Below are 57,671 nucleotides of genomic sequence, written 5' to 3' on the forward strand. Positions count from 1 at the left end.
GCATTGTTTCCTCCCGCTGGCGGGAGGTGGCGCGTAGCGCCGGAGGGTGGTCCGCGGGACCGGGCGGGCCGTCCGCGGACCGGCCGAGGTGGTCCACAGACCGTCCGAAGGTTCGGCCCGTTTCGTTACGTGAGACGGTCCGTTGTGTTACGGAATGTCGCATAAACGACACCGCGGCCGTCCGTAATCGTTTACGCCCCTCGTATTTGTCGGTTTTCCGGGGTAGTGTGGGCTTCAGTGTCGCCGGAGGCATGCGTGGAGGATGTTCGTGCCCGCCGCCGAAGGCGTGAAGGTATATGGAGACCGAGCAACTTAGAGATGAGAAGTTGAGAAGGGGCCGCGCGTATGGTGGCTGAAAACACGCTTGTCGGCAAGCGCTACCGCATCCTGACGCAGATCGGCAAGGGCGGCATGTCGACCGTCTATCTGGCGTTGGATTCGTCGCTGAACAAGCAGTGGGCAATCAAGGAGATCAGGAACGTCTCCGACCCCGTCCAGCGTGATCTGGTGATCAAGAGCCTCACGGTCGAGGCGAACATGATCAAGCGTTTCGATCATCCGGCGATTCCCCGCATCGTCGACCTGATCGAGGAGAAGGGCTCGCTGTTCGTCGTCATGGACTTCGTCGAAGGCCAGACGCTGTCGAGCCTGCTCAAGAAGGAGGGCCCGCAGAAGGAGGAGGACGTCGTCGACTGGGGCATCCAGCTGTGCGACGTGCTCGACTACCTGCACCGCCGCAAGCCGCCGGTCGTGTTCCGCGACATGAAGCCGTCGAACGTGATGCTCACGCCGGACGGTTCCGTCAAGCTCATCGACTTCGGCATCGCGTTGGAGATCGGCAAGGGCGAGCGTCCGCTCATCGGCGACAACCGTCAGCTCGGCACGCCGGGCTTCGGCGCTCCCGAACAGTTCGATGAGAACGGCGTCGTCGACCAGCGCACCGACATTTACGCGCTCGGCGCGACCCTGTTCTACCTGCTCACCGGCTCGCACCCGCGCAAGAACGGCATCGTGCCGATCCGCCAGATCCGTCCGGAACTGAGCGAGGGTCTGGAGCGCGTGATCGCGAAGGCGACGCGCAAGGATCCGAACGAACGCTACAACTCGTGCGCCGAGTTCGCGTACGCGCTGCGCCACTACGCGGAGGAGGACACCGCCCACCGCAACGCGCTGCTCACCAAGTGGCGCGGATTCCTCGGCACGGCGATCGCCTCGGTCGTGTGCCTGGCGCTTTCCGGCGGCATGATGCTGCTGGCGAACCACGCGCAGAACACCGACTACGACTACTGGATGGCGCAGGGCGCGCAGAACTCCGACGACACTGCCGCGCAGGACGCCTACCTGAAGGCCATCGACATCAAGCCGGACAGCATCGAGCCGTACAAGAAGCTCATCGCCCGCTATACGGCCGACGGCAGCTTCTCCGACAAGGAGGAGCGCACGTACAACACGGCGATCACCACGCACGCCTCCGACCTGACGAAGGACGAGAACGCGTGGGCCGACCTGAGCTACGCGACCGGCCGCATGTACTGGTACTACTACTCCGGCTCGCGCATCAAGTCCGCCGGCGCCTCGTCCGACACCGACCCGCTGCGCTACGCGCGCATCCGTGCCGCCTCGCAGTGGATGCACAACGCGGCCGGCGACAAGGGCTACAAGAACGCGGCCGTCGCGAAGATGTACGCCGACATCGCCGACTTCAACACGCAGATCGTGCCGCTCATCAACGAGGGCAACGACGGCGGCAAGTACAAGCCGTACTTCACCAAGCTCAAGGATCTCGTCGGCTCCGCCGATCAGGAGAACAACGACGTGATCCGCCTCGAGGCCTCGAACCTCGCGCTCGACGCGCTGCGCGTCTACCCGCGCAAGTTCCGCGCCGACGGCATCGGACAGCGTGACATGGCCGATCTGGCCCGCAAGGCCAACGATCTCGCCGTCAAGGTCGAGCCCACCACCGACGCGCAGGACAAGTCCAAGCAGGAGGCCGTCGAGGCCTATCAACCCACGATCGAAGCGATCAACAACGCCTTCGTCGATATCAAGGGAGATGCCAAGTGAACGCCGATACCTTCAGGACCCTAGCGGTCGTCTTCCTCGCGCTGGCCATCGTGCTGGCGGTCGTCGCGGTCGTGCTGTACCGCGTGTTCGACATCCGCGCCGTGCGTGACGCGCTGAGCGGCCGCACCGCCGCCCGCGAGATCGCGGACCTCCGGCACGTGCGCCGCGGCCAGTGGCAGCACGCCGACGAGTTCGCGCGCATCGGCAAGCGCGGCGCGAAGCGCGGCTCCGCGTCCGACGGCAGCACCGGCACCGGTTCGACCGGCACCGGCACCGGTTCGAGCGACATCGAGTTCCGTCCGGTCACCGGCACGGGCTCCGGCTCGTTCCCGACGAACCCGGGCGAGACGCGCGAATCGCAGGAGCCGCATGACGAGACGCGTGCCGGCGCGGGCGCGAAGGTCGCCCCGCAGGCCGCCTCCGCCGCGGCCGGCAAGCACGCGCACGGCGGTGCGGCCAAGCCCGCCGGCAAGTCCGGCAAGACGCGCGGCACGTCCGCGCCCAAGTCCAGGTCCCAGGCCGACGAGCCGTCCCCGATCGCGGACGACGGCGAATCCACCGTGCTCGGCTCCCGCGCCAAGCTCGATGCGCCGAACTTGGACGATCATTTCGTGGAGATCCCGGTCGCCATGGCGTCGGCCGCCGAACTCGCCGACGAGGGGGAGACCTCGCTCATGCAGTTCCGCAAGACCGACCAGCACGCGACCGACGACGATGATGAATCCCGCACCATTCTGGTACGTGGAGGGAAGAACAAGTGATGAATCCGAATACCGAACATTCCACCGGCCCGAAGAAGGCCAGTAGCACGCTGTGGAAGGCGTTGCTCGGCGGCGTCGTGTCCATCGCGATGATCGCCAGCACGAACGCCGTGGTCGCCTACGCGAACCCGGCGAGCACGAACGGCGACGCCACCACGTCCCAGACGCCCGCCGACGGCACGAACACCGGCGACACCGGCAAGACCGACGGTACCGGCAACACCGGTACGAACGGCACGAGCGGTACCGGCGACAATACGCAGAGCGGTACGAACGGCACCGGCGACGGCACGCAGAACGGTTCCGACGGCACGAACGCCGGTGGCAGCACCGGTTCCGGCGACGGCAACACCGGCACCGGCTCCGGCGATGCCGCGAGCGTGGCCGCGCCGAGCGCCGCCACGCTCGACGGTTCCGCCTACACCGCCACGTTCAAGGAGAAGGACGCCAACAACAAGGATCAGGACGTCACCTATGATCTGGTGAACGGCGACGGCTGGTCCGTGAAGATCACGGCCGCCGGCGCCGCTCAGGTGCAGGTGTCCGGCTGGTACAGCCTCGACGGCACGGCCGCCTGCGCCACCGCGCAGGAGCAGGGCGATACCACGAAGTGCGCGCAGATTCCCGCCGACAAGGGCATCGTCGCCAACCCGGACGCCAACGGCGTGTTTACGTTCACGCCCGGCGATGGCGTCTACAGCCTTGCCTCCCTGAACGTTCAGGCGTTCGACGCGAGCGGCAAGACGTCCGCCACCGTCAACCTCGGCGAGCTCGCCGGCAAGACGACCGGCTCCACGCTGAAGAACGTCGCCAAGCTCGTCGTCGACACCGATGCCAGCAAGGCCACCACGCTCACCGCCGATACGACGCCGGTGAAGAACGGCAACACCCTGTCCAAGAAGGTGAACTCGTTCACCATCGCCAACGCCAACCCGCTGTTCGCCCAGCGCATGCGCATCCTCGCCGCGCAGAACCCGAAGCCGCAGCTGCTGACCGTCGGGTCCACGAACTTCGGCGACGCCGCGGAAGCGCAGACCAAGGACGGCAAGTACTCCCTGACCATCGACGCCGCGGCCGCCGGTAAAGACGCGTTCGCCAAGGACGCCTCCTACACGGTGGCGCTGAACGGCACCGCGCTCGGCGCCGGTGCGGCGCAGTCCTCCGCGACGTTCACCATCGACAATGACAAGCCCGTCAAGCCTGCCAAGCTCGGCATCGCCCTCGCCGCCAACGAGACGGTGCTCAAGGACGACGCGAACGAATGGCTGGTGACCGGTGACCACGCGCTCACCATCACCCCCGCCGACGACACCGCCGGCGTCTCCGCCGTGACCATCCTCGACAAGGACGGCAAGAAGGTAACCGACCTCGCGGCCGACACCGACGGCACCTACCATTGGACGCTCGCCGCCGATGCGACCTACGACCTGAGCAAGTACCAGGTCACCGTCACCGACAACGCCGGACTGGTCTCCGACCCGGTCGCGCTCGACACGATCACCCGCGCCGACGGCTTCAACGCCGCCAAGGTGATCGTCGCCACCGCCGATGCCGAGAAGAGCAAGATCGCGTTCGGCGTGACCGGCGACCTCAAGAAGGGCGGCACCTACAACTCCATCAGCGGCATCACCCTGTCCAACAAGAACGATCAGTACTTCGCCAAGCGCGTCGAACTGATGAAGACGCAGATGGGCAACAACGCCCTCGTCGAGGTCGTCGACGCGAACGGCGACGTCAAGGGCAGCTACACCGCGGCAAACCTTCAGAAGAAGAACAACAACGAGTTCGAACTCACGTTCGATCAGGAACTCAAGCTCGGCAAGTACTCGCTCCGTCTCACCAATGAGGCCATCACGTACCTGAACAACGTCAATCCGAACGCCATCAACGATCTCACCGTTGACGACGTCGCGCCGACCATCAGCAAGGTGACGCTGTCGACGGATGCGGACAGCACCCAGCAGCTGGACGGCAAGGTGCTCTACGCGAACGCGACGCAGTCCGCCCCGCAGATCGTCGTCGATACCACCGATGACGTCAGCGGCGTGGCCAAGGTCGTTGTGAACGCGCAGTTCAGCAAGCTCAACGCGGACGGCACGCTCGGCAACGCGGAGAACAAGGCCATCGAAGCCACGCAGCAGACGGACGGCAGCTGGGTCGCCACACTCAACGAGCAGGGCGCCTACGATTTCACCAATGCGACCGTCGAATCCACCGACAACGCCGAGAACACGGCTCCCTTCGAGTTCAAGACCGCGGCCGCCGGCACGCTGGACTTCGGCGACACCACGCTGTACGTCTCCACCTCCGCCAACAAGGACTCGGACTTCACCGCTTCCGTCGCCATCGATCCGGACGCCGCCGAGACCAACAAGGTCACCGCCGTGAAGCTCGAATCCACCTCCCCGTGGTTCAAGCAGATCGTCGCGAACCTGCCGAAGGACCAGAATGGCAACGTCATCGTCGCCAACGGCGTCTCCGATACCGGTGCCTCGTACACGTTGACCGCGGGCGCCGCCACCGGCAAGGACGGCAAGTTCTCGCTGGCCCTCGGCACCACCGCGTTCGACGGTCTCGCCGCAGCGCAGAAGAACGGCAACCACACGATCACGATCGCCACGCCGTTCACCGGCAACGTCAAGACGTTCCTGTTCGATGACACCGCGGCCACCGTCACCGGCTTCGAATACCGCAACAACGGTGCCGAGGATTCCGTTGATGATGGAGACCTCAGCACCGGTGACGGCGACGTCAAGCGTGAACTCGTGTTCACCGCGAAGGATTTGCTGCCCGACGGCAGCGACGGTACCGGCAAGACCGCCGGCGTGAAGCAGGTCACCGCCACGATCGGCTCCGGCGATGCCCAGGCGCTCGTCGACAACGGTGACGGCACCTACACGCTGACGCTCGACAAGCCCGGCACCTACGTGCTGTCCGACATCAAGATCGCCGTCGAAGACCAGACCGGCAACGTGACCCCGTCCAAGTCCGTCGCCGACCTCGTCAAGCAGCTGGATGCGAACGGCCCACTCAAGGACGTCACCTCCATCACCATCGCTGATGCCGAAGCCGACGCGAAGGTCGCCACCACGCTGCTGGTGAACGGCAAGGAGTATGACGTCGCCGCCGACAAGGCCATCTACCTCAAGGGCGACAAGACCCCGACCATCCAGATCAAGGTGAGCGGCAACAAGAACTTCACCAAGCGCTGGAATGCCGCGAACAAGACCAACATTCCGGTCCTCACCAGCACGCTGGCCGCGAACGCCGACGCCAAGAACTATGGCTCGGTCGTGCTTGACTCCTATGTCAAGAGCGGTGACGACTACATCATCACGCTGAAGCCCGCCGCCAACGCCAAGGACCTCATGTCCGCCACGGACAACGGCCTGTACACGGTGAGCCTCAACACCACCAAGCTCAACACGAACAAGGCCATGCGCCAGCTGCTCGGCAAGCGTGTCAACGGCAGGTACTCCGTCGCCGACAAGTCCTTCTCCCTCGGCGTCGACAACGTCGAACCGTCGATCACCGCGCTCAAGTACACGGCCGGCAAGAACGATCTGACCGGCACCGTGAACGGCGAGGAGCACGTGCTCGCCAACAGCTCGCGTGAGATCTCCTTCTCCGCCCATGACCTGTTCGCCGCGCTCAAGCAGGGCGACAAGGGCGGTCAGACCAAGGACGACGCCAACGTCGCCGGCCTGCTCAACGTCACCGCCAAGGTGACCGTCGAAGGCTTCGACGGCAAGTCCAAGACCGAAGACCTGAAGCTCCAGGGCGGCAACGGCACCTACACCGCCAAGCTCGGCGACAACGGCGACGGCATCTACAAGCTGTCCGACGTGAAGATCACCGTGTCCGACAACGCGAAGAAGTTCACCAACGACAACGACATCACCACCAGCGCGAACGCCAACTCGCAGACGCTGACCCTCGCCCAGATCAAGAAGCAGCTCGGCGTCACCGACATCCCCGACCAGCTGGCCGTCAGCCAGTCCAACGGCACCGCCGAGACGCTCGTCAACGGCAAGTCGGTCAAGGAGAATGGCCAGTACTACACGAAGGACATCGAATCCGTCACCATCAAGGTGAAGGACGATCCGGCCTTCGCGTTCCGCACCGCCATCCTCAAGGCCAAGTACGGCAAGACGAACGTGTTCGACGGCAGCTCGGTGCAGTACTCCACCAAGAACGAGAACGGCCTGAGCGCCACCATCGGCGACGCCGACATCGACACGACGGCCGCCACGCTCACGTGGAAGGGCGCCAAGCTGAACAAGCTGTTCGTCCCGCTCGCCAAGCAGATCGCCGCGGGCAAGACCCAGACCAACGGCAACTACACGATCAAGGCCCCGCTTACGGACGGCGCCGTCGTGCTCCTCGCCTCCCCGAAGGACGTGAAGTTCACGCTCGACGAGGTCGCCCCCGAGATCTCGAAGATCTCCGGTGCCGAAGGCGTGGAAGGCACGTCCCTCGTCAAGGGGTACACCGTCAAGGGCAAGTCCTACGACGTGTACGCGGCCGCCGGCAATCAGCAGATCAAGCTGTACGTCAAGGATCTCCTGCCGGAAGGCCAGTCCGCCAAGAACGTGCGTGACGACGACAACGTCAAGAACGAGGTCGGCACCTCCGGCATCGACGACCGGTCGGTGACGTTCTCCGTGCCCGCCCCGGTCGACCTTGAAGGCAAGGAAATCGGCAAGGCCGTCACCGACAAGAAGGCCGACGACTACGACCCCGCTAAGGGCGTCTTCACCATCACGCTCGATCAGGAAGGCTTCTACGACCTGAACGACATCACGGTGAACGTCAAGGACGTCGCCGGCAACGAGCGCAAGACCGCCTCCATCCTCAGCGCCCCGGTGAAGGACAAGATCAACTACACCGCCATCGTCGCCGACGTGAACGACGACAACAGCGCGAAGCTGATCGTCGACGACGTCAAAGGCAACCCGGAGTCGCGTGAACCCGGCTACTACTACCGCGGCAAGACGCGCGCCACCTACGAGATCACCGACAAGTGGTTCCCGCTGTACCAGAAGCTGACCAAGCTGCACACCAACGTGCTCGCCGGCAGCACCGGCGACACCGCGCCCCAGGACCCGAACACCGGCGTGACCGATGTCAAGGAACTCAAGGTCACTGACGGCACGTGGAAGCAGAACGGCTACACGTGGACGCTCGCCGACCAGCCGGTGGAGCTCAAGGGCAACAACGACGAAGTCGAAGGCAAGTATCATTTGAACCTCACCTACAACGGTCTGCGTCCGGAACAGAAGAACGCCAACAAGGACTTCGTCATGGACTGGACCGCTCCGAAGCTCGGCAACCTCACCTCCTCGGTGACCAGCCCCGCCAAGTGGAACTGGATCTTCGCGACCACCGGCGTGACCGTCACGCTCGACGGCGTCAACGACCCGATCTCCGGCATCTGCTCCGCCACCGCGACCAACAGCCCGGATACCCACGACTGCGCCAGCAAGGGCGAGGAGAGCGTCGCGTTCTCGCAGCTCGGCTTCGACAAGTGGATTTCCGACGTCAGCGAGCATCCGGCCCCGGCCGCCGTCTACGCGGGCACCACCGCCGCCGGTTCGATCAGCTTCAGCTTCGACGGCGACAGCCAGCGTCTCACGCTCGGCAACACCTCGATCGCCCTCACCGATGCGGCCGGCAACCCGGTCGACACCGGCGCGCTCAACAAGTACGAGGGCGTGAACGGCGACAAGGCCGCCAACAACGTGAAGGGCGTCGAAGGCATCGCCATCGACACGGTCGCGCCGACGATCTCCATCGCGTACGACAACAACGACGTGCGCAACGGCAAGTACTACAAGGCGCACCGTACCGGCACCGTCACGCTCGTCGAATCGAACTTCGACTTCTCGTTGAAGAACGAGCCGGCGCGCGTAATCGTCACCACCACGGTCGACGGGGAGAAGCGCACCTACGGCGTCGCCTCCTTCAGCAACCCGAGCGGCGACAGGAAGACCTACGTCGCCACGTTCAAGGCCGACAAGGACGGCGACTGGACGGTCGACGCCTCCTACACGGATCCGGGCGACCACGCCTCCAACGTGATCCACGAGGAGTTCACGGTCGATACGGTCGCCCCGAAGCTGACCCTCACGTTCGACAACAACAACGTTAAGAACGGCATGTACTACTCGGCCGACCGCAACGCCACCGTGCGCGAGGTGGAGCGCAACTTCTCCGAATCCGAGTCGGTGATCACCACCACCGCGAAGGACGACAACAAGGCCGACCAGCCCGCTCCGGGCGCGTCCGGCTGGGTCCGCACGGGCGGTGAGCGCGAGTCCACCGAGTGGACGAACCACGTCGCCTTCACCGGTGAGCTCCACTACACGATCAAGGCGACCGCGACCGATCTCGCCGGCAACGTGGCGCAGGAGGTCAGCGAGCCCGAGTTCGTGATCGACAAGACCAAGCCGTCCATCAAGATCGACCGCGTGGAGGACAAGACCGCGTACGCGGGCACCGTCGCGCCGCTCATCACCACGGACGACACGAACATCGACATGAGCAAGGTCAAGTGGACCCTCAAGGGTGCCCACCGCGGCGAACTGAAGGACAAGAAGCTCCCGCAGTCCACCACGAAGGACACGGACAACTCGCAGGTCGTCGACTTCGCCGACTTCGAACGCAAGGTCGACATCGACGACGTGTACACGCTGACCGCCGAAGCCACCGACATGGCCGGCAACACGTACAAGACGCAGAAGACGTTCTCCGCGAACCGCTTCGGCTCCACGTACGTGTTCACCGCGGGCACGCAGAACCTGCGTGGCGCCTTCATCAAGAAGTCGCAGCCCGTCACCGTCAGCGAGATCAACGTGTCCGGCCTCGACCAGGGCAAGTCGCACGTGGTCGTCGCCAAGGACGCCTCCGCCAAGCAGCTCGCCGACAAGGACTTCACGATGAAGACCACCGACGACAAGGGCTGGAGCCGCACCGAGTACACGATCCCCGCGAAGCAGTTCAACGAGGACGGCTACTACCGCGTGCAGCTCACCTCCGAGGACAAGGCCGGCAACCTGTCGCAGAACACGATGGAGAAGAAGGACGAGGACCGCAAGTCCAACGCGGAGGTCAACTTCGCGCTCGACACGACCGCCCCGACCTCCGCCGCGCTCGGCGTGACCTCTGGCAACGTCTACCTCGACCAGAACGGCCGCAACGTGGGCATCGACGCGAAGGACAACCTGCAGGTCGCCTCCGCCGAGATCGCCGTGGACGGCGAGACGCAGGCCACGTGGAACGGCAACACGCTCCTCAAGAGCACGCCGACGTTCCGTCTGCCCGCCGACGGCGCCCGTCACGAGATCACCGTGACCACCGTCGACAAGGCCGGCAACCAGTCGACCGCCGTCTACGACAACATCACGATCGCCTCCAACTGGTGGCAGTACGCGATGAGCACCGCCTGGATCCGCAATACGATCATCTTCGGCGTGATCATCGTGATCGCCGCGATCGCCGGTGCGATCGTCGCGATCAGTCGCAGAAGGAAGTCACTCGCCTACCGCAACAACCCGTTCGATAGGGAGTAACCGCAACACGGCCGGGCACGTCCGCAAGGACGGCCCGGCCGTGTGCGTACAACAGGATTTCCGGCCGTACGCCCGTGCGGCCGGAGGAATCGTCGCAGCAATGTGGCGCGAACGAAAGGAGCCAACGATGGCAGGAACAATCAGGATCACCCCGGATCAGATGCGCACGAAGGCGCACGACTATGATGTGGAAGGCGACAAGGTCAACGACGTCATCACGACGATGAACCGCTACCTCAGCGATCTTCAGCAGGAATGGGAAGGCGAGTCCAGCACCGCCTACGCGGAGCGCTTCGACCAGCTGCGCCCCGGCTTCGAACAGGCCCGTGACCTCATCCACGAAATCGCCGACGCCCTGCGCAACACCGCGCAGCGGCTGGAGGACACCGATAAGGGCATCGCCCAGCAGTTCCGCGGCTGAACGGTTCGATTCACCATCACCGCGGATGACCGCCGGAAGGCGGAATCCGGCACGTATGCGCGCGCCTACGACGGCGCGTGCATACGTGTCCATCAGACTTGAGTGACACCGAAGTCAACGAAACGAGAACACACCATGAGCAGGGAAAGCGACATCCAACGCAGGATAGATTCGCTGGCGGAACGCCGTGCGGGACTGCGCGACTCCATCAGCCAATACACGAATCAGGTCAGCACGCTGACGTCGCAGCTCGATGCGAAGGACCAGGCGATACGCGCCGCAGAGGAATTCAAGACGAACAGCCTGCAACCGCTAGCCAAGGCCAACGAGGACTTCGACAAATCGTTGAACAGCACGGGCGGTATGCTCTCCCAAGCGCTTGGAGGCGAATCCTCGGTGGTCGAGGCGCTGCGCAAACTCAACAGCCAAGGCTCGGAGCGTATCGGCAACGCGATCTCCGCCTGTGAGCGTCTCATCGAACGCCTGCGACGCGAACGCGGCAACCTGTCGTCGCAGTTGACATCCGCCAACAACAATCTCAGCACCGCCAGATCGAACGTGCAATCCGTGCAGAACACCATCAACGACCTTTACCGGGAAATGAGGAACTGACCCATGCCCGACGAAATCAAAATCGACATCGAAGTCGCACAAGAGGCGAAAAGCAATTTCGAAACCGTAGCCGAAGAGGTCAGGAAGGCCACGCGGCAACTGGAACGCGCCGACGAACATATCGGAACATGGGAGGGGGAAGCCGGAACCGCGTTGAAGAAGGCGCTGACCAGTGGCATCGACAAGCTCAAGGACCATGCCACCAGCATCGCCAACTACGGCATCCTGATCAAAGACGCCTTGGACCATCTCAAGTCCGCCGACGAAGGCGAGGCGAAGAAGATCAGGAGCGGCAAGGGCACCTACGAACACAGCACCACGTATGAATACGAATACAAGAACGGTCAAGGCCACAAGTCCGATCCGAAACGGAACCGGACCAAGAAAATGACCATCGACGAGGACGAGTGATCGGAGCAGCCATGTTCAAAGTCCACCTATCCGACGTCGATGCGGCAGCCACCGCGGTGAAGACCTGCGTCACCGATACCAAGAAATCATTCGACGCGGCGCACAAACACAACAAGACGATCATCGAAAGCGGCGACGGCGCATGGACGGCCGCCGCCGATTCGGCGTTCATCTCGTTGGAAACCTCGTTGAACGCGCTCCACAGCGGACTCGACCAGTTATCCATCAATCTCAATAAGGCGCAAAGCCAACTGAAGGACGATGTCGCCTCCAAACGCGACACGATGATGAACGCCATCGACGCATCCATCTCCGATGCGGACACGGTGATGTGCGACTCGAACTCCAATGTGGGCGCCAACGTGTCGAATGCGTCGCAAGCCGCCGCCGCGTTGCGGCAATCCGCGACAAGCGCGAGAAACACGGCCGCCGGTCTCGACGGTTTCGGCGGCGAACGACAGACGATCATCGACGCGTTGGACGCGTTGGGCACCGCCTACGACTCGGCACGGCAGAAGCTCGACTCGCTCGACACGGGATGGAAGGCGTTCTCCGCCGCCGTATCCACGTTCGAAAGCACCTACGGTGGATTGTTCTCCCAGGAGCTCATCGACGAAGGCATGATGAACAAGGCCCGCATCGCCACCAACCAGATGCTCCTTGACGCGTACAAGCCCAGTGCGAGCGGCAGCCTTGACGGCGACATCGAATTCAACGTCAAGAAGGCGATGGCCGAAGGCAAGATCTACATCGACGAGAACGGCAATCTCGTCGCGGACGGTTCCGCCGACGCCGAGTACCTGCTGGTGCAGATGAACGGCACCGCGGAAGGCGAAGTCAACCTGTTCGGTCTCAAGATGCATGGCAAGGCGACCGGTGAGGCCAAGGTAGGGGCGGAAGCCCATGCCTCCGCTACGCTGGACCGCAACGGTCTGAGCGCCGAGGCGTCGGTGCAGGCGGGCGCCGAGGCCAGCGGCAAAGCCGAGGGGAACATAGGCCATCTCGGCACCGCGGAGCTGGAGGGCAAGGCGTTCGCAGGAGGCAGGGCGAACGCGACCGCCACCGTCAACAAGGACGGCGTCGATGCCAACGTCGACGCGTTCGCCGGCGCGGAAGCGAAAGCCGACGGCTCGGTCTCGTTCTTCGGCCTCACATTGAGCGGCGAGGCATCAGCTTCGGCCGGAGCCGGTGCCAAGGCCGGCGTCAACATCGGCAAAGGCGAGGACGGCAAATGGCATTTCGGCGCCAAGGCGTCCGCCACCCTGGGCGTCGGCGGAGGCTTGGGCTTCGACATATCCGTCGATCCGGACTGGTGGACGAAGTCGGCCAAGAACTTCGTCAGTACACTCGTTAACTAGAACGATTCGACGCGCAGGACGTGACGAGCCGACACCGGCGATCACGGCACTTGGACAATACGGACAACAATACAGGAGCGAACATCATGGCAACCTTTCCGAACGAACTCATTCCCGACGTTCCCCACTTCGACTTCGACATTCCGGACGGCTGGAGCGTCTTCCACCCCGAATACCACCTGTTCGGACTGATCGACCGCCGTCAGGAGGGATTCTCGCCGAACATCGTGGTCCGCTGGGATCGGCGCGATGCGGGTTTCACCGTCAAACAGGCGCACGCCGAGCTCATGCGATACGTGGATTCGCTCGGCGACGGCAAGGTGATCGCCGACGACCAGGGCCGCAACCATGACGGCGAGGACTGGGCGGTGGCCGAATACGTGTACACCCATCAACGTATCGGGCGTCTCGCCGGCGTCGCCGCCTCCCGCCTCGTGGATCGCGGCAGCGTCGTCGACGTGGTCACGTTCATCGCGACGGCGACCGGACCGACCACGATGGATGATCTCAAGCGGATTCATGCGATTATCGAGAGCGTCACGGTGCGCTGAATGGGAGAGCGACGATGATTACAACGATTGGCGCCGCGACGACCGCGGCGCTTGCCAAGGCGTTTGATCCGGCGATCGACGGCGAGGTGTGCGTGAACGGCAAGTGCAGGCCGATGACGGAGCAGGATCTGTGGATTCCGTTCGCGATCGTGGGCGGCGTGTTCGCCGTCATTATCCTGTTCGTCGTCCTTCTCATCATCCTGGTGCGGCGCATGGGACGTGCGAAGGCGCAGGGACGTGCCGCCGGCAAGGTGAGCGTCGGCGTCACCTACGAATGGCCGGCGAAGACGGTGAAACGCATCGCCCGCGCGGTGGGCGCACGCTACGAGCCGACCATCGGCGACCCGGGCGCGTTCAAAATGTCCAGCGGCGTGGACGCCACCGCCATCACGAACTCCGTGACTGTGAACGCGCGCACCGACGACCATCTCGCCGAATACGCGGCCAACGCGGGACTCCTGCTGCCGCCCGTGCCGCCTGTCACGACCGGCGTGAACCGGTACGTGCTGAACTGGATGGCCGTGCCACGCCCGTACGGAGGGATTCAGGCGTACACGCTGCGGTATGACAATCCGGTGCGGATCGGCATGGACTTTCATCCGACCGCGTTCATCATCGATCTCGCGTTCAACGGGTCGGATCCGGCCGCGTTCAGCCGCGACGAGACCTTGATTCGCGAAGGGTTCGCCGCCCGGGTCACGTCGGGACGGCTCGCATGTGAGGATGTGAACGGTCATCGGGTGATCGTCGTGGACGAACCCGACAGCGGCGACGTCAAGACCATGTACGAGATCGTCGGCCGCGCGCTCGGCTGGAATCCGGATGCCAAGTGACGATAGGCGAGGCGACTCCCGCGTAGACGCTGGACGTTGGCGTGACTTCGTTCCCATCGGAGTGATTCATTACGGAGGAACCTCATCGCCCGCCCTGTACTACGACGTGAAGAACGCGTTGTTCTACTCATGCAGGAGCCGACGGAACACCATGGTCGGTGGAACGGTGATGTCTCTGGGCACGCTGAACATCTTCGGATGCATGGTGATTCGCGGCCTGAACAACGTCATCGGCGGATTCGATCTGCTCGATCAGCGGTTGGTGCTTATTCGTTCCGCCTCATCGCACAGGCGAAGGCCAACATCGTCGATGATGAGACACGCCCGTAATCGTCGTTACCGTCTACGACAACTGGGGACGATGAGCGAGGCGCGAGCGCCGAAATACGAGGAACTCCTGCGTGTCGCCTTGCTCATCGTCAGAGAATCGCGTCGAGCTGTCCGGCGGCGTTCCGGATAGCCTCGGCCTGCCGGCGGACCTCCGCCGCATATTGCTTCTCTCGTTCCCGCGCCTTGGAGAAGATGCTCTTGATGTCCTCGGCCTTGGTGCCTTTGATGTCCATCTGTTTACGCCAATACTGCTGCATGTCGTTGCGATAGTTGCCGATGGTCAGGTGCCCCGTCCAGTTCTCGAATCGGTAGCCGACGTCCCATTTGGTTACGTCCCACCATTTCTCGCCGTCGATATCGTCGATGATGCCGAGCAACTTCCGCTCCGTCTCTTCGGAGAAGTCACGCACGTCCTGCGAGCCGGCATAGAAGTCCACGCTGACGTTCTTCTTTCCCGAAGCGATATACGTGTTGGCCGCAATCTGCAATGCCTTCATCGCGGATCCCGCCGTCCGGCTGCCGGTCGGACCGAACACCCGGCCGATGGCCGCCATGAATTCATCCAGACGGTCGTAGGTGGAGAGGGCCGCGACTAACAGCACGGTACCTCCCGGATACCGCCGTTCGGCTTCGGCTATCGCATCCGTGAAACTCATGCCTTTGGACAGCATCAACGATGCGAGCACGCCGATGTACCCGGACAGCCGCACCATGTTCTCATCGGAGACGGTGTTCAGCACATGGTCGGTGAACCGTCCGATCTCCTTGCCGATGACGCCCTGCTCCGTCTCGCTGATCTTCATATCCTTATCGAAGAACGCCGCGAGGGAATGGAGCTTCCCGAAATCCATGCCGATGCGATTCCCTTTGACATAGTGGATGTCTCCGGCTATCGATTGCATCAGCGGACTGACGAAATCATTATCGAGATTGTAGGCGTGGATACGGTTCCTGTACCGTTCGATCTCCTTCTTGTAGAAGTCGAGGAAATTCCGGCCGAATCCCTGACCATCGAAGGAGTAACATTCGTCGACCACGCCGGTGGCCACCGTGGAGTACATGGCCTTGTTGCCGCCTTTGGAGTGGCCCGCCACCACGAGCTTGCCCGGATACTTCTCATGTATCCTGCGCACGTAGTCGGCGGCTTCACGCTGCCCGTCCGTATCCATCTCGTGAGTGCCCGCGAGATTGTCCTCCCACTCGCCTTCGCCGGTGCCTTTGAAAATCACATACGTGGCACCCGTCGTCGGGTCACGGAACGTCAACGCCATGGAACCGGTCGTGCCGTTGCCCATCGCGTCCACCAGTATCAGCCGTTTCAGATCCGGATCGGTGCGGGCGTTGCTGACCGAACGCGCCCATTCGGATCCTGTGGTCCTGCCGGCATCGGAGTCGTCGCCTTTGCGTTTGAGACTCGAATCGTATCCGATGAGGATCTTCGACAACGGTTTGCCGATGCTGTTGTTGATGTTCTTCGACGACCATGGTGAGTCAAGACCGAGATCCTTGTCGTTGATGAACGAGTTGCCGGGATCGAGATAGGTCAGATGCGTCAGTACGGCGAGGTCACGCGCGTCCACGGCCATGATCATTCACCGTCCTTGATGATCTCGGGGGCGGAGGCGTCCGCGCTGGCGGTGAATCCTCCCGTATACCAGGAGTCCCATGCGGGCGTCTCCGTCGAATGGCGCATGGCGTCCCGTGCGGTCTCAACGGTGAATGCGTCGCCGTCGATGCGTGTGATCTGCGCGATCTCGTAGTGGACGTCCAGCCCGTCTTTCCGCATGGCGGTGATGAACGCCGATGCGAATGTGGCGAACCGCTCACGGTCCGTGACGGTTTCCGGGGAGATGTAGATCTCCGTGCCGCCAACGAAATACGAGGCGAGATCGTCGACTGCGGCGGACGGCGACAATCGCCATTGGGTCTCGTTCTTCGGACCGGTGGGGTCGCTGATCCGGTAGACGCAGTCGAGATCGGGATGCGCCGCGAGGAACCGGTCGATCCGTTCCGTAAGATGACCGTTGTAGTCGTCCCGGCGCAGCGCCGTGAAATACGTGTCCGCGACATACGGACCGGAATCGTTCCCGCCGGTACCATTGCCTTCCACATAATCCACTTCGAACACGTCGCCTTGCAACGGCCCCGATGCGGGCGTCACGTTGATCCACCATGTCGGGTCAAGCAGTTCCGGACGGTGAAATCCTTCTGATGCATGGAATTCCACGCCATACCGTTCCGACATCCGGTCAAGCAGCGTCTCCGCCAGCGTGACCAGACGGAACAGTTGCGAGTCGGGCCAACCGTCCTTCATGCCGGCGACGTTCGCGTCCCGCTCCTGTCGATCGTTCAGCAGCGCCTTCGCTATCGAGATCTGCCTCGCTGTGGGTGTGACATCCATGTCGTATCCTTTCTTCGCGTATGGCGGCCAGTTCGAGAACGTCCCGCTACCGCCGGCGCCCGCCCCGTTCGCATCCGCATCGGCGTGATGCGTGAGCCATGCGGGAGGAGCGCATCCGGTGAGTCCCGCGGCGATGGCGACGAGCGTCGCCAATGCCGCGGCGCATGCCGCCAGCCGTCGTCTACCCGCCCAACTCATTGATCTTCCCCGCCTCCTCGGCATCCGACTGTTGGAACCGTTGCGACGATTCCGCAGCGAGACGCATCGAACGGTCCAGCAGGTCGGCGAGCGCGGCGGCATAGGATTCCAATGCCGCCGCCGCTTCCTCCAGCGCTGTTCTTCCCGTGCCCTCGCTGTGCGAGAATCCCAGGTCGATATGCCGGTAGCCTTCGGCCAGGGCTTTCAGCACCGCGACCTCGGACAGCCAATCGTCGAGGTTCTGTGGTTTGACGATGATCTCCTCCGCCATGGAGTCTCCCTTCCCGCTTGTATCGTGACCGTCGTGGCAGGCATGCCGCCGGCCGTCGTCACTCCCCGTATACGAATTGGTCGATGCCGTCGATGTCTTCGAGGAACGCGTGCGTGCCGCGATCCAACGGCTGGATCGCATCGATCATGGCGTTCATCGCCTTGCCGACCTGCGCTTTATGCGATTGGAACGAGTCCCGTATCTTCGGGGTGTCGAAGATCTCGGTCCCGGAGACGTCCATGAGTTTCTGGTATCTGTCGGCGATTCCGTTGAGCGTGCTCGCCGCGTTCAACAGTTTCTCGGCGGCCTGTGCGAATTCGGCGTCCGCGATGATCGTCTTCGTCATGGTTCATCCTCTCCTGGCCGCCGCCGCTTCGCGTTCGCGTTCCTCGCGTTCGCGTTCCACGCGGCGTCGTTCCAGTTCACGTTCTTCGGCGATTTGTTCCTCCAGTCGTGCGATGCGCTTGCGCAATTCCATGATTTCGTCCTCGCGCTGGAAGATGTCGCGAATCAGCTGCTGGTTGATCTTCGTGTAGTTCTCATCGAGATGCGGTCTCAGGTTTGCGTCCATGCCGGAACGGAAGCCATCGAACAGCGCCTTCGCGGATTTGACGTGGGGAATCGATTCGAAGCGCGCCGCGGATGCCGACATCCGTTCGATGATCTGATGGCGTTCCTGCTGTTCGCGTTGCATCTGGTAGCGGATGTCGTCCAGTTTGTCGATGTCGCGACGGAGCCTGTGGATGCGTTCGGTGAGCTTATCGATTTGCCGATAGTACGGTGATAGATCCATGATGCCCCTTCGCTCTCCCGGTACGCGGCATCGGCACTGACCACCGCGATTCCGTTCTCAGTGTAGACCACGGCGTGGGCAACATCGCCGTGCTTCGCTTGTTGCACCGAGGATGCGTCGTCATGTTGTAGATTGGTGGAAGGCGAGGTGGAACGGTCCAAGGCGGGGCCGGCCGAGCCGGCAGGGGGTATTCGCGCATGGGCGAGTCCAGCACATACGTTTTGACGATCATGGGGCGGCGTCGCTCCCATACGATGGCCATCGACGCGAACGCCCATGGGATGATCGAACTGGTCGACCCGGATGCCGCCGCCGACGCGCGCCCCGTGGCGCAGGTGCTGTCCGAGGAGAGCGGGCTGAGCGTACACGCCTCCCGCGGCCATTCGCTGATCGGGCCGGATTCGCGGCGCGTGCAGTCGGTGGTCGTCCCGGCGGACGGCCGCGCCTGCATGATGACGGTCGCCGGCCTGCCCGGGCGATCCTCCGATGGCGTCGGAACCCGGGGAACGCCATCCTCGTACCGTGTGTACGTGCGTCCCTCCACGCCGGGATTTCGCCGATACCGCAAGATCGGGTTCGTCCGTCCCGCCTCCGTGATCATCGGACGGAGCGGACGGTCCGGCATCTTCTATGATTCGATGCTCGTCTCCGGCGAGGTCGCGCGGCTCACGCTCCACGAGGATTCGTTCATCCTGGAGAATCTCGGTGCGACCGGCACCGTGTTCGTCAATGACGCGGTGGTCGCCTCGCATACGCCGCTGCGTCTCTGTGTGGGCGACATCGTGCAGATTCTCGACCTGCGCATCATGGTCGGATTCAGGTTCGTCTCCATGAACCGTCCGTTCGGCGTCTCCGTCCGCCAGTCGGATGCGTTGCGGGAGCTCGGGCATCGCGCGTTCCGCGACTCCTCTCCGAAACCGCCCGCCATGACCGGGACGGAACGCTACTTCTACCCGTCTCCGCGACTCATGCATTCGATTCGTCGGCGCAAGTTCACGGTGGACGCGCCGCCCGCACGCAAGAAGCCCGACGAGACGCCGGTGATCATGCAGCTCGGCCCCTCGTTCCTCATGGGATTCGCGTCGCTGTTCATGGTGTTGACCGCCGTCTCCCGGCTGCAGCAGGGGGCCGATCCGATGTCGGTGATGCCCACGATCGCCATGTCCGTCTCCATGCTCGGCGGCATGATGATCTGGCCGTTCGTCAACAAATGGTATGCGAAGCGCCGCGACGTCAAGGAGGAGCGGATGCGGCAGGCCGCCTACGGCGACTATCTCAACCGCATGGAGGCGTCGTTCATCCGCGAATGTGAGGCGCAGGGCGAGATCCTCAGGGAGAACCGCATCGCCGTGAGCACGATCCGGCACAATGTGGCGCGCATGTCCGACGAGATGATGAACCGCAGCCTGCTGCATTCCGATTTCCTCGATCTGCGCGTCGGCATCGGCGACGAGCCGCTCGCCGCCGACATCACCTATCCGCGCACCGGCTTCACGATGGACAGCGACGCCCTGCTCGACAAGGTGAGATCGCTGGCGTCCAAGCCGCCGATCATCCATGACGTGCCGTTGGCGTTGAACATCGCCGCGGATTTCGTGTCCGGCGTGGTGGGGGAGCGGTCCGTGCTGTGGGCGTTCATCCGCGGGCTCATCGTCCAGGTGTGCGGACTGTACAGCTACGAGGACGTCAAACTCGTGTTCGTCGGCGACGGCCGCGACGAGAAGGAATGGGGGTTCGTACGCCGTCTGCCGCACATGTTCGACGACCAGCGCGGCATGCGGTTCCTCGCCACCACCATCGAGGACCTCAACCATGTGGACCGCGTGCTCGGCCCGGTGGTCGAGGCGCGTCTGAAACAGTCGGCGCAGGATCTCGCCGACTACGGCACCTACTATGTGGTCGTATGCGCCGACAAGAAGCTCGCCGACAAATCCTCGGTGATCTCCGCGCTGCTCGAATCCCGCTCCAACAAAGGATTCTCGCTCGTGTTCCTCGGCGAGGAGCTGCGCGACCTGCCGCGGGAATGCTCCAAGGTCGTCGAACTCGACGGCGAAGGCAAGAAGGGGCGCATGTTCCGGCGCGACGACGTCAACGGCACGTTGCAGACCTTCGTCCCGGACTCCTACGTGGACGCGGCGCGCGCCGGACGGTTCGCCGACAACCTCTCCTGCGTGAGAATCGAGAACGAGACGTCCGGCACGTCGTCGCTGCCGCAACGGCTCGGATTCCTGGAGATGCTCAAGGTCGGCAACGTCGACCAGCTCAACATCGGCCGCCGTTGGGAGCAGGGCGACGCCTCGCGCACGTTGAAGGCGCCCGTCGGACTGGACGAGCAGGGCGAGGAGTTCATGCTCAACCTGCACGAGAACTATCACGGCCCGCACGGTCTGATCGCCGGCATGACCGGCTCCGGCAAATCCGAGTTCATCATCACCTACGTGCTGTCCATGGCGTTGAACTATGCGCCCGACGAAGTGGCGTTCGTGCTCATCGACTACAAGGGCGGCGGCCTTGCCGGCGCGTTCGACAACGACCGGTACCGTCTGCCGCACCTGTCCGGCACCATCACGAACCTGGACGGCGCCGGCATCAACCGTTCGCTCGTCTCCATCCAAAGCGAGCTGAAACGGCGGCAGGCGAAGTTCAACGAGGCGCGCGACATCACCGGCGAACCCACGATGGACATCTACAAGTACCTCTCCTACTACCGTCAGGGCGTGCTCGCCGATCCGATGCCGCACCTGTTCATCGTGGCCGACGAGTTCGCCGAACTCAAACAGCAGGAACCCGACTTCATGGACGAGCTGATCTCCGCCGCGCGTATCGGACGATCCCTCGGCGTGCATCTGATCCTCGCCACCCAGAAGCCGTCCGGCGTGGTCAACGACCAGATCTGGAGCAACTCCCGGTTCAAGGTGTCGCTCAAAGTCGCCGACAAAAGCGACTCCAACGAGATGATCAAACGCGCCGACGCCGCCGAACTCAAGGATCCGGGCCGCTTCTACCTGCTCGTCGGATACAACGAGCTGTTCGCCTGCGGGCAGAGCGCCTACACGGGAACCAAATACGCGCCCGCGGACCACTACGAGCCGAAACAGGACGACGCCGCCGTGCTCATCGACAACACGGGCGACGCGTTGGCGACGCTGCGTCCCGCCGTCGCCTCCACGGCGACGAACGTGTCCGAACTCAACGCCGTGCTCGCGCAGATCTGCATGGTGGCGGATTCGCTGGGACGCCATGCCGAACCGTTATGGCTCGAACCGTTGCCCGGCCATCTCGACCTCGCATCCATCCGCGCGAAATACGGGTATCGGGCGGATGCGGACGGACTCACCGCGCTCGCCGGCATGGTCGACGACCCGCAGCGGCAGGACCAGCATCCGCTCGTCGTGGACTTCGCCGCCGACGGCAACGTGCTGATGCTCGGCGCGCAGACCGCCGGCACCGAATCGCTGGTGGCGACGATGCTCGCCTCCATGTTCGAGGACTATACGCCGGACGAGCTCAACGTGTACGCGCTCGATCTGGGCGCCGGCGCACTCGCGTCGTTCTCCGCGGACCCGCATGTGGGAGGCGTGGTCGTCTCCGGCGACCAGGAACGCACCACGAACCTCATCAAACTCATCGAACAACGCATCGAAACGCGTCGCAAGGCCTACGCGACGACCGGCGGCGGATTCGACTCGTATCGCGCCGACGCGTTGCGCCGCGGGCGCCGCGCCGATCCGCGCATCCTCCTCATCCTCACCAACGTGGCGTCGTTCTACGAGCTGTACCCGGACTTCGAGGACCGTCTGAACGCCATCTCCCGTGAGGGGGCGCGGTACGGCGTCCACATGCTCGTCACCGCCGCCTCGCCCATGCAGGCGCGACTGCGGTTGCGTTCCAACTTCTCCCGCACCATCGTCACGACGTTGAGCAACGAGGACGACTACGCGACCGTGTTCGGCAGCCTGCACGGCATCCTCCCGCCGAAGCAGTACGAACGCGGACTCGTGCAGGAAGGCAAGGAACTCCACGAGTTCCAAGGCGCCTCCATCGCGGCGGAAGGGGAGAACGAAGCCGAACGCGCGCGCATCCTCGCGGAACGCGCGCACGCGGACTGGCATGGCGCCGCCGCGGCCCCGATCCCCGTGCTGCCCGAACGGGTCGACGCCGTCATGCTGCGCCCGCAGATCGAAGCCGGCGGGATCGGACGATCCGGCATCCCCGTCGGCTACGACAGGAACGAGGTGGCGCCGTTCCTGATCGACGGCGTGCGCTCGCCGTCCGTGCTGGTCGCCTCGTCGGATGTGGACGCGTTGTCGGCGTATCTCGCCGGACTCGTGGAGACGCTGGCCGCCGCCGACGCGGAGTACGTCGTGCTCGATCAGGATGGTCTGGTGCCGTCCGGCGAACGCGTGCTCACCGAGATGGACGACATCGCGTCGCTGGTCGACGCCGTGACGTCCGGCGAACTCGAGATGGGGATACTGGTCGTCCCCTCGTTCGTCACGCTGTTCACCAAGCTGCCGGATGCGAGCGGCAAGGCGTTGAAGGCGTGGATCGCGCAGGAGGAGTTCAAGAAGTCCACGACGCTGGTGCTGTGCAGCGAGGCGTGGCGCATGGGCAGCATCTACGATCCGTGGTACAAGGTCGTCACCGCGAATCCGGCCGGTGTCTGGGTCGGTTCCGGCTTCGTCGAACAGAACGTGTTCCGTTACGGTTCGGTCCGGCCGGAATACCGTGGGAAGACGGCTCCGTCGGACGGGTTCGCGATGGTGCGCGGCACCGTCACGCCGGTGCGGCTGCTGCAGCCGGTCCGGGAAGGGGAACGATGATGGCGAGGAAGATGCTGTTGAACGTATTGCTGCCGGCGACCGGCGAGGAGTACGAGTTCCGCGTACCCCGCGAGATGACCGTCGACCAGGCGGTCTCGCTGATGTCCAGTATTCTCGCATCGCGTGCGCCGGCGTTCTACGAGGCCGACGGCGAGGCTGATCTGATGATCAGGTCAGGTGACGGATTGGCGGGGCAGGACTTCAATCCGCGTGAGACGTTCGCTTCGCTTGAGGCCCAGGGGCTGATCTACGACGGCGCCCTGGTCGCGCTGGCCTGATCGGCGCCGTGCCCGGTTCCTCGTCTTCGCGCCGGTATCCGCTGATGAACGGAACCACCGGAAAGAATTACGGGTGTGATCATCGACTTGAGAAAGACGGTTATTGGTATGCAATTAAATGACACGGAAACAAGGAGCGGACCCATACCTGACCGCCTGACGGCCGCCGTGCGCCGAACCGGGTACGATGGAATCGTTCATCACGGTGGACGGCGGGAATCGGAGCGGAGAGGCCATGAGAAAGCGGACGACCAAGGATCGCAGAACGGGGGCGCGCACGCTGGTCATCCGTCTGACCAGAAGCGAGACGCTGAACTATGCGATGGCCGAATGGCTGCGCGCCTCCACGGTTCCCTGCCTGCTGCCGTTCAAGTACGAAAGCACCGACAAGGCCGTGCTCTTCTACTACGACATCACCGGGTGCGTGACGCTCAAATCGTATTTCCGCACCGAACTCGTACCCGACCAGTACGGCAGGATGCTGTACTCGCTGGCCGACGTGACGGACGCATGCACCGCACAAGGCATCCCCGTCGGCTGCGTGCAATGGAAACCGAAGATGGTCTACGTGTCATGCGACACCGGGCAGGTGCAGTACGTGATCGTCCCCGCGACGGGATTGCCCGTGCTGTCGGACGGGCCGGGCACGTTGCTGTCCGAAATGGGACGGGCGAAGAACATCCGATTCCTGTCCGCCGAGGATCGACGTCTCCAGGAAAGTGTCTTCGACTATCGTCAACGCAACACCGTGTTCTCCGCGGTGGAATACCGTTCGTTCCTCGACATGCTGTTCCCCGTGCTCGCCGCCATGGCGGGAGCCGAAGCGACGATCACCGAACACACCAGCACCGTGGCGCGATCCATCAACATGCAGCGTGGCGCGGTGCTCGACCCGGTGGCGCTGCTCGCGGGAACCGCGTCCGTCGAAGACGTGAACCGCGGCAGAAGCGTCGGCCAACTGGTCATGGACAACGTGAGCGGCGCCTCGGCGTTCGTTCCCGTAGCGCCGCCGGCATCTGCGCCGCCGGCAGCCGTCTCCCCGTGGACGGCGCGCCCGTCCGCGGCACCGCCACTGCCCACACGCAACACGCAGTCGGCGGCAGGTGCGCCGCCGATGCGTGGTCCGGTCCCTGTGCCGGCGTCCGTGCCGATGCCCGTCGCGCCGCCGCCTCCCGCACGGTATGCGACGTCACCGTCATCCGCGGGATTCGAAGTGACGAGAATCCGCGACGGGCAGATGCTGACCGCCTCCGGAACGCTCGCGGGACGCGCGACCATCGGACGTTCGCGCGAAGCCGATCTGTGCGTGGAAGGCAACGGGCGAGTGAGCCGCATCCACGCCACCATCACGGCCATGGGCGATGGACGGTTCGCCGTCACCGACCACAATTCCGTCAACGGCACCTACGTGCGCGGCCACCTGCTGCCGCACGGCGGCACCGATTACCTGTCCGACGGGGAGACGTTCGCGCTCGCCGGCGACGAGTTCGTCATCCGCGCGTTGCGATGACGTGTGCGTTGTGCTGATGGTTGTGCCGCCGCTGTGCGCGGCGTTGCCGTATGCGGCGATGGTGTGCGATGGTGCAAAATGGTGTGACTTGGTACGCAATCGTGGTATATGGTACGCAATCGTGGTATATGGTGTGCGTCAGGTTCCATTGGTTCGTGTTGTTCAAGGTGCGGGCCGCCTGTGACGTGTGCATGTCCGGCTAGGGCGGAAGGACAGGACCATCGTGATGAATCCGTTCAAACCGACGGCCGGGAAAATGCCGCCGGTGCTCATCGGGCGTCAGTCGACGATCGATGATTTCTCGGAGGCGTTGGAGAACGGCGTGGGCGCGCCGGGTCGCATCATGCTGGTGACGGGCCAGCGCGGATTCGGCAAGACCGTCATGCTCACCGAATTCCGTCGCATCGCCAAGGCGCGGCATTGGGAGACCATCGGCGAGACCGCGTCCGAAGGATTGGTGGCTCGACTGGTGCGGGCACTCGCGCCGCATCCAATCCGCTGACGTTGCGCAACGTGCTCAACAAGCGACTTGCCAGTCGGAAGATCGGCAAGGGCCGCGGCGGCCGCTCCGCCGGCAGCGGCGCCGGCCCGCGCCCAGCCGGAATCGCCGCCGAGATCCAGCTCGCGTTTGACCGGCGTCTTCTCCCGCGTGTCCCAGAACACCTGCGACCCATCCTCAAGACGCCCCACCAACACATACCGAATGAACAACATCGATCTCATCCTTCCATCGCATGAGTGACAGGACGACCGGACCGCGTCATCCGGACATAGGTCAACAGCATACTCGCGTGCGGGGCGTCGATTTGACTGTATGCGGGGCTTGCACTGAACTGGAATCATCGCCGATGGGGGCGGATGTGCTCCACTCAACCGTTGATGGATTGGAGTGTGGAGCGGTGCCGTGCCATGCGGAGCTTGTGTGGTGCGATTCCGCTCCACACGATACGCGATGGTTGCGGTTCGGCGTGTGTGTGGCGCGGAAACCCATCCACACGACGGGCGAGATCGCCGACTCGGCGTTTGTGTGGAGCATTCCCGCTCCACACGGTTCCCGGTGGGGCATGGTGTGGCGCACGGGCGCACGCCTCCGCTTGCTTCTTGGCATTTTGTGCGCATGTGTTTTGCATTGCTGCGGTGCCATGTGCCGTACATCCGCGCGGCATCGCGCGTTGCCGCTCGTCACGTGTGCGTGATGCGGAAGAAACCTGAAAACATGCTGGGATGGGCGTAGTCTGGAGCCATGAAGGTCAGGATCGTGAAAAATCGGCAGGCCGGTTCGCAGACGTTGACGGTGACGGCCACGCGCGGGGAGGAACTCGACTATGCGCACGCCCAATGGCTGGGCATGGGCCGGATGGCGATGCTCGCCTTCCGCTACGAGGCCAACGACCGTGAAACACTCTGCTACTACGACGTGACCGGTTCGGTCCCGCTCGCCGACGTGGCGCGTTCCGGCATGAACGACACCATATACATGGGCGCGTTGCTGTCCGCCGCCGCGGTATTGGGGGAGTGCGAATCGCAGGGCATCGCCGTCGTATGCGTCCTGTGGGAGCCGAAACACGTGTTCGTCGGTCCCGACGGCGGCGTGCGGTTCGCGCTCGTCCCCCTGTTCGGCGCGGACGCCGGACGCAAGAACACCATCCACGCCCTGCTCACGTTCCTCGCCGACTCCCGCCGCGTGCGGCTGCAATCCCCGAACGGCATCGGACTGCAACAGGCATTGGGCGGATTCCTCGCGCAGAACCCCACCGTCTCCGCCGCCCTGCTCAACGGATTCCTCACCTCGATGGGACTGATCGCACCCGCGCATGGCGCCGCACAGCCGTCGTTCACCCAGGCGTCCTCGCCCACGCAGGCCGCCTCGCCGACCGTCGCCGGCGGCACACGCCCCGCGGTCGATAACGATCCGTTCGGGGCGACCGTCGTCGGCGACGCCACCGCGCCATCCCGATTCTCCTCGCGGCCCACATTCGGCGGTTCGGGGACCTCCGCACAATCACCGTTGCAGCAACTGCGCGGCGTCGCCGACATGACCGGCGGCACGGGCTCCGGGTTCACAGGTTCCGGGTTCTCGTACACCGGCACCGGCTCGTACACCGGTGCCACCGGTCCGACCGAATCGTTCGGTCCCCGTCCCACGCCGCAACCGGTCGTCTCCGACGAAACCGTCGCATCCACGCTGCCGCGCCACGGCGGCGAAACGCAAGCCGACGAGACCGTCGCCTCGGTGCTGCCGCGCCACACGGCCGCACCCGATGCGGCGCAGAATGTCGCGGCACAGCCGGCATCGCCCACGGCGGCACCCGCCGGAAGCCAAGCACGGCCCGCGTCGGGCGAATCCACTGGCAGACCCGTCAAGCCGGTTCAGCCGGCCATGCCGGCCGCAACGCGTCCGACGAATCCGGCCATGCCGACGCAACCCGCACCGCAATCCACGCCGATGCCCAAGACCGCGCCGACCATGCCGGCGAAATCGCCCGAACCGCAACCGGAACGCCGTCCCGCACGCGACTTCTCCGCCATGCTCAACGGCGACAAACCGCGTCCCACACCCGCATACAAGCCGGTCATCCGCACCAACCCGGCTGCCACGCCCCGCACCGACGGTGACGACAGCGAAGGCGAAACCAGCCTGTTCGGCGCGACCGAACACGACGGCTTCGAAGTGACGCGACTGCGCGACGGGCGCACCCTCACCGCGACCGGTGCGATCGCGCGCAAAGCCACTATCGGACGCTCCAAGACCGCCGACCTGCACATGGGCGGCAATACGAACGTGAGCCGCGTCCATGCCACCATCGAAGTGATGGACGACGGCCGGTTCGCCATCACCGACAACGATTCCGCGAACGGCACCTCCGTGCGCGGCCGTGAAATGGCATCCGGCGGCACCGAATACCTGTCCAGCGGCGAGGATTTCGCGCTCGCCGACGACACGTTCATCATCCGCGCGCTGTAGATTCGGAAGATTGGTGTGAGGTGCGGGCAGCCGGGCATCCCCGAGGCTCGTGTCGGTCATTCGCCGGCCGACGGCTCATGCCCGTTTGTGCATGGTTCTGAGTTGTTTGTGTATGGTTCGGGGGCGAACGTGCATGAATTCGGGGCGTACCTGTGGGGTATGGTCGTGAAGAACCGCTGAAACCAGGGGAGAGCGGCTGTGGAATTTGGCGGAATTCCGGGCTTTTGATGAGGCCATCCACCGGGCGCGGGAGCGTCCTTCACGGGCATGCCGTACAGGTTCGTGCGTATGGGCTACACATTGCTCGTGAAATCCTGCACAATGGTATCCGAACCATACACAACACCGCCTGAACCATACACAACACCGCTCAAACCATGCACCATGGTCTTTCGATGGTTTCTCGTTCGCTTCGCCCACCCCGGTTGCCTTCGCCGACGCCTCCGCCGGCGGGGCGCAGTGCCCTTCGCCCATTACCATTGCCTAGTCTCAGCGGATGGTTGACACATGTCTCCCATCAAGTACGGCGGAGTGAAGTGAGACATCATGTGCATTGGCCGATTGGCGAAGGCGAAGCTTGGGGCTTGCCGGTGAGGAAGCCGGTGATTCCCTCCGCGGGCGCATACAATGAGAGAGAAGACAAGGTGGTCCGAGCGGAAGGAACGGGACGATGGGACGATGCGCGCAATGCGGGAGCATGATTCCCGACGGTACGATGTTCTGTATGCGATGCGGTGCGCCGGTGGCTGCCCCGGGAACGAGCGGCGGCGCGGTGCCGCCCGTCGCGGGGAGCGTGGGAGCAGGGGTGCCGCAGCCCGGTATCCCGCAGCCGTCGGTGCCGCAACCGGTTGTTCCGCAACCTGCCGTCCCACAGCCGGTGCGGTCGGAATGGCCGAATCCTCCACAGCCGGGTGTATCGCGCCCTGCCATACCGCAGCCGGGCATGTCTCAGTCTTCCGCCCCGCAACCCCCGCCTGTGCCGGGCGGTGCCGGAGCGAATGCGACGGGGGCGTCGGGCACCCCCGATGGCGGCGGGAAGAAGCCGAAGCGGCGCGTACTCGTCATCGTGATCGCAGTGGTCGTGGTGCTGATTGCGGCGGCGGTCGGCGGATTCCTCTACTGGAAGCACACACAGAATACTGCACAGCAGGCGTCACCCGAGCAGTCGGAAACGCAACCGAAGAAGGATAGCGGCGCGGCGACGCCGAAGAAGAAGACCGAGACCAAACCGACCAAGCCGAAGGTCAGCGAGGTCTCGATGACCGACTTCCGGTGCGGTTCCGACGGCACCCGCGACAAATGGGATTGGAGCGGCGGCGCGCTGGTATCCGCGATGGTGAGCTGCGCCGACGACGGCTACGCCACCGACGGGGAGACCTCGTCGAACGGCAGTCAGTCCGGTGACGAGGGCGAATACTCGTTCGGACTGTGGACGCCCGCGTTGGAGAAATCCAAGGTGATCCACGTCTCCATGCTGAAATCCGGCGAGAAGGAGGAGGCCGCACCGACCGTCGCCGCCACCTACGGCGACGATCCGGCCGTGTTCGTGATCTACGCGGTCAAGACGAAGGCCGTCGGCACCACGCCCGAGACCGTGCACCTGTACGCGCACGAGGTGAACGTCGAGAAGGGCACGCTCGGCAAGCGCATCGATCTGAAGACCGAGGAGGATAATCTCATCGACCGCGATCAGGACTACCGGTATGCGGTGATCGGGCAGTCCGATACGCGTGTCGCGGTGCAGAAGACGTGGCGCACGACGGAGAAGTTCACGGTGAACGATGGCGAGAGCAGCCGGGACATCGACCACGCGCAGATCATGGCGCTGACCCGCGGCAAGAGCGAGGCCACGACCCTGCAGACCTTCCAGGACAAGGGCGAGGTCGTCAGCGACAGCGGTGGATACCAGTCGATCGACATGACCGAGTTCGAGGTGGACGGCATCGGCGTGTACGACACGTACGCGGTCGCGGAGCAGGGGCCGAAATCCAAGACGTATCACCTGTATGCGATCGACGGCGACAAGAAGCTCGTCGACGTGCCGGATACGTATTGCGGCAGCGAGTACGGGTGCGGCGTCGACCGGATCCGCCGCGTCGGCGACGACCACTGGCTGTTCGACGACTGGATGGTGGACGCGACCGGCGCCGCGACATCGGTGGCGTCGATCGTCGGCGTGGACGAGGACGTCGATCTGCATCTGGACCAGTTCGCGGACGGCACCGTGTACGTGCAGCAGAACTACGATCAGGGCGGCAATAACGCCAAACGCGTGTTCCTCGTCGACGGCGACCTCAAGGCCAGCGAAGTGCTCGACAAGGACCGGTGGAACCGTCTGCTGCTCAGCGACGGCGGGTTCCAAGGCATCAACTATCTGACCGGCGAGATCTACGTGAAGACCACGGATGAGCAGATCACCGTGAACCGGAAGGGGAAGGCCGTCGGATCGTATGACGAGCTGCCGTATGCTGCGGATGATGATGCGCCCGACCACACGCACATGACGTGGATGCTGTTCCGACAGTCCGGCGACAACGGTGACGTCTATACGGTGACGCTCGGCCAGGAGCCGGGGCAGTCCGCGCCGGATGATGCGGAGGACGCCGGATGATGCGGGACGCGGCCGGAGAATAAGGAATGGGGCGCATCCGGTTGGATGCGCCCCATTCCTTTTGTGGATTGACCACCCCCAGTCGGCTTCGCCGACAGCCCCCGACGTTATGTGCGACGTGCGCGGTGCGCACTGCTATGGGACAGTCCACAGGACTGTCCCATCCAGCGGGGGCATCAGGGCCGCAGCGGACGGCTACATCTTGTCGTTGAAGCCGTCTTGGAGAAGATCGGTCAGATCGTTGAGCTCCTCGGACGGGTTGGCTTCCTTCTCAAGATCGGTCAGTCCGTCGTTGAGGTCGGAGGAGGCGTTGTACGGGCTCTCCAGCGCGTACAACTGATCCGTCAGGTCGCTGAACTGCTGGTATTTGCCGTTATCGGAGAAGATGGAGTCGGTGCTGCCGAGCGCCTCCATCTGCTTCATGATGTCGCCCAGCTTGGTCAGGTAGTCCTTCATCGTGGTGGCGTATTCGGCGATCGGCTTGATCTTCGAATCGCCGAGGTCACCGAGCGCCGAGGTGCAGCCCTTGATGTAGTTGTTGTATTCGCTGTAGTAGTCGTCGTCGGAGTAGGACGCGGTCGGGGTGGCGTCGCACGCCTTGGTGACGGCGCTCATCGCGACGGCCGTGTCGGCCATGTTGGTCGAGAACGTGACGAACTTCTGCGCCTTCTTCTCGTACTTGTCGTACGCCTCCTTGACCTTGTCGTCGTGCTTGTACACCTTGAGGTCGGTGAACTCCTTGTTCGCCTGCTCGTAGTCCTTGATGTACTGCTTGATCTTCGAGGCGTCGGCCTTGTCGAACGTGGACTTGTTGTCGTACGTGGTGGACATGGCCTTCGACATCTTCGAATTGACGTTGCTGTACTTCGTGTACATCTTGGTGGTCTGGGTCTGGCCGTCGAGATAATCGTCGGCCTTGAGCGAGCCCGGCTTGACGACGACGAACACGACGACGAGCACGATGACCAGCACCGCGGCGATCGCGCCGGCGATGATGCCGATCAGCGCGCCCTTCGACAGGCCCTTCTTCTTCGGTGCGGGCGCGCCGGGGAACGCGGGAGCTCCGGGCGCCCCCGGAACCGGACCGCCCGGATAGGCCGGGGCGGGGCCGGCGGGATACGCGGGGGCTGCCCCGTCGGGCGCGGGCGCACCGGGGTATGCGGGTGCCGGGGCTCCCGGAACAGGGCCGCCCTGATAGGCGGGGGCCGCTGGCTGGAACTCCGGGGCGGGCGCTCCATACTGCGGCGCCTGCGGGGTCGGCTGCTGGGAGAGGTCGGGGCCTGCCGATTGTCCGGCGGATGCCGGGGATTGTCCGGCTCCCGGCGCCTGCCACGGCGCGGGCATGGCCTGCGTGGGCTGCTGATCGTATGGTTGTGGCTGTCCGTACGGCTGGCCGTAGGCTGGGGTGTCCGATGCCTGTGGCTGGTCGAAGGGGACCTGTCCGTTGTCCGTTGGGCTTGAGCCGCCGTTGGCGTTGGGGTCGCTCATATGCGTTCCTTTCATTCTCCTCCTACGCGCCATCGGACGATGATGGCGTTCCAACCGCTGGGAGGTTGGTTCCAGCCTATCACCGGCATCGGGGCCTTCCAAGGATTGACATGGTTGCGTTATGCGTCAATTTCGGATGAAGTTGTCTAGTATCGCACTGATGTGGTTTACGCGTCACGTGACCGTCATCCGCCCGCAACCATGCCGTTGCCGTGGCGTCATATTCCCGCCTTGCGCCCGCCCATCCGCATTATGCTCCATCCCGTTCCGTCCTCTTCCTGTCCGGAATCGTGTCCATTTGATGAACGGCCGCCGTGGGTGCCGCGCGGCCACGAGTAACGTCTCGTGCCATGAGCGAAAACACCGCAACGAAGAAGTACACGATCGCCGTGATCCCCGGCGATGGCATCGGCAAGGAAGTGACCCCGTGGGCGCAGAAGGCGCTTGAGAAGGCGGCCGAAGGCGTGGCCGAATTCGAATACGAGCCCTTCGATCTGGGCGCCGAGCGCTACCTCAGGGACGGCTCCATCCTGCCCGAGGACGAGGAGGAGCGCATCAAGAAGACCGACGCGATTCTGCTCGGCGCCGTCGGCGACCCGCGCATCAAGGCCGGCATCTTGGAGCGTGGCCTGCTGCTGAAGCTCCGCTTCGATCTGGACCAGTACGTGAACCTGCGCCCGTCCAAGCTGTACAAGGGCGTCACCTCGCCGCTCGCGAACCCCGGCGATATCGACTTCGTCGTCGTGCGCGAAGGCACCGAGGGCCTGTACTGCGGCGCCGGCGGAGCGGTCCGCCGCAACACCCCGAACGAGGTCGCCACCGAGGTGTCCATCAACACCGCGTACGGCGTGGAGCGCGTCGTGCGCTACGCGTTCAAGCTCGCCATGAAGCGCCGCAAGCACATCACGCTCGTCCACAAGAAGAACGTGCTCGTCAACGCGGGCGACATGTGGCAGCGCATCGTCGACAAGGTCGGCGAGGAGTACCCGGAGGTCACGCACGACTACTCGCACATCGACGCGGCCACGATCTTCCTCGTGTCCGACCCGTCGAAGTTCGACGTGATCCTCACCGACAACCTCTTCGGCGACATCCTCACCGACGAGGCCGGCGCCGTCGTGGGCGGCGTGGGCTACTCCGCCTCCGGCTGCATCAACGCCTCCGACGAATACCCGTCCATGTTCGAGCCGATCCACGGCTCCGCTCCGGACATCGCCGGCCAGAACAAGGCCAACCCGACCGCCGCGATCCTCTCCGCCGCCATGCTGCTCGAACATCTCGGCTTCGACGAGGCCGCGCAGAAGATCCACAAGGCCGTCGAGGCGGACATCGAGGAGCTCGGCTCCACCGTCCGCACCACCGATCAGGTCGGCAAGGACATCCTCGCCCGCATGTGACGCGTTCCGAAAGGCCCTCGGCGTCCAGTCGAGGGCCTTTTGCTATGGTGGCGGCATGGATATGGAGCACATGGTGCGCGGGGAATGCAAGACGCCGGGCGGCAAACTCGTCGCCGTGACCGTGGAGCCGGGGGATGCGCCGACGGGAGCGTCGGCCTTCGCCACGGCGGGCGGCGCGGTGGCGTCACGCGTGCGCGTCGACGGCGACTTCTTCGTCGACGCCGACTCCGACGAACACGCCGACGCCCTCTTACGCGACATCGAACGCGCCCTCGCCGCCATCGCCGCGGATTCCGCCACGGCCGATGCCGACTCGCAGGATTCCACGACGGGAACCGACGCGGGGCCGATTCGCGGATGCGGTTCGGGCGATGATTCCACAACGGTCGAGACCACGATCTGCGAGGCGATCGCACGTCACCCGCACGCCTGTCTCGTCGGCACCGACGCCACCGCCATCGCCATCGCCTACACCCGTGCCCTCACCCGGCCCCCGTCATCCGTTGCGTCCGCCGCGTCCTCCCTCACCTCGCCCCCGCTGGCGGGGGCTCCCGCGCAGCGGGTGGGGGTGGTCCCATCCGTCACGACACCCGCCGCACCCTCCACCCCCGACTTCGCCTCCCGCTGGGCCTCCCTCTGGCCGCGGCTCGCCATCGTCCACGACCGGCCGCGCACCCCGGACGAGCAGATGGCGATCGACGAGCGATGGGCGCGCGAGGTCGCGGCCGGCACACGCCCGCCGACCCTGCGCATCTGGGAGTGGAGCGCGCCGTGCGTGGTCGTCGGCAGGTTCCAATCCATCCCCGACGAGGTCCACGAGAGCGTTGCGCGCGCCGAGGGTATCACCGTGGTGCGTCGGTGCACGGGCGGCGGCGCGATGTTCATCGAACCCGGCAACACGATCACCTACTCCTTATATACTCCGCTCGATTTCGTCGCCGGCATCGACGTCGCATCATCGTATCGTCTGTGCGACCGCTGGCTCGTCGAGGCGCTGCGTGGGCTGGGACTCGACGTGCGGTTCGCCGGTCTCAACGACATCGCGTCGCAATACGGCAAGATCGGCGGCGCGGCGCAACGCCGCTTCCCCGCGCCGCACGCGCGCGGGGGAGCGGTCGCGCCCGGCGCGGTCCTGCACCACGTGACGATGGCGTACGACATCGACGCGGTGAAGATGACGCGCGTGCTGAACGTGAGCGGCGAGAAGACGAGCGACAAGGCGGTCAAGTCGGCGGTGAAGCGCGTCGACCCGCTCCGCAGCCAGACCGGCATGACGCGCGCCGAGGTCGTCGCGCACCTGCTCGCGTACTGCCGCGCGCAGGCGTCCCGCGCGTGACGGCGGCGCCGCACGCGGGACGCGCATGCGCGACCGCCGCCCGCGCGCATGTGAACGCTTACGGTACGTTCACGGCGGCTCCGGCGGGCGTGCGGTACAATGTTGCGGACGATGGTCGAGGATGTCCGCGGACCGACGGTGGAATACGGCGACGTGACGATGGGATGGTGATGTGAGTTGGCGGAAAAGCCGAACGCGATGCCCGAAGAGGAGAACGTGCTCCTGCACACCGCGCTGTTCAAGCAGGTGTCGCCGGAGCAGGCGGAGGAGCTGATCCCCCATCTCAATCAGGCCGTGTACGACAAGGGCGAGGCCATCTTCGAGCAGGGCGGCACCGATCATCGCATGTACCTGCTGGAGCACGGGCGCGTCAAGCTCGTGCGCGAATCGAACGACCATCGCATCCAGCTGCTGTCCATCCACGCGCCGGGGGAGGTGCTCGGCGAGATTCCCGTGTTCGATCCGACCGGCGGCCCGCGCACCGCGTCCGCGCTGGCGATGAACCACGGCACGCGCGTCGTCTGGCTGGAACATGACGCGCTGTTCCACTGGCTCGACCAGCATCCGCGCGTCGCCATCGACATGCTGCAGGTGATGGCCGGGCGCATGCGCTCCAACAACGAGCACATCTCCGACCTTGTGTTCATGGACGTGCCCGCACGTCTCGCCAAGACCCTGATCAACCTCGCATCCCGCTTCGGCGAGCCGGTCGAGGAAGGGCTCAAGGTGCCGCATGACCTCACGCAGGAGGAGATGGCGCAGCTCGTCGGCTCCAGCCGCGAGACCGTGAACAAGGCGCTGATGGACTTCGCGAACCGCGGGTGGATCGCGCGCGAGGGGCGGTCGATCATCATCTACCAGCCGGGCATGCTCATTCGCAGGTCCCGCCGCTGAGGGGCGTGGGCGGCGACCACCCCCAGTCGGCTTCGCCGACAGCCCCCGCCGGCGGGGGCGGGTATGGGGCACCCCGGCGGAGGCGGGGCGTTCACCGTGTTTGCGGGAGACGTTCAGGGAGTGCGGTTCTTGTGAACGATTGCACACACTCCGGCACGGAAACGGCTCCGGTAGACCCACCCACTTAGAATGGGGCGCATGCCGAAAAAGAAGTCCCTTACCGTTCGACGTGTGCTCACTTTGCTGTTGGCCTATATCATGCTGTGCGTCGGCGGTGGCGTGGTGGTGGCCACGCTGGTTTCCCCCGCCGTGTTCGCCGCGAACTCGGTGGCCAAGGCCGTGGTGCCGTCGCTGAAGGTCGAGGGCGTCGATTTCGACGTGACCTCGCTGCCGCAGAAGTCCGTCATGTACGCCTCCGACGGCACGACGAAGATCGCCGAGTTCTACGCCGACAACCGTACCGTCGTGCCGCTCAAGAACATCTCGAAGGTCATGCAGCAGGCCGTGGTCGCGCGTGAGGACCGTCGATTCTTCAAGCATCACGGCGTCGACGTGCAGGGCGTCATGCGCGCCTTCTTCCAGACGTTCGTGAAGAAGGGCGATACGCAGGGCGGTTCGACCCTCACCCAGCAGTACGTGAAGAACGTGCTCGCCATGCAGGCCCGCGAGGACGACGACCCGATCGCCGAATACCACGCCTCCGAGCAGACCGTCGCGCGCAAGGTGCGCGAGATGCTCATCGCCGTGCAGATGGAGAAGCAGTACTCGAAGCTCGAGATCCTGCAGGGCTATCTCAACATCGCCCAGTTCGGCAACCACAACCTCTACGGCGTGGAGAGCGCCGCGAAGCGCTACTTCAACGTGTCCGCCAAGGATCTGAACGTCGTGCAGGCCGCGACCATCGCCGCCATCACGAAGAACCCCGCCAAGTACGATCCGACCAGCGAGGAGAACATCAAGGAGTCCCAGAAGCAGCGCAACATCGTGCTCGACCTGATGCTGCAGGAGGGGTACATCACCCAGAAGCAGCATGACGAGGCCGCCAAGACGCCGCTCAAGGACACGCTCAACGTGCAGTCCATCGAATCCGGATGCCAGGTGGCCGGCGACGCCGCGTTCTTCTGCGACTACGTGACCCGCCAGATCCTCAAGAACCAGGAGTTCGGCAAGACCGAGGAGGAGCGCAACAAGCTGCTCAAGGAGGGCGGCCTGTCGATCGTCACCACGATGGACGTGAACGCGAACAACATCGCGATGCAGACGGCGCGCGACACCGTCCCACCGAACGATCCGACCGGCTTCGAGATCGCGATCGCCTCGATCCGCCCCGGCACCGGCGAGGTGCTCGGCTTCGGCATCAACCGTACCTACGACGCCACCGATCTGGCGAAGACCGATTCGACCCGAACGGCCGTCAACTACGCGGTCGACGAGCAGGACGGCGGCGGTTGGGGCTTCCAGCCGGGCTCCACATGGAAGCCGATCAACCTGATCGCGTGGATGCAGAAGGGCAAGTCCATCAACCAGTACCTGCGCACCTCCACCGCGTACAACACGGCGAGCTTCAGCTGCAACGGCTACGCGTTCGCCGGCACGTGGAACGTCCAGAACTCCGGCGGCGGCACCTCGAACGAAAGCCCGCTGCAGGGCCTCGTGCTCTCGCACAACACCACGCAGGCCTCGATGACCCAGCAGATCGGCCTGTGCGCGATCGCGGACGCCGCCAAGCAGGTCGGCTACCACAACTCGATCCAGGGCCATGAGGACGTCTACGACTCCAACTCCTTCCAGCCGCCGATGGTGATCGGCACCGTGCAGGCCTCGCCGCTCACCATGGCGAACGTGTACGCGACCATCGCCGCCAAGGGCGTGGAATGCACCCCGATCGCCATCACCAAGATGACCGACCGTTCCGGCAAGAACTACAAGGTGCCGTCCGCGAACTGCCATCAGGCCATCGACCCGGAGATCGCGGAGACCACCGCCTACGCGATCAACCAGGGCGTCGTCCGCTCCGGCGGCAACGCCGTGGACGCGCAGCTGAGCGGCGGCCGCAAGACCTTCGCGAAGACCGGTACGAACGAGGACACCTACATGCTCACCGGCGGCTTCATCCCGCAGGTGGCGACGTTCGTGGCCGTCGGCAACGCGGAATCGCCGCAGTCGTTCAACTACAAGACGATCAACGGCGTGTACCGCCCGACCTGGTACGGCATGTACATCGCCGAGCCGGCGTGGAAGCAGTTCATGCAGACCTACGTCGACACGGCCGGCATCCCGATCGACAACAGCTACGGCAACCCGAGCGCGAAGTACACGGGCGGAAGCACCACCACGTACAGCGGCACGGGTTCGGGCACGACCGGCACGACCACCCAGCAGGGAACCGCCGGCACGACCACGCAGCAAGGCACGACCGGAACCACGACCCAGCAGGGCACGACCGGCCAGTGAGCAGGTAGCCCGGCCGTCTTCCGAGGGCCGGACGCCCGACGGTCGAACGCCCACCGCATCCCACATGCGGTGGGCGTTCGGCATACTTGCGGCTTCGACGTTAGAATGGCTAGGGACAGTCATCGCCAATCATCGAAGGGGGACAACATCATGGCGGAAGACACCACGGCATACGGCGGCGCAATCGGGGCGACGGCGAACGTCGAAGGGCCGAGCGGATTCGATTTCCGCGGGCTCGACGTGACGAACACCGTCGAGGCCTCGGATACGGGCAAGCCGGCCGGCAAGTCCGGCAAAGGCACGAAGGGCGGCAAGGGCAAGGCCGCGAAATCGGCGAAGGCCGCGGCGAAGGCGGGCAAGTCCGGCAAGCCGTCCAAGGGTGCGGCGGGGGAGAACCCCGCCAAGGACGCCGGTCCGCTGCTGTTCCGTCCGATCACCCTGCGCGGTCTCACCATCCGCAACCGCATCTGGCTGCCGCCGATGGACACGTATTCCGCGTTCGCGCAGGACGGCCGTCCGACGCCGTTCCACTACCAGCATTACGTGTCGCGCGCGATGGGCGGCTTCGGTCTGATCATCGCCGAAGCGACCGCTGTAGCGCCGGAGGGGCGCATCTCGCCGAACGACGTGGGCCTGTGGGCCGACTGGCAGATCGACTCGTGGAAGTGGATCGTCGAAGGCATCAAGGCGACCGGCGCCGCCGCAGCCATCCAGCTCAACCATGCGGGCCGCAAGGGCTCGACCGGATCGTTCACCGTCGGCTACGAGCGTGAGACCGTTCCCGGGGAGGCCGGCGGTTGGCCGGTCGTCGCGCCGAGCGCCATCCCGTTCGGCGGCTACGCGACGCCGCGCGCGCTCTCCGTCGACGAGATCCACGGACTGGTCGGCGCGTTCGCCGCCGCCGCGGGCCGCGCCGTCGCCGCCGGATTCCAGGCGATCGAGATCCATGCCGCGCACGGCTACCTCATCTCCCAGTTCCTCGACCCGCTGGGCAACGAGCGCGACGACGAATACGGCGGCGGCTTCGAAGGCCGCACGCGCTTCCTGCTCGAAGTCGCCGACGCGATCCGCGGCGTCATCCCGGACGACATGCCGCTGCTCGTGCGCGTCTCCGCCACCGACTGGGCGGCGGGCGGATGGGACCTCGACCAGACGGTCGCGCTCGCGCAGCTGCTCAAGGCGCACGGCGTCGACCTGGTCGACGTGTCCACCGGCGGCATCATCGCCGGCGTGACGGTTCCGGTCAAGCCCGACTATCAGGTGCCGTTCTCCGCGCAGGTGCGCAAGCGCGCCGAAGTGCCGGTCACCGCGGTCGGCCTCATCACGAAGCCGAAGCAGGCGGAGAAGGTGCTCGCCAAGGGTAAGGCCGACGCGGTCGAGATTGGCCGCGCCGCGCTGCGCGACCCGTACTGGCCGCTGCGCGCCGCCGACAAGCTCGGCGTGCCCGTCACCGAAGCCCCCTACCAGCCCCAGTACGTGCGCGGCGCCTACTGATTTCCCCGTTGGCCCCCTCTGATGAGGGGGCTGTCGGTGGAACCGACTGGGGGAGAGGCAGGCCGGGTAATCCGCTTGACCGCATGACAGTTCGCGCAAACAGTGCCACAATGGGAACCATGAGTTACGTTTCGGATAGCTTCTGGCATGACGCGGTCAACAAGGCGACCTGCGATCTGTTCACCTTCGGCTACAAGCACGTCATCAAACCCAATTTCGTCTTCAACGTGCCGCCGGACGAGGCGCACGACCGCATGATCGCGTTCTGCCGCGTGGTCAAGCACATCCCGCCGCTGCTGTGGGCGGAACGCACGATGCTCGACTACACCGATCCGATTCTCGAGACCACGGTGATGGGCGTCGACTTCGCGAACCCGTTCGGCCTGTCCGCCGGACTCGACAAGAACTGCGACATGCCGGTCCTGCTCGACAACGCCGGCTTCGGATTCGAGACGGTCGGCTCCACCACGGCGCGCCCGTGCCCCGGCAATCCGAAGCCGTGGTTCCACCGTCTGCCCGAATACGATTCGATGATGGTGCACGTGGGCCTCGCGAACATCGGCTCCGACAAGGTCATCGACCGCGCGGAGAAGGCGTGGACGCACGCGCACGACATGCAGATGTCCGTCTCGATCGCCCGCACCAACGACGACAAGTGCGGCGACCTCGACGAGGGCATCGAGGACTACTGCATCTCGATGCGCCGCGCCGCCGGACGCACCGCGATGGTTGAAGTGAACGTGTCCTGCCCGAACACGCATGTGGGCGAGCCGTTCACCGCCTCGCCCGAGGCGCTCGACAAGCTGTTCGACGCGCTCGACAGGATCGACCGCCCGCAGCCGACGCTCGTCAAGATGCCGCTCAACAAGCCGTGGGAGGAGTTCCGCGACCTGCTCGACGTGCTCGCCGAACACAACGTGCAGGGCGTCTCGCTTGCCAACCTCAACAAGGACCGCACCGGCCTCGCCATCCCGCACGAGTGGGAGGGCGGACTGTCCGGCGGCCCGTGTACGGACGCCAGCGAGGCGCTGGTCGCGAAGGTACGCCGCGAATACGGCGACCGGTTCGCGATCGCCGGCATCGGCGGCGTGTTCACGCCCGAACAGGCGTATGCGAGGATTCGCGCCGGCGCCGATCTGGTCATGTTCATCTCGTCGCTCATGTACCGCGGCCCCCAGCAGATCACGGTATTGAAGCGCGGCCTCGCCGAGCTGCTGCGCCGCGACGGGTTCTCCTCCGTCTCCGAAGCCGTCGGCGTCGATGCCGAGTGAGCTTGTGTTTCCCGCCCCCGCTGGCTTCCTGCCGGCGGGGGCTTTGTCGTCCGGGGTGTGTGGGTTGGGCTTCCCACTTGTTCTTGCCCCCGCTGGCGGGGGCTTGTAGGTAGATGGTTCGACTAATACGCATTCAATAGCGTTCTTGCCCCCGCTGGCGGAGCTGTCGTCCGGGGTGTGTGGGTTGGGCTTCCACTTGTTTCCGCCCCCGCTGGCGGGGGCTGTCGGCTTTGCCGACTGGGGGTGGTCGTGGCGATGGCCGTGCGGTGGTCACGGCGGTGATGTCGGGGAACCACCCTCAGTCCCGCTTCCGCGGGACAGTTCCCGCCAGCGGGAGCGGAGTGGGGCGTCGTCCGGTGGTTTCCCTCCTGCTGGCGGGAGCGGAAGGGAATCACCTATGTTGTTTTTTGTTCGCTAACGTTTGCAAAACTACAAAAAGAGTACGCGAAACGCACAACTCGGTTTGAACTATGGGTGATTGTGTGCGATAATGTTCATATGATATCGTCACAACGTCAACACCTGATACTGAGCAGGCTTCGCACCCGAGGCGCCGTGCGCATCACGGCCCTCAGCAAGGAACTCGGCGTTTCCGCGATGACCATCCGCCGCGATATCGCCGAACTCGCCGACAAGGGGCTCCTCAAGCGGGTCCACGGCGGCGCCGTCACCACCTCCACGCTGCTAAGCGAGCCGCTGTTCTCTGTAAAGTCGCAGATGGACATCGGTCTGAAGGACGCGATCGCGCAGGAGGCCGTCAAATACGTGGCCCCCGGCGACGTGATCGCCATCGGCGGCGGCACCACCGCCTACGTCTTCGCCCAGCATCTGCTGGAAAGCCAGCAGGCCGCGGGCATCACCATCCTCACCAACTCGATCCCTGTCGCCGAACTCGTGCAGGCGCTCGAATCGAAGGACGTGGAGGTGATCGTCACCGGAGGCGTCATCACCCGATCGAACTCGCTCGTCGGCCCCATCGCCGACAAGGTCGTCGCCTCGCTGCGCGTCAACACCGTCTTCCTCGGCACGCACTCCGTGTCGATCCCCCGCGGCTTCCTCATGCCCAACTCGCTGGAGGCCGCCACCGATATGGCGATGATGGACATCGCCGATCGCACCATCATCTTGACCGACCACACCAAGTGGAGCTGCACATCGCTGTCGCTGTTCGCGCGGTTCGACCAGGTGGACACGGTCATCACCGACGACGGTCTCGACCCCGATACCGCCGCCAAAACGAAGGAACTGGTCAAGGAGCTCGTGCTGGCCGAACAGACCGAGCCCGTACAGGAAAGTGAGCAGGAATAACCATGACCGAATTCACAGCCTACGAGCCGGGTGCGTATGCGAAGGAGCACATCCGCATCACGCCGACGACGCTCGCCGACGGACGTGACTTCTTCTACCTCGACGACGATCCGGAATACGTCTCCGGCGTGAAGACCCGCGAGCTCAAGGACCCGCGCCATCTCGCCTACCGGTTCGCCAACCAGCTGAACGCCGCCGGCGAGGAGGTGCCGTACGCGGCCCCCGAGATGCGCCGCGACCCGCTGACCGGCGACTGGATCCCGATGGCCACCGCGCGCATGAACCGCCCGATCACCGCCGGCCCCGGCGCCACCGCCAAGGGCAACCCGCTGGCCGCCCGCAAGCCCGGCGACCCGTACCAGGACGGTGAGGTGCCGGACACCGACTACAACGTCGTCGTGTTCGAGAACCGCTTCCCGTCAATGGTGCGCGTGCCCGGCCGCTCCGAGGACGTCACCTACGTGGACGGCAACCCGCTGTGGGAGAAGAAGATGGCCGCGGGCCGCTGCGAGGTCATCTGCTTCGATCCGAACGAGCACGGCCTGCCCGCCGACCTGCCGGTGAGCCGCCTGCGCACCGTCGTCGAGGCGTGGGCGTTCCGCACCGCCGAAATCTCGAAGATGGACGGCATCGAGCAGATCTTCCCGTTCGAGAACCACGGCGCCGAGATCGGCGTCTCCCTCGCCCACCCGCACGGCCAGGTCTACTGCTACCCGTTCATCGCCCCGAAGATGGAGCAGGAGCTCAAGCACACCGAGGCCTACCACGAGAAGACCGGCGGCAACCTGCTCAAGGATCTGATGAACGCCGAACTCGAAGCCAAGGAGCGCGTCATCATGCGCAACCACAGCTGGGTCGCCTACGTGCCGGCCGCCGCCCGCTGGCCGCTCGAGGTGCACGTGGCGCCGGTGCGCGACGTGCTCACCCTCGACCAGCTCGACGACCAGGAGCGCTGGGACCTCGCCTCCATGTACTCGCACCTGCTCAAGCGCGGCAACGCGTTCTTCGACAAGGGCGACGGCAAGGGCATGGACCTGCCGTACATCGCCGCCTGGCATCAGGCCCCGATCCACGATCCGCGCCGCGAGAACTACCGTCTCAACCTGCAGTTCTTCTCGTTCCGCCGCGCCGCCAACAAGATCAAGTACCTCGCCGGCTCCGAATCCGGCATGGCCGCCTGGATCTCCGACACGACCCCGGAGCTCATCGCGAAGCGCTTCCACGAGCTCGGCGACGTCGATATCGCCGACTGACGCCGACACCAACCGACTCCAACAAGGATGTTCCACAAACCAAGGAAGGAAAACACCAATGGCTGCTGTTGAATTCATCAAGCCGATCTCCCACGAGGACGGCGTCTCCGAGGCGACGAAACTGTTCGTCGACACCTACGGCTTCGCGCCGGAAGGCGTGTGGGCCGCTCCGGGGCGCGTCAACCTGATCGGCGAGCACACCGACTACAACGCGGGCCTGTGCCTGCCGATCGCGCTGCCGCAGCGCACGTTCATCGCGCTCAAGCCGCGCGAGGACACCAAGGTGCGCGTCGTCTCCTCCATCTCCCCGGACAAGGTCGCCGAGGCGGACCTCGACGGACTCAAGGCCCGCGGAGTGGACGGCTGGGCCGCCTACCCGGTGGGTGTCGCCTGGGCGCTGCGCGAGGCCGGCTTCTCCAAGGTGAAGGGCTTCGACGCCGCGTTCGTCTCCTGCGTGCCGCTCGGCTCCGGTCTGAGCTCCTCCGCCGCGATGACCTGCTCGACCGCGCTCGCCCTCGACGACGTGTACGGCCTCGGCTACGGCGATTCCGACGCCGGCCGCGTGACCCTCATCAACGCCGCCATCAAGTCCGAGAACGAGATGGCCGGCGCCTCCACCGGCGGCCTCGACCAGAACGCCTCGATGCGCTGCACGCCCGGCCACGCGCTGCTGCTCGACTGCCGCCCCGAGCTCACCCCGCTGGAGAACGTCTCCCAGCAGGAGTTCGACCTCGACAAGTACGGTCTCGAACTGCTCGTCGTCGACACGCAGGCGCCGCACCAGCTCAACGACGGCCAGTACGCCCAGCGCCGCGCCACCTGCGAGGAGGCCGCGAAGATCCTCGGCGTCGCCAACCTGCGCGTCACCGCCGACGGCATCGCCAAGGCCGACGACCAGTTCCAGGCCCTGAAGGAGACGCTCGACGCCCTGCCCGACGAGACGATGAAGAAGCGCGTGCGCCACGTCGTCACCGAGATCGAACGCGTGCGCTCCTTCGTGCGCGCCTTCGCCCAGGGCGACATCGAATCCGCCGGACGCCTGTTCAACGCGTCCCACGATTCGCTCGCCGCGGACTACGAGGTCACCGTCCCGGAGCTCGACATCGCCGTGGACGTGGCCCGTCACAACGGCGCCTACGGCGCCCGCATGACCGGCGGCGGCTTCGGCGGCTCCATCATCGCGCTCGTCGACAAGGGCCGCTCCCAGGAGGTCGCCCAGAAGATCGCCGACGAGTTCGACAAGCAGGGCTTCCACGCCCCGCGCGCCCTCGCCGCCTACGCCGCGGCGAGTGCCTCCCGCGAAGCGTGACCTTATGATTTCGCCCCCGCTGGCGGTTCGGTCGCGTACCGTACCGTGATGGGGCGGATTGCATATGATTTCGCCCCCGCTGGCGGAGGCCGTCATGTACAACATGACTGACAAATGGTTTCGCCCCCGCTGGCGGGGGCTGTCATGCGCAGCATGACTGGGGGTGGTCGCCCGTATCACGGAACCTGACCACCCCCAGTCGGCTATCGCCGACAGCCCCCGCCAGCGGGGGCGTTTTCATGTTGTGAATCCCCACTATCCGTGTTCGTCCTTCGACAGCCCCCGCCGGCGGGGGCGTTTGTTCGGCGATGCCCAGTCGTCTATCACCCGCGCGGGATGCGGATCATCGCCTCTTGGGCGATGGCGGCGACCAGCTCGCCGTCCTGCGAATACACCTTCGCCGTGCCGAGTCCGCGGCCGTGCGCGGCGGTCGGCGTGTCCTGCACGTACAGATGCCACTGGCAGACGTCCACGTCACGGTACCACCACATCGAATGGTCGATCGACGCGTAGGCGATGCCCGGCGTGGAGATCGACAGTCCGGCGCGACGCAGCACCGGCTCCATCATCACCTGATCGCAGCCGAGCGCCAGCATCGCGCGGTGCATGAGCTGCGGCACCTCGACATCGCCGTCGGCCTTCATCCACACCATCTGCCTGCCGGAGTCGGCTTCCGCGGACTCCTTGTCCGGTCCGAGCATGATCGTCGGTGTGATGTGGCGGATGTCGAACGGCGACTGTTGCGCGTAGTAGTTCGCGAACGGCGACTGTTGCGCGTACGGCGCCATCAGCTGCTTCGCGCTGGTGAGCGACTCCGGATCGGGCAGATCGGTGGGCATCGGGTCGGCGAACTCCACGCCCTCCTGCCCGGTCACTTGGAACGAGGCGATCGCGGTGAGAATCGGGCCTTCCGCCTGCGTGACGTTCACGCGTCGCGCCGAGAACGAACGGCCGTCGCGCAGCTTCTCCACGTCGAACAGCAGATCCTGGCGGATGTCGCCGGGCGCGATGAAATAGCCGTGGATCGAATGCGGCAGGCGGTTCGGCGAGACCGTCTTCGCCGCGGCCATCAGCGACTGCGCGATGACCTGTCCGCCGTACACGCGGCCGGTGGGGAAGTAGAGGCTTTCGCCGTTCACATACGTGTGGTTGCGGTAGTCGGAGGGCCTGCCCAGCTTGAGCACCTTCACCAGATGTTCCAGCGGTGTGATGGTCTCGTCGGTCATGCTCGTCTCCTCTGTTACGTGATGTTCGATTATGCGGGGCATCGCCACGCCACGGCCGATATTCTCTCACCGGAATCCCTTCGACGAGACCATCGGCCATGCGGCGTGGCGTGCAATTATCCGATGCCTTGACTGTAACGGCCGGGCGTTAAGTCGTTTCAGGGCGATTGTAACGAGCATGTGAGCCGTGTGAACGGCGGGTTATGCCCCGCATGATAAAGCCCCCTCGTCAGAGGGGGCCAAGTCATCAGGGGGCCAAGTCGTTTGCGTGCTCCCGCTGGCGGGAGCTGTCCCGCGGAGCGGGACTGAGGGTGGTCTCCCGCGTATGGACGCGACCACCCCCACCCGGCTTCGCCGGGAGCCCCCGCCGGCGGGGGCGAGGAAAGGGGCGGCGCACTACCTCGTCCCCGCCGGCGGGGCGGAAAGGACTGGCGCACTACTTTGCTCCCGCCGGCGGGAGCTGTACCGCGTGGCGGGACTGAGGGTGGTCTCCCGTATTGCGGAACCTGGCCACCCCCAGTCGGCTTCGCCGACAGCCCCCGCCGGCGGGGGCGCAGAAGGACCGGCACCCCGACCTCGCCCCGCCGGCGGGGGCGGGAATCAGACGCGCGTCAGTTTGCGGTGGAGGCGGTGCGGGCGGGCGGCGTCCTCGCCGAGACGGGCGACGCGGTTCTCCTGGTAGGCCTGGAAGTTGCCTTCGAACCAGTACCACTTGGCCGGGTTCTCGTCATCGCCCTCCCACGCGAGGATGTGCGTGGCGACGCGGTCGAGGAACCAACGGTCGTGGGAGATCACGACGGCGCAGCCCGGGAAGCCGAGCAGTGCGTTCTCGAGCGATTCCAGCGTCTCGACGTCGAGGTCGTTCGTGGGCTCGTCGAGGAGCAGCAGGTTGCCGCCCTGCTTCAGGGTCAGGGCCAGGTTGAGTCGGTTGCGCTCGCCGCCGGAGAGCACGCCCGTCAGCTTCTGCTGGTCGGAGCCCTTGAAGCCGAAGCTCGCCACGTAGGCGCGGGTCGGCACTTCGACGCCCGCCACCTCGATGAAGTCGAGGCCGCCGGAGACAGCCTCCCACAGGTTCTTGTTCGGGTCGAGGCCGGCGCGGTTCTGGTCGACGTAGCTGATCTTCACCGTGTCGCCGATCTTGAGCTCGCCGCTGGTCAGCGGCTCCAGGCCGACGATCGTCTTGAACAGCGTGGACTTGCCGACGCCGTTCGGGCCGATCACGCCGACGATGCCGTTGCGCGGCAGCGTGAAGGACAGGTCGTCGATGAGCACGCGGTCGCCGAACGCCTTGTGGATGTGCTTCGCTTCGAGCACCGTGGAGCCCAGACGCGGGCCGGCCGGGATCTGGATTTCGGAGAAGTCGAGCTTCTTGTTGTTGCGCGCCTCCTGCTCCATCTGGTCGTAACGCTCCAGACGGGCCTTGTTCTTGGCCTGACGGGCCTTCGGCGAGGAGCGCACCCAGTCGAGCTCGTTCTTCAGGCGCTTGGCGAGCTTCGCGTCCTTCGCGCCCTGGATCTCCATACGCTTCGCCTTGGTCTCCAGGTACGTGGAGTAGTTGCCCTTGTACGGGTACAGGTGGCCGCGGTCCACCTCGCAGATCCATTCGGCCACGTTGTCCATGAAGTAACGGTCGTGGGTGACGGCGATGACGGCGCCCTTGTACTGGTGCAGGAACTGCTCCAGCCACAGGATCGACTCGGCGTCGAGGTGGTTGGTGGGCTCGTCGAGCAGCAGCAGGTCGGGGGCTTCGAGCAGGAGCTTGCACAGGGCCACGCGGCGGCGCTCGCCGCCGGAGCACACGTTCACCGGCGTGTCCGGGTCCGGGCACTGCAGGGCGTCCATCGCCTGGTCGAGCTGCGAGTCGAGATCCCAGCCGTTCGCCGCGTCGATCTCGGTTTGGAGCTTGCCCATCTCCTCCATGAGGGCGTCGAAGTCGGCGTCCGGGTTCGCCATCTCCTCGCCGATCTTGTTGAAGCGGTCGACCTTCTGCGCGATGTCGCCGAACGCCATCTTGATGTTCTCGCCCACGGTCTTCGTGTCGTCCAGCGGCGGCTCCTGCTGCAGGATGCCGACCGTGAAGCCCGGGGTGAGCGTGGCCTCGCCGTTGGACACGGTTTCAAGGCCGGCCATGATCTTGAGCAGCGTGGACTTGCCCATGCCGTTCGGGCCCACCACGCCGATCTTCGCGCCCGGCAGGAAGCTCAGGGTCACGTCGTCGAGGATGACGCGGTCGCCGAACGCCTTGCGCGCCTTGATCATCTGATACACGAATTCTGCCATTGGTTGCAGCTTCTCCTTAAATACGGTCGAATTTCAGCCGTTTCCCTGGCTTGTGCATGCCGTCCGCCCCATGCGGCGCCGAGGTCGTATCCGTCCGCATAGCGGTCGTATCCATGCCAAACCACCGCCCACCATGCTATCGGAAGGGCTGGAATGTCGGCGTTCGCCACGGCCGGTCCGTGATGTTCCGCGATGCCCTGCGCTACAGTGGTACGGGCCGGAACGCGGACGCCCGCCCGGCGGGATGTCCGGGAGGCGGGCGAGGAACGAGGAGACGAAGGAGTGGCCAGCATGCCGCAGAAGCTACAGAACCTGCCGAATTTCAACGAGGACGCCGGACTGAAGGACGTCAAGGTCGTCGCCAGCGACATGGACTGCACGCTGCTCGCCGACGACGGCACGATGCCGCCGCGCATGGCCGAGCGCATCCTCGCGCTGGATGCCGCCGGACTCACGTTCTGCGCGGCGAGCGGACGGCCGAACTACACGCTGGCCGAGATGTTCCCCGGGCTCCAGGACCACATGGCGTTGATGTCCGACAACGGCGCGGCGATCTACTGCCGCGGCGAACTCGTCTACGAGAGCCTCATCCCCGTCGCCGAATACCGGCGGATGATCGACTTCACGCTCGCCGACGGCCGCGGATGTCCCACCGTCTGCGGCATCGAGGCGTGCTTCATCCGCTCGTGCGACAGGAAATACGACGACTATTTCCGCACGTTCTACAAGAAGATCGTGTACATGGACGACATCACGACGCTCGAGGCCGACGTGAACAAGTACACGGTGTTCTTCCCCGGCAACGATTCCGAGGAGGTGTACCGCGAGACCTACCGCGACGCATGGTCCGACCGCTACACGGTGACGAACGCCGGCAAGATGTGGATCGACATGATGAATCCCGGCGTCGACAAGGGCGCCGGCCTCGCCCGCCTGTGCGAGCATCTCGGCGTGCGTCTCGACGACGCCTGCGCGCTCGGCGACACGTACAACGACATCCAGATGCTCGAAGCCGCCGGACACGGCTACGTGGTGGCGAACGCCGAGGAGCACATGTGCGCCCACGCCGGCTGGATCGCCCCGAGCAACAACGACCGCGGCGTCGCCACCGTGATCGACGCCGTGCTCGCCGCCCGATGAACGCCACGAATCCGGCAATCCGCCCGATGAACGCCACGAAGGCAGCGCCGCCCCTCCTGGCGGCCCTCATCTTCCTGGTGGCGCTGAACCTGCGTCCCGCGGTCGCCGGCGTCGGACCGGTGCTCACGCGCATCGGCGACGATCTCGGCTGGGGCGAGAGCGTGCTCGGCGTGCTCGGCGCGATGCCGCTGTGGGCGTTCGCCGCCGTCAGCCCGCTGGTCCGGTTCGCGGAAAGGCGTCTTGGCGCGGACGGCACCGTCCTCGCCGCGCTGCTCGTCCTCGCCGCCGGCGACCTCGTCCGATCGTTCGGCGGTCCTGCCGGCGTGTGGCTGGGCACGTTCGCCGTCGGCGCGGGCATCGCCGCCGGCAACGTGCTCGTGCCGGTCATCGCGAAACGTGACTACGCCCGTCACGTCGCCGTCGCCACGGGCGTGTACTCCGGCTGCATCACCGCCGGCTCCGCCATCGCCGGCCTCACCGCCGCGCCGCTCGCCGCCGCGCTCGGCGGCTGGCGGCCGGCGCTCGCCGTCTGGGCCGTGCCTCCGCTCGTCGTCGCCGCATTGTGGTCGATCCGCGTGGCGCGCGGGATGCGGGGGAATGGGAACGGTGACGGCGATGACGGCGCGTCGTCGTCGACATCGCACGTCGCCGGTACCGCGGCGCACGTCGCCGCCGGTACCGCCACGGATGCCGCCGTCACGGACGTGCGTCCGCTGTGGCGTCGCCCGATGACATGGTGGGTGACGTTGTTCATGGGATTGCAGTCGGCCGCGTTCTACACGATGTCGAACTGGCTGCCCTCGCTCGCCGCGGCCGCCGGATTCTCCGAATCGCAGGCCGGCGTCCAACTGTTCGTCTTCCAATCGCTCGGCATCCTCTCCGGCCTCCTGATCCCCGCGCTGATGCATGTGCGCGGCAACCAGATATGCGCGGCGCTCGCCGCCAGCGTGCCGATGGTCGTCGCCGGATGCGGATGGCTGCTGGCACCCGCCGCGTCGATGCTGTGGAGCGTGATCGGCGGCATGGGCCAGGGCGCGTCGCTGGTCGTTGCGCTCACGCTGATCGCCCTGCGCGGCCGCACCCCGTCCGACACGGTCGCGTTGTCCGGCATGGCGCAGTCGCTCGGCTATCTGGTCGCCTCCGTCGGCCCGCTCGCCTTCGGCACGCTGGCCGAACTGTCCGGCGCATGGGTCGCGCCGCTCGTCCTGTTCACCGCGCTCGCCGCCGCGCAGTGCGTGGTCGCGGTATTGGCTGGCGACGAGCGCCGTCCGTCCGTCGTTGCGTGAGACCGGCAGAGTGCGTTTCGCGTAACATTCGCCCGTACGATGACATTGTTTGATATGCAACAATCCGCGATACCGTGACGTCGTCATCGCGGATCGACCGCATCAACCGAATCGAACGAATCGACGGACGGAAGGACGGCACGCATGCGCGGACATGACGGACACGACACCCAGAACGCACGGGCGGCACGCGCGGGGGAGTCGGTGGAATCCGCGCGAACCGGCCGTGACGGCGGCGGCGCTACGGACGCCGCCAAACGGCCCGTCGCGCCGAGACTCGTCGTCACCGTCGTCGCGCTCGCCATCCTCACGTTCCTCGGCATCCTGTCCGAAACATCGCTCAACATCGCCTACTCGACGCTGATGGCCGAGTTCGCGATTGACGCGTCCACCGTGCAATGGCTCACCACCGGCTACCTGCTGCTGTTGTCCGTCGCGATCCCGAGCTCGCCGTTCATGGTGCGCCGGTTCGCGACGAAGCGGCTGTTCGTCGCCGCCGTCGCGATCTTCACGCTCGGCACGCTGATCGGCGCGCTCGCCGCGAGCTTCCCGATGCTGCTCGCCGCGCGTCTCGTCATGGCGCTCGGCACCGGCATCTCGCTGCCGCTCATCACCACCATCATCCTGGAGAAGGCGCCGCTCGAACAGCGCGGCGCGATGCTCGGCATCGTGAGCCTCGTCACCTGCGCCGCGCCCGCCATCGGCCCGGTGTTCGGCGGCATCGTGATGGAATGGCTCGACTGGCATTGGATCTTCTACGCGATGCTGCCGTTCCTTGTGGTCTCCTTCGCGCTCGGCGTCGCCACCGTGCCGGAGATCCGGCATCCGGGCGACGCGGAGCAGGCGCGCATCAGCGTGCCGTCGCTGCTGCTGGTCGCGCTCGGACTCGCGGGGCTGATCGTCGCGGTCAGCTTCTTCGCCGCGTGGAACGGCGACTGGCGGTTCTGGGCGACGCTTTTTAGCGCCGTCGCTGTGCTCGCCGTGTTCGCCGCCGTGCAGCTGAAGATGGGCCGTCCGCTCGTCGAGGTGCGCGTGTTCGGCTACCCCGGGTTCACGCTCGGCATGCTCATCCTGCTCATGGCCTCGGGCGGAGTGCTCGGCCTCAACTTCATGCTGCCGATCCTGCTGCAACGCGGCTTCGGATTCGGATCGCTCGTCGCCGCGCTGATCCTCCTGCCCGGCGCGGTGGTCGGCGCGATCGCCGCACCGATGATCGGCGGCGCACTGAAGGGTCACTTTCCGCCGAAGTTCATCCTGTGCGGCTTCCTCGGCGTCACCGTGATGGACGCGGCAATCATCGTCGCCTACCGCAACGTGGCCGCGGTGGCCGTCGCCTACGCGCTGTTCATGGCGTGCTCCGGATTCGTGCTCGTGCCCGACCAGACGCACGCGTTGAACCAGCTGCCCGCGCGGCTCAACGCGGACGGTTCCGCCGTGATGAACACGGTCCAGCAGCTCGCCGGCGCGATCGGCACCGCCGTCGCGAGCGCGCTGATTACCGAGTTCTCGGCCGCCGCCGCGCGTTCCGGCGCCTCGACCGCCGCATCGTATCTGCTCGGCTTCGCGTCGAGCATGTGGCCGCTCGCCGGCATGGCCGTATGCGGCGCCGTGCTCGCCGCGCTCATGTTCCGCTTCTCCACGCGCCGCCCGCCGGAGCTGGTCGAGGCATGAGTTTCGTGTGGTTCGCGCGTGCCGGTGCGCCCGTCGTCGGATTCCCGATGGCATTGGCGCCGTGGTTGCGGTGAAGATGCTGCTGGGGTAGGGGAGCGCCGGAGTGTTTCGGACCGTTTGAGACCACTTGGAATCACCGGGTTTTCCGGTGATGGGCGCGGGGGGCCGCTGTGGAATCGCAAGCGCGACACGCCGAGGGTTGCGTGAGTCGCGGATGTCGGTAATATATCTACTCGTGCTTGCACAGCGCAAGTGCGAAACGGCCGCGTAGCTCAGTTGGTTAGAGCGCCGCCCTGTCACGGCGGAGGTCGCCGGTTCAAGTCCGGTCGTGGTCGCCAAAGAAAGCCCCGTCATTGCGACGGGGCTTTCGCGTTTTTTACGTCTCGATTCCCATGGTGCGGTAAATCCGCCATGGTGCGGTGGTGGAAAATGGCTATTTTCCACCGATGTGGAGATTGTGTGTTACCGCACCATGGGAATATGCTTACCGCAGGGCGAGGTTGGCGGCGCCGATGAGGCCGGCGTCCTGGCCGGCGGTGGCGGCGACGATCTTCGCGTGGCTGCGGTAGGCGCTGCCTTCGAGGAATCGCGCGTAGTTGTAGCGGGCCGGCTCGAGCAGGATGTCGCCGACGGCCACCACGCCGCCGCCGATCACGAAGATGTCCGGGTCGAGCACGGCGGCGACCGCGGCCATCGTGCGGCCCAGCCATTCGCCGATCTTGCCGAACGCGTACAGGCCGAGCTCGTCGCCCTCCTGCGCGGCCTGGGAGACCATCGGGCCCTCCAGCTTCGTGATGTCGCCGCCGCACAGCTCCATCAGGCGCTTTGCGTCCTGCGGACGGCGGCGCACGGCCGACTTGGCGAAGTTCTCGAGCGAGGTGCCGGACGTGTAGCGTTCGGCGCAGCCGCGCAGGCCGCAGCCGCAGTGGTCGCCGTCCGGGACCATCGGCAGGTGGCCGAGCTCGGCGGCCATGCCGAACGAGCCGCGGTACAGCTCGCCGTTGATGACGATCGCGCCGCCGAGACCGGTGCCGACGGTGAGCGCCACCATGTTGCGGTGCCCCTGGCCTGCGCCGTGCACGTATTCGCCCCAGCCGGCGCAGTTCGCGTCGTTCTCGACGACGACCGGCACGGCGTGGTCGATGAGCTCGCCCACGTGCTCGGACAGGTTGTAGTCGATCCACGCGGGGATGTTCGCGGCGAAGGTCAGGGTCTTGCGATCCGCGGCGACGTTGCCGGCTGCGGAGATGCCGATCGCCTGGATGTCGGTGTGGCCGGCGGCGATGGCCTCACGGTAGATTTCGGCGATGTTCTGGTTGATGGCATCGGCATCCATCGGCGTGGGCACGCGCCAACGCTGGATGATGCTATCGTTTTCATCGCAAACGGCACCCGCGATCTTGGTTCCTCCGATGTCGATGGCCAGCGTGGTCATGTGCTCTCCTTTGATTGGTTACGAACGTTGTAGACACTGGAATCATAACGTTTGCGGGTGACGTCGCAGGGCTGCGAAACGCACGTTCTGTCCGCATGATGGCATGTTCTGTTGCATTGCGGTGACTGGGAGCGCTCACAACAAACGAACTCGCACAGGGAAAACCGGCAAACGATTGCATGCGAGTTTCGATTCTCCCGGTAGTGCTTCGCCTCTCTCCCCGCGAAGGCGAGATGAATCGTCGGGCATTTCTGCAACGTGGTCGTCGTCGCGGGGACTGCGACCGCGACCACGCCGTCGTGTCGGCGAGACAACGGCCGTACTGACCGATGCCGTGCCGTCTGTGAGGCAAATCACGGTCGATATGTAGAGTGCCTCCCATACCTGCGAGGGCCACGGGGCACCATGAATATTACGAGTGTCGTGTTATTGCGGGGCATCGGTCGAAGCGGGCCGGTGGCACGGCTCCGGGCCAAGTCGGCGATGCGACGAGGCCGCATCCCCAACGGACCAGCAAAGGACCCATCACAATGACGTATGCAACCATCAACCCGTACACCGGCGAAACCGTCGCCACCTTCCCGAACGCCACCGCCGACGAGGTCGACGCCGCGCTTGACAACGCGCATCGCGCCTTCCTCGCATGGCGCGACCTGCCGATCGCGCAGCGCGTCGCCGTGCTCGAACAGGCCGCGCGCATCCTCGAAGCGAACCGCGGGGACTACGCCGCCACCATCACGCTCGAAATGGGCAAGACCGCGGCGGAGGCGGCCGGCGAGATCGACATCTGCGTGTCGATGCTGCGCTACTACGTGGAACACGGCGAGGAGCTGCTCGCCCCGCGCTTCCTGCCCGCCAAAGGCTACGGCGACACCGACGTGCAGCTCGTCAACGATCCGATGGGCGTGATCTTCGCCGTCGAACCATGGAACTTCCCCTACTATCAGGTCGTGCGCATCACCGCGCCGCAGCTCACCGCCGGCAACGTCATCGTGCTCAAGCACGCCTCGAACGTGCCGCAGTGCGCCGCGCGCATGGAGGAGCTGTTCCGACTCGCCGCCGAAAACGCCGGCATCGACGGGGACGTGGCAGGCGGGCTCCTCACCAACCTGTACCTGCCCCACGACCAGACCGAGCGCGTCATCGCCAGCCCGTACGTGCGCGGCGTGGCGCTCACCGGTTCCGAGAAGGCCGGTGCGCTTGTGGCCTCGCTCGCCGCGAAGCACTTGAAGAAGAGCACGCTGGAGCTCGGCGGTGCCGACGCGTTCATCGTGCTTTCCGACGCCGACGTGGACAAGGCCGCCGACTGGGCGGTGCAGGGACGCAACTGGAACGCCGGTCAGGTGTGCGTCTCCTCGAAGCGGCTCATCGTGGTCGACGAGGCGTACGACCGGTTCCTCGCCCGCTACCGCGAAGGCGCGGCGAAGCTCGTCGCCGGTGATCCGAACGACCCGAAGACGACGCTCGCGCCGCTGTCGAGCGAGGGCGCGAAGCGCACGCTGCAGCGGCAGGTCGACGAGGCCGTGGCACAGGGAGCCAAGGTCGAATACCTCGCCGACGTGCCGGAAACCGGCGCGTTCTTCCCGCCCGCGCTGCTCACCGACGTGAGCGAAAGCAACGACGCGTTCCACACCGAGTTCTTCGGGCCGGTCGCGCAGCTGTACCGTGCGAAGGACGAGGACGACGCGGTGCGCATCGCCAACGACTCGCCGTTCGGGCTCGGCGGCTCCGTGTTCAGTCGGGACATCCGCCATGCGCAGCAGGTGGCGCGCCGGCTCGACACCGGCATGGTCGCCGTCAACCATCCGACCATCGTCGCGGCGGACATCCCGTTCGGCGGCGTGAAGAACTCCGGCTACGGCCATGAGCTCATCGACCTGGGATTGAAGGAGTTCGTCAACCAGAAGGTCATCGCCGTGGGCGACATCGACGCCCTGTGACGGTTGAGGCTGCGGGTATTGGCGATCGTGTGGGCCGCCGGGCCGGTGCGGCGAAGGTCCTTCGCGCGGCCACGAACGGTTACGGGCGCTTCGGACGCTCCAGATGGCGACGCGCCAGGTCGAACGTGTAGACGGCGAGGGCGAGCCAGATCACCGAGAACGAGACGAATCGGTGGGCGGGCACGTGTTCGCCGAGCACCGCGATGCCGAGGATCAGCTGGATGGTGGGCGTGATGTACTGCGTGAAGCTCAACGTGAGGAACGCCGCATGCCGCACGCCGTACGAGGTGAGCACGAGCGGGATCGCGGTGAGCAGGCCGCAACCGGCGAGCAGCGCCCACACCCACCATGGCTCCCCGGCGGGCACGCCGAACCGCGGCTGCGCGGCGAGCGCCGCGAACGCGAACGGCGCGAGCACGCCGGTCTCGAACGTCAACGATTGGAACGGGTCGAGCGGAATGAACCGTTTGATCAGGCAATACCCGGAGTAGCTGAACGTCATGAGCAGGGCGAGACCGGGGAACGCGCCCGTGTCGAGCACGTAGAGCGCGCCGCCCGCCAGCGCGACCCCCATCGAGACGAGGCCGAGCCGCGTGGCCCGTTCATGCAGGATGACCAGCGCGAGCGCCATGTTGATGAGCGGCATGAGGAAGTTCGCGGCGCTCGCCTCGGAGGTGCGCCCGACGGCGACGAGCCGGATGTACACGACCCAGTCGATGGTGACGAGCACGGCGGCCGCGACCTCCATCCAGAAGACGCACGGCTTATGCCACATGGCCTTCACCGCGGCGGCGAATCCGCGCCAGCGTCGCGTGGCCAGCATGAACAGCGCCATGACGACGGCCGCCGTGAGAATGCGGTAGAGCATCACGTTCATCGACGGCACGGTGGCGAGCGCCGCCCAGTACAGGGGGAACATGCCATAGACGAACGCCTGGGCGAGCGTCGCGGCGACGCCCCGCGGCGTCTGCACGACGCGTTCGCCGGTTTGCGTCGTCGTCGCCGGGGCGCGTTCGGCGGCGGTGTCGCCGCCTGCGCTCGTCGCGTCGTGTGCGTGAGGTGCCGGTTCGTTCGTCATGTCGTCTTTCGTCGTGGTCGATGGTGGTTGGTGATTGCGGCCGGTGGCGATTGTATCGCGTCCGCGGAATGGTGTGCGGCGTCCGCGGGAATGGGGTGCGGTCATCGTGCGGAATGGTGTGTGGCGGCGCGCGAAACCCGCGATGGTGGTGGATAAAGGCGTGCTCGTCCACCGGGTTTTCCACCGTCGGGCACGGGCATGTGGATGGGTTTGCCCGTGCCGCGACGGGGTTCTACCGTGGGGTGCACGGGGAGGGCGACGGCGCCTTCCGCAGGATCTCGGAGGGGGAATCATGATGATGGTCGATATGCCGGATGGTCTGGTGGCCGATGTGCCGCGTGGCGTGCCGGTCGGCACCGGCATGGTCGCGGCGGAGAATTCCAATCGCGGCGGTGATGCAGGTGTCCGTGGGGCTCGCGCCCATGACGGGGATGATATTCCGCGGGACGTGCCGGTCGCGACGATCCGGGTGGCCGATGTGGTCGCCTTGTTCCGTGAGAACGATCTGGTGACGTATGGGGATGCGCGGCGCGAGTTCTTCATCCAGTTGAATCTCAATCCGTTCCGGCCGCGGTCGCGCGCGTTCCACGAGCATGTGGAGGACGCGTTCGCCCAATGGTTCGCGTTCGATTATCATCTCGACGTCTCC

At 65.3% G+C, this 57,671-nt stretch carries 38 protein-coding genes, 1 tRNA gene and 2 pseudogenes (1 of these 41 running past the window's edge); 31 read left to right on the forward strand and 10 right to left on the reverse strand.

The window, feature by feature from the left end:
- Positions 1–345 precede the first annotated feature (345 nt).
- The 9 genes from BSTEL_RS02155 (at position 346) to BSTEL_RS02195 (ending at position 14,582) form a co-directional block, all read left to right on the forward strand.
- A complete protein-coding gene (locus tag BSTEL_RS02155) occupies positions 346–2,064 on the forward strand; it encodes a serine/threonine protein kinase (RefSeq protein WP_034526602.1) in 1,719 nt (572 codons plus the stop codon).
- Positions 2,061–2,825, forward strand: coding sequence for a hypothetical protein (locus BSTEL_RS02160; protein WP_034526605.1), 765 nt, complete (start codon positions 2,061–2,063; stop codon positions 2,823–2,825). The genes BSTEL_RS02155 and BSTEL_RS02160 overlap by 4 nt, the downstream gene beginning before the upstream one ends.
- Complete coding sequence (locus BSTEL_RS02165) at positions 2,825–10,396, forward strand: Ig-like domain-containing protein (RefSeq protein ID WP_034526607.1); 7,572 nt, start codon at positions 2,825–2,827, stop codon at positions 10,394–10,396. The genes BSTEL_RS02160 and BSTEL_RS02165 overlap by 1 nt, the downstream gene beginning before the upstream one ends.
- 127 nt (positions 10,397–10,523) lie before the next feature.
- Positions 10,524–10,817, forward strand: a complete 294-nt coding sequence (locus BSTEL_RS02170) for a WXG100 family type VII secretion target (protein WP_034526609.1) — start codon at positions 10,524–10,526, stop codon at positions 10,815–10,817.
- 135 nt (positions 10,818–10,952) lie between these two features.
- A complete protein-coding gene (locus BSTEL_RS02175; RefSeq protein ID WP_034526613.1) occupies positions 10,953–11,429 on the forward strand; it encodes a hypothetical protein in 477 nt (158 codons plus the stop codon).
- Between the two features lie 3 nt (positions 11,430–11,432).
- A complete protein-coding gene (locus BSTEL_RS02180) occupies positions 11,433–11,840 on the forward strand; it encodes a WXG100 family type VII secretion target (protein ID WP_034526616.1) in 408 nt (135 codons plus the stop codon).
- An 11-nt stretch (positions 11,841–11,851) separates the two neighbouring features.
- A complete protein-coding gene (locus BSTEL_RS11310) occupies positions 11,852–13,198 on the forward strand; it encodes a hypothetical protein (protein ID WP_051922776.1) in 1,347 nt (448 codons plus the stop codon).
- 86 nt (positions 13,199–13,284) lie between these two features.
- Entirely contained in the window at positions 13,285–13,749 is a 465-nt protein-coding gene (locus BSTEL_RS02190) for a hypothetical protein (protein ID WP_034526619.1), read from the forward strand.
- A gap of 14 nt (positions 13,750–13,763) precedes the next feature.
- Positions 13,764–14,582: a hypothetical protein gene (locus BSTEL_RS02195; protein WP_034526622.1), complete on the forward strand. Its 819-nt coding sequence runs from the start codon at positions 13,764–13,766 to the stop codon at positions 14,580–14,582.
- A 419-nt stretch (positions 14,583–15,001) separates the two neighbouring features.
- On the opposite strand, the gene BSTEL_RS02200 is transcribed toward BSTEL_RS02195, so the two are convergent.
- From BSTEL_RS02200 to BSTEL_RS02220, 5 genes are read right to left on the reverse strand one after another with little or no spacing between them, the layout of a single operon-like run.
- Complete coding sequence (locus tag BSTEL_RS02200) at positions 15,002–16,504, reverse strand: Mbeg1-like protein (RefSeq protein WP_034526625.1); 1,503 nt, start codon at positions 16,502–16,504, stop codon at positions 15,002–15,004.
- Positions 16,501–17,511, reverse strand: a complete 1,011-nt coding sequence (locus BSTEL_RS02205) for a hypothetical protein (protein ID WP_156963125.1) — start codon at positions 17,509–17,511, stop codon at positions 16,501–16,503. Before BSTEL_RS02205 ends, BSTEL_RS02200 begins: the two co-directional genes overlap by 4 nt.
- Complete coding sequence (locus BSTEL_RS02210) at positions 17,495–17,782, reverse strand: hypothetical protein (protein ID WP_034526631.1); 288 nt, start codon at positions 17,780–17,782, stop codon at positions 17,495–17,497. The genes BSTEL_RS02205 and BSTEL_RS02210 overlap by 17 nt, the downstream gene beginning before the upstream one ends.
- A gap of 58 nt (positions 17,783–17,840) precedes the next feature.
- Positions 17,841–18,128 carry a hypothetical protein gene (locus tag BSTEL_RS02215; RefSeq protein ID WP_034526634.1) on the reverse strand — a complete coding sequence of 96 codons (288 nt, stop codon included), beginning with the start codon at positions 18,126–18,128 and terminating at the stop codon, positions 17,841–17,843.
- A 3-nt stretch (positions 18,129–18,131) separates the two neighbouring features.
- The gene (locus BSTEL_RS02220) at positions 18,132–18,575 is read right to left on the reverse strand and encodes a hypothetical protein (protein ID WP_034526637.1); all 444 of its coding nucleotides are present in this window, start codon (positions 18,573–18,575) and stop codon (positions 18,132–18,134) included.
- A gap of 230 nt (positions 18,576–18,805) precedes the next feature.
- Here BSTEL_RS02220 and essC point away from each other — a divergent pair, with 230 nt between their 5' ends.
- From essC to BSTEL_RS02250, 7 genes and pseudogenes are all read left to right on the forward strand, one after another.
- Positions 18,806–23,398, forward strand: a complete 4,593-nt coding sequence (essC, locus tag BSTEL_RS02225) for a type VII secretion protein EssC (RefSeq protein WP_162178969.1) — start codon at positions 18,806–18,808, stop codon at positions 23,396–23,398.
- The gene (locus BSTEL_RS02230) at positions 23,395–23,676 is read left to right on the forward strand and encodes a hypothetical protein (RefSeq protein ID WP_238567604.1); all 282 of its coding nucleotides are present in this window, start codon (positions 23,395–23,397) and stop codon (positions 23,674–23,676) included. Before essC ends, BSTEL_RS02230 begins: the two co-directional genes overlap by 4 nt.
- Positions 23,677–23,911: 235 nt before the next feature.
- Positions 23,912–25,186: an FHA domain-containing protein gene (locus tag BSTEL_RS02235; protein WP_162178970.1), complete on the forward strand. Its 1,275-nt coding sequence runs from the start codon at positions 23,912–23,914 to the stop codon at positions 25,184–25,186.
- A gap of 226 nt (positions 25,187–25,412) precedes the next feature.
- A pseudogene (locus tag BSTEL_RS02240) lies at positions 25,413–25,667 on the forward strand (ATP-binding protein); the annotation flags it as partial.
- 762 nt (positions 25,668–26,429) lie between these two features.
- Complete coding sequence (locus tag BSTEL_RS02245) at positions 26,430–28,151, forward strand: FHA domain-containing protein (RefSeq protein WP_034526646.1); 1,722 nt, start codon at positions 26,430–26,432, stop codon at positions 28,149–28,151.
- Positions 28,152–28,821: 670 nt separating this feature from the next.
- Positions 28,822–28,890 (forward strand): annotated as a pseudogene (locus tag BSTEL_RS12975) (zinc-ribbon domain-containing protein); the annotation flags it as partial.
- Between the two features lie 327 nt (positions 28,891–29,217).
- Positions 29,218–30,762, forward strand: a complete 1,545-nt coding sequence (locus BSTEL_RS02250; RefSeq protein WP_238567605.1) for a zinc ribbon domain-containing protein — start codon at positions 29,218–29,220, stop codon at positions 30,760–30,762.
- A 195-nt stretch (positions 30,763–30,957) separates the two neighbouring features.
- Here the strand turns inward: BSTEL_RS02250 and BSTEL_RS02255 are convergent, their stop codons facing one another.
- Positions 30,958–32,250, reverse strand: a complete 1,293-nt coding sequence (locus BSTEL_RS02255) for a hypothetical protein (protein WP_034526648.1) — start codon at positions 32,248–32,250, stop codon at positions 30,958–30,960.
- 350 nt (positions 32,251–32,600) lie between these two features.
- On the opposite strand from BSTEL_RS02255, the gene BSTEL_RS02260 reads away from it, so the two are divergent.
- From BSTEL_RS02260 to galK, 9 genes are all read left to right on the forward strand, one after another.
- Positions 32,601–33,647 carry a 3-isopropylmalate dehydrogenase gene (locus BSTEL_RS02260; protein WP_034526650.1) on the forward strand — a complete coding sequence of 349 codons (1,047 nt, stop codon included), beginning with the start codon at positions 32,601–32,603 and terminating at the stop codon, positions 33,645–33,647.
- A 55-nt stretch (positions 33,648–33,702) separates the two neighbouring features.
- Complete coding sequence (locus BSTEL_RS02265; RefSeq protein ID WP_084686058.1) at positions 33,703–34,983, forward strand: lipoate--protein ligase family protein; 1,281 nt, start codon at positions 33,703–33,705, stop codon at positions 34,981–34,983.
- Between the two features lie 198 nt (positions 34,984–35,181).
- Positions 35,182–35,877, forward strand: coding sequence for a Crp/Fnr family transcriptional regulator (locus BSTEL_RS02270; RefSeq protein WP_034526722.1), 696 nt, complete (start codon positions 35,182–35,184; stop codon positions 35,875–35,877).
- Positions 35,878–36,066: 189 nt separating this feature from the next.
- Positions 36,067–38,331: a transglycosylase domain-containing protein gene (locus tag BSTEL_RS02275; RefSeq protein WP_051922779.1), complete on the forward strand. Its 2,265-nt coding sequence runs from the start codon at positions 36,067–36,069 to the stop codon at positions 38,329–38,331.
- Positions 38,332–38,481: 150 nt separating this feature from the next.
- Positions 38,482–39,825, forward strand: coding sequence for an NADH:flavin oxidoreductase/NADH oxidase (locus tag BSTEL_RS02280; RefSeq protein WP_084686059.1), 1,344 nt, complete (start codon positions 38,482–38,484; stop codon positions 39,823–39,825).
- 119 nt (positions 39,826–39,944) lie between these two features.
- Positions 39,945–41,096, forward strand: coding sequence for a quinone-dependent dihydroorotate dehydrogenase (locus BSTEL_RS02285; protein ID WP_034526654.1), 1,152 nt, complete (start codon positions 39,945–39,947; stop codon positions 41,094–41,096).
- Positions 41,097–41,594: 498 nt separating this feature from the next.
- The gene (locus tag BSTEL_RS02290; RefSeq protein WP_034526657.1) at positions 41,595–42,404 is read left to right on the forward strand and encodes a DeoR/GlpR family DNA-binding transcription regulator; all 810 of its coding nucleotides are present in this window, start codon (positions 41,595–41,597) and stop codon (positions 42,402–42,404) included.
- A 2-nt stretch (positions 42,405–42,406) separates the two neighbouring features.
- On the forward strand, positions 42,407–43,657 hold the full coding sequence (gene galT / locus BSTEL_RS02295) for a galactose-1-phosphate uridylyltransferase (RefSeq protein WP_034526660.1): 1,251 nt from the start codon (positions 42,407–42,409) through the stop codon (positions 43,655–43,657).
- A 58-nt stretch (positions 43,658–43,715) separates the two neighbouring features.
- A complete protein-coding gene (gene galK, locus BSTEL_RS02300) occupies positions 43,716–44,966 on the forward strand; it encodes a galactokinase (protein WP_034526663.1) in 1,251 nt (416 codons plus the stop codon).
- Between the two features lie 323 nt (positions 44,967–45,289).
- On the opposite strand, the gene BSTEL_RS02305 is transcribed toward galK, so the two are convergent.
- Together BSTEL_RS02305 and ettA are read right to left on the reverse strand one after the other, a co-directional pair.
- On the reverse strand, positions 45,290–46,192 hold the full coding sequence (locus BSTEL_RS02305) for an acyl-CoA thioesterase (protein WP_034526665.1): 903 nt from the start codon (positions 46,190–46,192) through the stop codon (positions 45,290–45,292).
- A gap of 600 nt (positions 46,193–46,792) precedes the next feature.
- The gene (gene ettA, locus BSTEL_RS02310) at positions 46,793–48,472 is read right to left on the reverse strand and encodes an energy-dependent translational throttle protein EttA (RefSeq protein ID WP_034526667.1); all 1,680 of its coding nucleotides are present in this window, start codon (positions 48,470–48,472) and stop codon (positions 46,793–46,795) included.
- Positions 48,473–48,763: 291 nt separating this feature from the next.
- On the opposite strand from ettA, the gene BSTEL_RS02315 reads away from it, so the two are divergent.
- The 4 genes from BSTEL_RS02315 (at position 48,764) to BSTEL_RS02330 (ending at position 52,907) form a co-directional block, all read left to right on the forward strand.
- The gene (locus BSTEL_RS02315) at positions 48,764–49,612 is read left to right on the forward strand and encodes an HAD family hydrolase (RefSeq protein ID WP_051922780.1); all 849 of its coding nucleotides are present in this window, start codon (positions 48,764–48,766) and stop codon (positions 49,610–49,612) included.
- 26 nt (positions 49,613–49,638) lie between these two features.
- Positions 49,639–50,898, forward strand: a complete 1,260-nt coding sequence (locus tag BSTEL_RS02320; protein WP_156963127.1) for an MFS transporter — start codon at positions 49,639–49,641, stop codon at positions 50,896–50,898.
- Positions 50,899–51,042: 144 nt separating this feature from the next.
- Positions 51,043–52,569 (forward strand): DHA2 family efflux MFS transporter permease subunit, encoded by a 1,527-nt coding sequence (locus tag BSTEL_RS02325; protein ID WP_084686060.1) that lies wholly within the window; start codon positions 51,043–51,045, stop codon positions 52,567–52,569.
- A 261-nt stretch (positions 52,570–52,830) separates the two neighbouring features.
- Positions 52,831–52,907 (forward strand) — tRNA-Asp (locus BSTEL_RS02330).
- A 146-nt stretch (positions 52,908–53,053) separates the two neighbouring features.
- Here the strand turns inward: BSTEL_RS02330 and BSTEL_RS02335 are convergent.
- On the reverse strand, positions 53,054–54,004 hold the full coding sequence (locus BSTEL_RS02335; protein ID WP_034526673.1) for an ROK family glucokinase: 951 nt from the start codon (positions 54,002–54,004) through the stop codon (positions 53,054–53,056).
- Between the two features lie 530 nt (positions 54,005–54,534).
- Between BSTEL_RS02335 and BSTEL_RS02340 the strand changes: the two genes are divergently transcribed.
- Positions 54,535–55,944: an NAD-dependent succinate-semialdehyde dehydrogenase gene (locus BSTEL_RS02340; RefSeq protein ID WP_034526676.1), complete on the forward strand. Its 1,410-nt coding sequence runs from the start codon at positions 54,535–54,537 to the stop codon at positions 55,942–55,944.
- 79 nt (positions 55,945–56,023) lie between these two features.
- On the opposite strand, the gene BSTEL_RS12295 is transcribed toward BSTEL_RS02340, so the two are convergent.
- Positions 56,024–57,022: an EamA family transporter gene (locus BSTEL_RS12295; protein ID WP_034526677.1), complete on the reverse strand. Its 999-nt coding sequence runs from the start codon at positions 57,020–57,022 to the stop codon at positions 56,024–56,026.
- Between the two features lie 292 nt (positions 57,023–57,314).
- On the opposite strand from BSTEL_RS12295, the gene BSTEL_RS02350 reads away from it, so the two are divergent.
- Positions 57,315–57,671: the beginning of a hypothetical protein gene (locus BSTEL_RS02350; protein WP_034526679.1), read on the forward strand. It continues 471 nt past the right edge of the window; the window shows 357 of its 828 coding nt (coding positions 1–357); it begins with the start codon at positions 57,315–57,317; its stop codon lies off the right edge, out of view.

The sequence above is a fragment of the Bifidobacterium stellenboschense genome (assembly GCF_000741785.1).
In the GTDB taxonomy this organism is placed as follows: domain Bacteria; phylum Actinomycetota; class Actinomycetes; order Actinomycetales; family Bifidobacteriaceae; genus Bifidobacterium; species Bifidobacterium stellenboschense.

Bases quoted from the DNA above. Each gene is read 5' to 3' on its own strand.
- BSTEL_RS02180 (WP_034526616.1), top strand. From the start codon at position 11,433: ATGCCCGACGAAATCAAAATCGACATCGAAGTCGCACAAGAGGCGAAA.
- BSTEL_RS02165 (WP_034526607.1), top strand. From the start codon at position 2,825: ATGAATCCGAATACCGAACATTCCACCGGCCCGAAGAAGGCCAGTAGC.
- BSTEL_RS12295 (WP_034526677.1), bottom strand. From the start codon at position 57,022: ATGACGAACGAACCGGCACCTCACGCACACGACGCGACGAGCGCAGGC.
- BSTEL_RS02325 (WP_084686060.1), top strand. From the start codon at position 51,043: ATGCGCGGACATGACGGACACGACACCCAGAACGCACGGGCGGCACGC.
- BSTEL_RS02210 (WP_034526631.1), bottom strand. From the start codon at position 17,782: ATGGCGGAGGAGATCATCGTCAAACCACAGAACCTCGACGATTGGCTG.
- BSTEL_RS02235 (WP_162178970.1), top strand. From the start codon at position 23,912: ATGAGAAAGCGGACGACCAAGGATCGCAGAACGGGGGCGCGCACGCTG.
- BSTEL_RS02220 (WP_034526637.1), bottom strand. From the start codon at position 18,575: ATGGATCTATCACCGTACTATCGGCAAATCGATAAGCTCACCGAACGC.
- BSTEL_RS02190 (WP_034526619.1), top strand. From the start codon at position 13,285: ATGGCAACCTTTCCGAACGAACTCATTCCCGACGTTCCCCACTTCGAC.
- BSTEL_RS02245 (WP_034526646.1), top strand. From the start codon at position 26,430: ATGAAGGTCAGGATCGTGAAAAATCGGCAGGCCGGTTCGCAGACGTTG.
- BSTEL_RS02200 (WP_034526625.1), bottom strand. From the start codon at position 16,504: ATGATCATGGCCGTGGACGCGCGTGACCTCGCCGTACTGACGCATCTG.
- BSTEL_RS02155 (WP_034526602.1), top strand. From the start codon at position 346: ATGGTGGCTGAAAACACGCTTGTCGGCAAGCGCTACCGCATCCTGACG.
- BSTEL_RS02230 (WP_238567604.1), top strand. From the start codon at position 23,395: ATGATGGCGAGGAAGATGCTGTTGAACGTATTGCTGCCGGCGACCGGC.
- BSTEL_RS02280 (WP_084686059.1), top strand. From the start codon at position 38,482: ATGGCGGAAGACACCACGGCATACGGCGGCGCAATCGGGGCGACGGCG.
- BSTEL_RS02255 (WP_034526648.1), bottom strand. From the start codon at position 32,250: ATGAGCGACCCCAACGCCAACGGCGGCTCAAGCCCAACGGACAACGGA.
- BSTEL_RS02290 (WP_034526657.1), top strand. From the start codon at position 41,595: ATGATATCGTCACAACGTCAACACCTGATACTGAGCAGGCTTCGCACC.
- BSTEL_RS02285 (WP_034526654.1), top strand. From the start codon at position 39,945: ATGAGTTACGTTTCGGATAGCTTCTGGCATGACGCGGTCAACAAGGCG.
- BSTEL_RS02320 (WP_156963127.1), top strand. From the start codon at position 49,639: ATGAACGCCACGAAGGCAGCGCCGCCCCTCCTGGCGGCCCTCATCTTC.
- BSTEL_RS02195 (WP_034526622.1), top strand. From the start codon at position 13,764: ATGATTACAACGATTGGCGCCGCGACGACCGCGGCGCTTGCCAAGGCG.
- BSTEL_RS02340 (WP_034526676.1), top strand. From the start codon at position 54,535: ATGACGTATGCAACCATCAACCCGTACACCGGCGAAACCGTCGCCACC.
- BSTEL_RS11310 (WP_051922776.1), top strand. From the start codon at position 11,852: ATGTTCAAAGTCCACCTATCCGACGTCGATGCGGCAGCCACCGCGGTG.
- BSTEL_RS02260 (WP_034526650.1), top strand. From the start codon at position 32,601: ATGAGCGAAAACACCGCAACGAAGAAGTACACGATCGCCGTGATCCCC.
- BSTEL_RS02265 (WP_084686058.1), top strand. From the start codon at position 33,703: ATGGATATGGAGCACATGGTGCGCGGGGAATGCAAGACGCCGGGCGGC.
- BSTEL_RS02270 (WP_034526722.1), top strand. From the start codon at position 35,182: ATGCCCGAAGAGGAGAACGTGCTCCTGCACACCGCGCTGTTCAAGCAG.
- BSTEL_RS02170 (WP_034526609.1), top strand. From the start codon at position 10,524: ATGGCAGGAACAATCAGGATCACCCCGGATCAGATGCGCACGAAGGCG.
- BSTEL_RS02215 (WP_034526634.1), bottom strand. From the start codon at position 18,128: ATGACGAAGACGATCATCGCGGACGCCGAATTCGCACAGGCCGCCGAG.
- BSTEL_RS02205 (WP_156963125.1), bottom strand. From the start codon at position 17,511: ATGAGTTGGGCGGGTAGACGACGGCTGGCGGCATGCGCCGCGGCATTG.
- galT (WP_034526660.1), top strand. From the start codon at position 42,407: ATGACCGAATTCACAGCCTACGAGCCGGGTGCGTATGCGAAGGAGCAC.
- BSTEL_RS02305 (WP_034526665.1), bottom strand. From the start codon at position 46,192: ATGACCGACGAGACCATCACACCGCTGGAACATCTGGTGAAGGTGCTC.
- BSTEL_RS02315 (WP_051922780.1), top strand. From the start codon at position 48,764: ATGCCGCAGAAGCTACAGAACCTGCCGAATTTCAACGAGGACGCCGGA.
- galK (WP_034526663.1), top strand. From the start codon at position 43,716: ATGGCTGCTGTTGAATTCATCAAGCCGATCTCCCACGAGGACGGCGTC.
- BSTEL_RS02175 (WP_034526613.1), top strand. From the start codon at position 10,953: ATGAGCAGGGAAAGCGACATCCAACGCAGGATAGATTCGCTGGCGGAA.
- BSTEL_RS02275 (WP_051922779.1), top strand. From the start codon at position 36,067: ATGGGGCGCATGCCGAAAAAGAAGTCCCTTACCGTTCGACGTGTGCTC.
- ettA (WP_034526667.1), bottom strand. From the start codon at position 48,472: ATGGCAGAATTCGTGTATCAGATGATCAAGGCGCGCAAGGCGTTCGGC.
- essC (WP_162178969.1), top strand. From the start codon at position 18,806: ATGGGGCGGCGTCGCTCCCATACGATGGCCATCGACGCGAACGCCCAT.
- BSTEL_RS02335 (WP_034526673.1), bottom strand. From the start codon at position 54,004: ATGACCACGCTGGCCATCGACATCGGAGGAACCAAGATCGCGGGTGCC.